The organism is Candidatus Diapherotrites archaeon (assembly GCA_040755695.1).
In the GTDB taxonomy this organism is placed as follows: Archaea; Iainarchaeota; Iainarchaeia; order Iainarchaeales; family 1-14-0-10-31-34; genus JBFMAK01.
Genome location: JBFMAK010000003.1, coordinates 110,545 through 168,215, shown reverse-complemented (window position 1 = coordinate 168,215; position 57,671 = coordinate 110,545). Strand labels below are relative to the sequence as shown.

The window sequence follows — 57,671 nt, the reverse complement described above, 5'->3', positions numbered from 1 at the left end:
TCTACTTCAAATTCTTTTGGGGCTTCAACTTCAATTGAAATGTTTTTAGTGAATTTTATTTCTTTCCTTGAAATTATTGTAATGTCAATGCTTCCTGTTGCAGGCTTTACTGTCTCGAATTCTATTGTTGCTGTAACGTGGGTTGCAGGCTTGAATTCGCCTAAATTAATTTTTTCTATTTTGAAGTCATTCAGGAAACTGCTTACAGGGCTGTTTTCTGCGTTCCTTATCGTATAGTGAGTGAATTTTATTGCTTCATTGCTGTTTTCAAGCGAGATAAAGGCTTCAGGGTAATGGATGAATTCCTTGCTGTTGTTCATTATGTCGAACTTCAATTCGTATTTCCTGAAAATTTTTGCAGTATAAGATTCAATTACGTTCTTTGCCAGTCCTTCCTTCAGGTCTTCAATTGATGCAGTAAAGCAGAACTGGTCGTCGCACAAGGTATTGCTTCCCACAGTGTAAATTCTTTCTTTTACTGCAGCATACAATTCGTTTCCTGCTTGTAGGGTATTGTCAACTGGGTCCCTTTCATGTCTTCCGCCTTCTTTTGCCCAGGCCCTGTAACTGAAGGTCAGCTGCTGCCCTATGAAGGCATTTTCTTTCACAGTGAATTCCACTTCAATTTGATGGTCTCCAGTTTCAGGCTTCACCCACACAATATTGGCCCATTTGGCGTCAGAGGAGGTCATGCTCTTCAAGTCCTCTTTCACATTGTTTCCAGTGTATCTGGTGAACTTCTTTATTACTGCTTCAGAGTCATACACTTCCTTTATGTAAAGGAGGTCGTTCTCCATGAAAATGTCTTCCCCCAGCCTGAAGTGAATTCCTGCCTCAGAATAATTCTTGTTTTTTGGAATCCTTATCATTAATTTGGCCTTGTATGTTTCATTTGCTGAGAGCGCGGGAGTGTCTGTCTCGCTTAATGCTTCTACTTCTGCATCCTTTCTTGTCACTCCAATCCATTCAATTTTTATGTCCCCGCTTATCAGTTCAGGATTCATTTTAACTTGTATTTCCTGTATTGTTTTAGGCTGCAGCTGGAACACAATGCTGTGGTATGATGCCATTCCTTCTTTTCTCACCTTGAAGTAAACGCTCTTGTCTGCCCTTGCACTGAAAGTAATTATTCCATTAACGTCTTCAATAGGTTTTGTTGCAATTGTTTTTCCGTCAAAGGCGTCAATGAATTCCACTGTAGCGAACTGCATTGGCTCTCCTTGGTTGTCCCTTACAATCAATTTAATGCTTCCGTCAGGGATAACCATTGTTACTATTGGCTCAATGGATTCAGCAAGCCTTTTATCGAAATTGAATAAGTCGCTCCAGCCTGAAATTGTGCCTTTGAATGCAAAAGCATAATAGTTGCCGTTCAGGACGCGCGTGAATTCAGCCATTCCGTTCAAGTCTGTTATTGATTCATCGTTTCCTGCAAGAGACTTTTCTTCGTCGTACAATGCCACTCTTGCGTTCCTGACAGGCTTTCCGTCCTGGTCTATTACCTTTACTTTAAGGGTTGCAGCATTATCTCCAGTAAACTTCTCTAATTCAGCAGTATAATTGCCTCCTGCCTTAAGGCCGTTCAATTTTTTGATTAAATAATCCTCTTGGTCCACGAAAGCATAGTATTCCGCTTCATTATTGCTTACATTGAATTTCACTGTATAATTGCTGTCAATTGATGTACTCAATTCCTTTATTTCGTCCTTTCCTTTGAATAAGGTTACCTTTGCGTCTTTCACTCCTTTTCTTGTGTCTTCATCTATGACGCGGATTGTTATGAATATGCCTGTTTCTGAAATTTTCTGCAAATCAATTCTTGCAGTGTCTTCTCCTGTAAAGTAAACGCTCTGCCATTGTTCCTTGTAGATATCTGCTTCATCGTAGACTTTAATGTAATAGCTTTTTCCTGTGTACAAATCAAAGGATTTCTGGCCGCCGTAAGTATAGCCTTCGTCTATTGGGCCTAATTCCCTGTCCTCGTATATTCCAACCCAGATGTCGTCTACTGGGCTTCCCTCAAAATAGGTTTCCACTGTAAGCAAGGCTTTCTGGTCGCCTAATCTTGTAAGGTAAATATTGTTTGTTTCTTGGTCCAGGAAAACAGAGTTTTCTGTTTTATAGCCTACGCCTGTTATTGTAGCGCTCAATCCATCGCAGTCAGAAGGCTCTGTCACTTCAGTTCTGCCATTGCTTGTGTCAAGGCTGTCAGGGGAAATAGCTGAATCATTATTGCAGCTGAAGGAAATGTGAAACAATGTTCCAGTAATTAATTCGCTTGTGTTGTCTTTGTCGTACAATCTTATCTTCCTTGTCGTGCCTTCAAGGAATGCCTGTTTCGGCGAAAGGGTGAGCGTTAATGTCTTGTTTTCTTCGACTTTAATTGAATCGCTTAATTTTTCGTAGGAGCTTTCATCTATCTCGTATGAAACAATTGTGTCTGCTTTCACTGTCAAGGGCATTGTTTTTCCTGTCATGTCTGTTGTAAGGCTTTCGGTTTTTGAATCATGTGTTGCGCTAATGCTTATTGCGTTCAGGCTGCTTCTGCTCTGGTCTGTTACATGGAATGTTAATTGCACGTCTTTTCCTGGCAGTCCTCCTAATGCCAAGTAAATCCCTGAGCCTATGAGAAGCAGGATAATTATAATGAACAGAATGAATGAGGGGAAGACCTTGTCTATTGGCTCAATTATCTTGTGTATTGGGATGACCCGGTCAATCCTGTCCATTAAATCATAGTATTTGTCTTCGAGCGCGTAATAAAAGTCTGTTACTCCCATTTTCTTTCACCGTTCACTTGCACTGTGTTCCTGCTTCCTCCAGCAGTTTTGCTTTATTCCAGCTTAATTCAATTCCTTGGCTCAAAGGCTTGACGCACACATGGCTTTTTTCTATTCTGTTAACCCATTCTTTTATGTTTTCTCCCTGGATTGTAGCGCCTGTTACATCGCTTTTTCCAACCCTCTTGCTTGACTCGCTTAAAACAGATTCAGTGAATTTCCCAGTGCTTTCATTATAGGAGTGGAATACAGTGAAGTTCTTCACGTTCTTGAACAACTGGTACACCATGAAGTAATTCGAGCTTGAAGGCATGAATGATAAAGAAGCATAAGTTATTGCACTGCCCGGGTTTTCAATCAAGCCGTAATGCTCTACAGTGCCTGCTTTTGATTCCAGTGCATTCATTTTTGTTTTTGAGTCATTCTTTGGACTTCCGGAGCATGAAGTCCAGCTGAAAATGTTTGTCAGATTAGTTTCGTCTGCTATGCCTAATTCCTTTGAATTCATTTCCAATTCATACAGCATTCCCCTCTTTTCTGCTGTTGAAGCATTTAATTCTGCTGAAACAATGATTGGAGTAGAGGGAGTGAATTCAAATTTGCCTGCAGTGCCGTCAACTGAAAGCACTGTTCCATTTCTTGTCTGCTCGAATTTCTGCCTTAAATCCGCATTAAACTTCATTAATCCATTGCTGCTTCCTGTTGTTTTTTCTGCTGTTACATTGTAGGTGTTCACATTGCCCTCATCTTTGTTTACATAGAATGAGGCATTCAATGTGCCATAGCCTACTCCGTAGCCGTCTCTTGAGTAAGTGGTGTTTACTAACCCAAGTTTTCCGTCGAATGGCAATGAGAAGAAGTAATTGTCTTTGTAGCTGTTTCCTGTCCTCTTATCCATCTGTTCAAGATTTTCTTGCTGAGTAAGTTTTACACTCACTTTCTTTGTCTCCCAATTATAATTTATCACCTGCTCGTATCTTCCTGCTTCAACGCTTGCCTGCATGTTGTTCCCTAAAATAAAGCTCCAATCGCTGTCGAACTGGTCTAATTTTTCTGTCCCAATTTTTGAGTAAGAAATCAAGAAGTCTTCCTTGAAGTCATTGGTGTAAGAGTCCTTCATCAGCAGGACATTTGAGTCAATGTTTTCTTTGTACATTTTTTCAAACTTGTCAATTGAATTAATTTCGCTTGTTGTGACCTTCAATTTTCCTTCCTTCAGTATTGTCTGTATTTCTTCACTGCTTAATTCAGGCGCATTCCTTATTCCGTTCTTGAATGAAAGGTTGTTGTACAATGACCTCAGGAATTCTGCTGTTACTGGCGCTGTCAGACCTGAAATATAATAATTCTTTTTGTCTGGACTGTAGCAGTTTGTGGTTGTTGTGCTGTTGCACGCTATTTTTCCGTCAATTACTGCCTTTAATGCCTTGTGGAATGCAGAGAATTCATTGAATGTCATCACATACTTCTTTTGCGTGAACCCTTGCAGGTCTTCTATTCCCAATGGCACGAAGTGGCTGGCGTAGTACTGCTTTGTTGCATCGTTATAATTTATTTCCATTACAATGCTGTCCGTTTTTCCGCCAGTTTTATCTTTTAGGACGTTCAGGATATTCTGCGTTGATTCAATGACATTTGCCATAGTGTCAAATTTAAGTACATTGCTTGCCATTGTCTTGATGTACTCGTCGGAGGAATCAATTTTGCTTCCCTCAATTATTCCGTCTTCTCCTGTAAAGAACACCAATTCGTTTGCCGTGATTTTATCAACAACTCTTGCCTGGCTTACTGCGAACCTGTAAAGATTGGCTGCATCCTTATTATTGCATGCCGTGCTTTCAATATGAATAGTTCCCCCAATTGGCAAGAACGTTTTTTCTTTTTCGCATGCTGCAGTTAATTCTGTTTCTTTTCCTGAAATGAATTTCTTGATTTCCTCTAGTTTCTTCACTGAGGCAATGGAGTTCTGCGCTGCATCGCAGAAGCTGCCGTAACAGAACTGCCCGTCTATCTTTTCCGGATTCCACGTAAAGCTTAATTTGTCGAAACCGTATTTTATTGAAGCGCCTTTTCCTGTAGTGCCTTCATCGCATTTCTCTTCTTTGGATAAGAGTGCTTTCAATGCGTCCTCCACTTTCTGCTTTCCTTCTGCCGGAAGGCTGGCGCACAATTCCTCTATCTTCTTTTTCAATTCTTCCAATGAAAGCCCTTCCGGGCTCACTATTTTTGCCTTGCATATCTTTTCTTCAGGCGTCAAGGCAATTGGAGGGGCTTCCTTCAATTTCACGCACACGTTGACTGGAATATATACTTTCTGGTTTCCTGAAGGGGTCATTCTTGTAAGGTTTGCGTAGATTGTAGTGTTAATTGTTGCTTCTTGTGTTGTCATATTGCTTTTGTCCACTCTAAGCTTTATGTTGTGGCCTCCGTCTACTGTCTGGAATGTTAATTTTAGCCCGCTTGCAGAGTCGGTGTAGGTCTGCGGGCTTATCTGGCTTAAACTGTCAACGCTCCCGCAGCCTCCTTGCTTGGCAATTTTCATTACTTTAGTGTCCGATTCGTGCTCGTAAATATCATTAATGAATTGGTTTTCTTCAAGGCAGCCTTCGTTTCCTCTTCCCGCCCAGTAATTTTTTACATTTAAGGCATCGCCGTTAATGCAGCTCTGGAATTTTGTTATGGCTGGGTCACCGAAATTAATTTCTTCTGATATCAATGGAAGGGCAGCCCACTTGTCTTCTATTGTTATGTTAAAATTTAATGAATCGCTTGCGCCTACCCTGTTGATGAATTTCACTGAGAGATTGGCAGGTGCTTCAACCTCATAGTATCCTGCTGTTATTTTTGCCCTGTATATTCCTATTTCTGTAATAGGCGTTTTTGTTGCATCTATTGCCTTGAATTTTTCCAGTATGTCATTCCTGTAGCTTTTTTCTATGTCTTTAATCATTTCGAATTCTAATTGCTGTATTATCTTGTTGTCTGGCCCTGGCTTTTCAAGGAGTTCAAGCACTCTTATGTCTTTTATTATTCCTGGCGTTACAGATATTGATTGCTGCGATGGCTGGTTGCTGCCAGTGTTGCCTGGAGTATTGCTGTAGTTCCAGCCCCAAGTGATTCCAATTGAGTCATAATTCAGCCTTACTCCCACGTCATAGCATTTGTTGAATATTATTCCTGTGTCGGGCTTTGCTATGAAGTCATTGAATTGGAATGTTCTTTTGTTGAGGAAGATGCAATCCCTGTAATCCCTGAAGTATTCTGATTCCACCAGTACTGGAATTCTTGTGATGTCTGCTTTGCCTTCTGTTGAATCCTTTAATTGCGCTCTTACTATTATGCCGTAATTTCCTGCGTATAATGTCGAGTAAACATTTATTTGCTCGTCTTTGCCTGGCTCTAATGTCAAGGTATTCTTTGATACTCCTAGTGCCTGGTCTGGCTCAATGCTTACCTGCACTGTATTAGAGCAGTTGTTCTGCACTCTGAAATTGTTTCTTCCAGAATTCGGCGGCAGGAAAGCATAATTGTACTGGTTGTCGTAATAGAATGAATTGGTTAATGGCTCTGAGAAATAAGAGTAAGGATATCTTTGGTTTAATTGCTCTGGGTACATTACTACATTAGGGTTGTTTCCGTATCCTCCGTATGATGTGCCCGGATAAAATGAATTGTATTGCTGGTAATAGTATGGTGCTTGCTGATAAGGATTGTACCCGAATTGCTGCGGGTAAAGGCCGTAACCTAAATTGTATGGCCCTAATTCTACTCTCAGCTGCCCTGTGGGAATTACCTGCACGCATTCTGTTAATTTGCTTACGTTAAGGCTTGTTTTAATTGAAGTGCTTAATTCTTCAATGCCTTGCTGTGTCCTGTTCTCTGCCTTGAATTCAATTTTTGGTTCTCCAGTTCCAGAGCTTATGTCGTCTGCCTTGAACTGGATTTCTATTCCTGTTCCGTCCCCTCTTGAAGGCTTTAATGTTCCTGAAATTTGTTTCCAGCTTGTGCCTAACTGCAGTGAGCTTCCCTCAAGCTTTGAAGTGAATGTTCCTGTCTCATTGCCGTTCTCCCATGCAATCCTTGCCTGCAGCCTCTTTAATTCAAGGGGTTTTCCTTCAACCTTGCAGTTGTTTGCCAGGGCAAAAGATTTTGTTTTAATTTTTCCTCCTTCAATTGAAATGCTCCATTCATTAGGGCTTATGCTTAAACATGAAGGGTCATCTACTTCATTCCCTAATCCTATTGTAATGTTTAATGGGATTTCCTGCGCCCACTGCCTTCCAATCTGGATGCTTTCCAGCGTGATAATTATTTTTCCGTTCAATTCAGTTAATTCTTCAATATTTCTTCCTGCAGGGGTCATCCTCATTGAGAGCAATGTGTTGTAATCCACGCTGCTTGTCATTTCCTGGCCTATTATTCCGTCGCTTAAATTTAAGTTCACCATTTTCCTGAAGTCGTCGCTGAATTCAATTGCCCTTACAGTCAAAGGCACTTCAGTTGTGTTCCTTAATATAAGGTCTCTTTTTATGGTTACATCTTTTGCTGCATTGAAGCTCTCGCTAATGCTTTCAGGGCTTACAAGCAGGACCTGTTCTGTTGTCGTAAGCTCTTTTTCCGCTTCCTTGAATCCTATCTTGTTTCCAGTTATTGAAACCTTTGTTCCCGTGCTCATTGGCTCAAGAGAGAAAGAGTAAATTCCATCCGAATTTGTTGTCCCTGAAAACAAATTATTATTGTTTTTCATTACTTTTATGGTGGCATCGCTTACAGGGCTTCCGTCTAACAAATCAACTGCCTTCACTATTATATCATTCTGTATTAATGAAACTAGTACTGCAGGCACAACCTGTAATTCGAATTCCCCTGCTGCCTGCACGTCAATTTTGATTGACTTAAAGAATGCTTTTTCTGTTCCAAGAGAGGTTTTGGCGCTCAAGCCGAAGTCTATCTTGTTTACCCCTTCTTTTTTTGTAGTGAATTCTATTGTCCCTGAAATCTTTTCTCCTTTGCTTATTTCACCCAAAGGCTTCAAAATCTTTGATGCCTTTAAATTCTTGTTTTCTCCCGCGATATTAAAATTCTTAAACTCAATTCCTTGGCTGTCATTTGCAATGCTTAATGAGACTTCATAGAATTTCTGTTCGCTCAAGCTTATTAAATTGAATTCAAGTTGATAGGAATTGGACATTTCTGCAGGCATGCTGTCCGATACAGTTGTCTGCACTCCAGTGCTCTGGTCTGTTATCCTGAACCAGTAGCAGAACTTCTCAGTGCAGAGTGAAGAGCTTCCAGTTCTTATTGGCTCGTATTTTGCTTTTGCGTACAAGGACTGTTTTGTTGCAGTGCTTTCAGATTCTTTTAGTTCTGAATCGTAAGGGTCCCTTAAGTATGTTCCGCCTGATACTGCCCAGCCCCTGTAAGCCAGATTCATTTGAGTGCTTGCAGGGCTTCCCCTTAATTGAATTACGCCTTCTGCTTCAATTACGCCTGCTCTCGGATTAGAAAAAATTACATTAGCCCATTTAGAGTTCCCTGAAGTTAAATGCTGCGAGTCTATCGAGTAACCGTTTGAAGGATTGAAGGAAGTTCCTTTAATTATCCTTGCATTTGGTGCAGTAATATCCTTTAAGTATAAGTCGTCCTGCTCCATTATGTTATCCTGGTTTTCTGTGTCTGCTCCAGTCCTTAAATGTATTCCAGCGCTTGAGTAGGATGCATTAGGCAGGATTAATTGCAATTTCACTTTAAAGCTTTGGCCTGAGTCAAGCACTGTTGCTGTTTCTCCCTGTCCTTCGCTTACTGCCTGTTCATCCATACCATAAATTCCGTTCAATAATACCTTGAAGTTTTTTGCATTGCTTTGGTCCACCATGGTTATCGTATTGCTTTGGGCGCCCTGGAATAACTGGATTGGGGTTGTAGTATAATCTGCTTTGGTGCTTTCGCTTGCAATCAAGTAAACTTTCTTGTCTGCCCTTAAAGTCAATGTTTTTTCTCCCTGCGTGTCTGTAAGCTCTGTTGCAATTTCTGTGCCTGTAAAGTAGTCCATTACTTTGATTGTTGCCCCCTGAATGCCCTGCTGTTCTTCGTTCAATACCTTTAATTCTATTGTGCCCTGGCCTATTGTCAAGTTAACTATTGTAGAGGCAGGCTGCCTTGGTTTTACTGTAACTATTTCATCGGAATTTTTTCCTTTGAACCCTGTTTTTTCCGCGTAAACTAAATACCTTCCTTCTTTCACTCTCTCGAATTGGGTTCTTCCATCTACCCCTGTTACAAGCATTTGGCCTATTATCACTGAAGGCCTGTCAGCGTCCTTCAGGAATACTTTTGCGTTCTCTACTGGCTCTTCTTTTTCGTCCAATACTTGAACTTCAATCCGCTGGCTGTTTGTTGAGTCAGCCCTGCTTAATTCTATTTCTCTTGTTTCATCGCTCGGCTTTATTCCTGCCAACGGGCCAGGAATCAAGTAATCAACATGATTCACTGTAAGGAAGTAGGAAACATTTTCGCTTACATTAAATACTACAATCCCGTCTTCACCTGAATTTTTTGTGTACAGCTCTTTTCCGTCCTTGAATAATTTCACTTCAGCTCCATTAACTGCTTCTTTTGTTGAATCATCAATTATTTTTACTTTTATTTGGCCTACAACCTTTTCGCCTAATGTTATGGTGCTTAAGTAAGCGTTAGTGTTTGAAGAATTGACTGTAATGAAATTGTTTTTCAGAGAAGAATCATAGAACTCATATTTTTCGCTGCTGTCTGTCAGAGTGAAATAGTATTCCCCGAAAGGCACATTGCTTGCAGTGCACGCGCCTGTTCCTGTTGTTGTACACCTCGTTTCCTCTGTTGTGCTCCCATTGTTTGGAATAATCCTTGCAATAATTCCTGCTATTGGCTCCAGGTTTTCGTCCTGCACGCTTAATGTTACAGTGCCTTTTCCTTGCTCTTCCTCTTGCAAGTAGATTGAGGAACTGCTGTCACTTGAGTCAAAACTGCAGTCTGTACAGCTTAACTCCCTTGAGTCTGCTGTGATTGTCCCGCAGTCATATGGAACATCAGCTAATTCTATTACTCCGTCGCTTGATGTTTCAGTTTTATAATAATCGGAGTTGCCTGAACAATAGAATGAAACGCTTACGTCCTGGCTTATTATTTCGCTTGTCCCTGCCTTGAGCAGCCTTACAGTAACTGTTTTTGTCTGGCCCTTTAATGTGATTGTTGCTCCTGATTCGTTTGCGCTGAAGGTCTGCGTTTTTTCTTCAAATCCTTCTTTTGATATTGTCAGCTGGAATCCTTTGCCTTTGGTTATTGTGAGGGAGACCTTTCCTTTGTCGTCAGTAACATAGGTTGTAATGTTGTCGTCAACCTGGAGTTTCACTACAGCATTTTCTATTGGGCCTTTGTCGCTTGCCACAACCAAGGAAAAAGAATTCATTGAAGGCCCAAGCATTGGGACTGCAACAAAGAAGTAGAGGCCGCACAGCACTATTATTACAAACAATAAGAAGAACGGAAATGACGGAATGTTTTTTGCTTCGATTGCGTCAATTATTTTGTATACTGGAATTCCCGCCCTGTCCAGTTGGTCCATTAACCCATAGTAAGCGTCTTCAATGCTGTGGTAGAATTCCTTCAACCCCATTGCTTATTCCTCACATTCCCGAAAACTGCATTAATTCCTGAATAAATTAATTTCCAATTGAAATAATGTATTTATTTCTTTATATAATTAACTCCAGTCCAGGCGCAAAAACCTTAAAAACAACCAAAAAAAGTCAATTAGCAAAAGAACAAAGGCAATTGCATAAATTTTAGTTTAATTTATTTTTAAGGGGCTTTTGGTTGGCATCCTTCGTATGAGCCACTCATTGGAATTTCAACAAAACAACTCCACCCAGCAACATAATTGCATCCGCCTGAAATAGGCTGAGGTTCTCCATTAAGTGCACAGTCACTGTTTGTTGCTTTTCTTTCATATTTTGCTGTAAAAGATGAATAAAGATTGTCTTCAAACCAGATTGAATATTTGTGTTCAGGTTTTTTTTTGTTTACTGCATAAAGCGGATTTAATTCATTGAACTTAAATACAACATCAATTGATGAGAGTTCCCCGCAAAAACCGTGACCTAAAGTGCCTGATTGATCTCCTTCGCATTCACCAGAAATTTTTTCTCCTTTTATTTTATTATTTTCAAGCCAAACTCCAGTATTAGTGTAAGAGCAAGGGTCCCTGTAAGACCAATCTTTATTTCCAGATACTGATGCTAAGCTTCCGCTCGAAAAAATAATCTTTGAATTTTTTACTTCGACAGCAGGGGTAATTTCGCTACCAACATATTTAAAATTAGGGTCATTATTTAGGTAAATGTTAAGTTTATTGTCAATTAAATTATACAACCTCTTTTTTGTCAATTCTATTACTGCATCTTCTATGTCTTTCTTTTTCGATGGGTTATATTTTGTAATTCTGCCATCGCAAAACCCTAAAGAAAATAATAGACTATCGCAATTTATGCTTTGATCTAGTGGCGGGGGGGCCAATTCATTAGGGCACCATGCCGTGCTCATTGTTTCACTGTCTGGGGGCTTATAGGGATTTGTTCTATAATTGCAAATGTCTTTGTCGCACATTCCTAATTTCAATTCTTCTAATTCGTTGTGTATTCTCGGGCTGAATAACCCCATGTTACTGCTCCAGCTTCCAGAATCCTCTTTATCGTACTCCATTACTAGTGCCCTTGCTTCTGCCACTGCCTTGAAGAATCTTAAAGGCACATAAATCTGGAAGTTGCTTCTTGGAAGGACTGCAACTTGAAGCACTCTGCCTGTCTGCGTGTTTGTGACTGAAATTCTGGGCAGCTTCTCGTATTCTTCGTTTGAAAGGTCTCCTACCCTCAAGGAAAGATAGAATGTTCCAGTGCAGTTTTTAGGGTCTCCGTTCTCGCATTCAATTACTTTAAAAAAAGATCCTTGCCCTGCACTTTTATTAATCAAGTTTTTCAGGCTTGACTTGAGCTCTGTTTCATCTCCCAGGTCAGTTTTAATGTAATAAGAGCCTATTGTTTTTGTCGAGCTTAATTGCCCGTACAAGGTTGCTGCAACAAAATTCGCTAATTGTTCCCCCCCTGTCCTGTTGCATTCTTCTGCAGGCATTTCTCTGGAGCAGGCGCCGAACTTGCTTTCAGCAAACTGCTGGACTAATTCATCAAAGCTGCAATTATAGCATAAAGGGCCTATCTTGTCTTCCCTGTTGAAGTAGTCCTCCAGCTCAAACCTGATGTCGTACACAAGCAATTGCAGCGCATCGTTTCTTTCATGGTCTGCGATCTCCTGCATTTTAGCCTGCTCTTCTATTGCAGTTATAGTGTCAATTCTCGCCCTCTCTGCATTAATCATTCCCTGCACTAAAAGAATGCTTAGCACAATCAGCACAAAAGAAACCAGAGCAGTGAATAATGTAAAGCCTTTGCTTTTCATTGAATAACACCAAAACAAAATTTATGCAGGAGTTCCAATCTCGCTGCACGCCTTATTATAAATTCCTAAAACTTTTTCAGGATATCTTGCGCCAAATCCTTCCCCTTCACAGCAGTCTTTTGCTGATAGCTTGCCGCAGCCATTCTTGAAATAAGTATAACACGCTTCAGCCATTGCAGTATAATTGTCTTTCCCTTGATTGTATTTCAGGTCAAGTGCCAGATTCTGTGTTCCCTGGCCTCTGTTGAAGCAGAATAAAGCGTATTGCGTTGCTTCTTCCCCTGAAAGGCCCTTGCCTCGGGCATTCTGCAGGCAATCAGAATAAAGTTTAGTGCACTGCCGTATTTGCTGTTCTGTTGTTGTAATCCCTTGCCTGTTTTCTGATGTAAGCTGGCATAGCCCTCCGTCTGCTTCATTTGGATTGCATTTTGATTCCTGCCAGTAAATTGATGTCATCATTAGCGGGTCAACAGTGAATGAACTGGAAAATGTTTCTATTGGCGTCTTTAATGGCTCGCATCTGCTCAGGCTTTGGGGTGTTACACTTTCTTTTGTGATATTACATGCCTGTGATAAAGCAGTCTTAGCTTCAGGGGGCTTTTGCTCCAGGAACTTTCCGTCGCAGTCATCAAGCCTTCTTTCATTGTCAACATCTTTTAAGTCTACCACTTTCTCGAATTGCATTAATGGTTTGCCTGTTTTCTCGTCTTTCTTTAAAGACACTTTGTATGTCTGGTTTTTCTCGAAAACGCCTCCATCCACATTTGAGGTTACCCCTCTTTCAGTCTTCACTATTCCAGATGTAACTTCATAAGGAGAAACTGGGCCTTGCGATTTCCAGTACCAGTTCCACACAATCTTTCCTCCTAACTGCCCACCTAAAAATTTTAGGATCCCTCTTGTAATAGGGCTTTTAATTACAGATAATACTTCTTTGAGTGCTGTGACTTTGGGTTTTCCCCCTGCTTTAATTATATTTTCTATGTCTGATACGACTGCAGGGTCACTTAATACACTTGTCTGAACTCTGGTTATTGAACTTTTGCTTATTATTCTTATTGAGCCACCTTTTGCTTCCTCAATTTCTATGTTAGCCAGCATTTTCTTAAACTTTAATAAATCGTTTTGATGTGCTGCAAGCGTTGTTCTATCCATCTTGCTGAACATGCCGTCAATTTCCTGCCCTTCTTTCAAAATTCCTTCTATGAAATGATTAGATGCTTTTCTTATTTCAACAGCTTCTTCTGGGCGGAGACTACTGGATAAAGTTTTTCCATAATCTTTTCTTGCACTTATTACTGCATTGTTGTGCTTTTGTATAGAGAAACCTAAGTCGTTTATTTTTTTCTCCAGACTAGCAAAATCTTGTACTGCTGGTGCTGGAGCCTGGGGTACTTCTGCTTTTGTTACTAATTTCTTTGCTCCACCGGCTATTCCTCTCCCTAATAGATCTATAGCTGTTGTTCCATATATTAGGCTTAAATCTTGTTCACTTAAGTTTTCTGTTCCTGTGCCGTCATCCAATTTCTGGTTTTCCAAGTTATACCCTGAAGAGGTTGGGGGTGTTTCTGTGCCTCCAACCCCTGCAACTTTTCCTGCAATGTTCATGCCGCCTCCAATAAAGTTTATTATTCCTTTCAGAGGCTTTAATGGGCTGTTGCCTTCAAATGCGCCAAACTCATTTGCCGCTCCCACTCCTGCGGGCAATCCGCAATCAAATATAAGATCCCAAAAAATTTTTCCAAATCCTAACCCAACTACTGTATATGCAGCATTGGTTGCAAAAACGCCAGCAACACAACCCGCCGTATAAGCGCCTATCCCAGTTAATCTCTTTGTTTTGATTTCTTTCTTTAGCACATTCTGCGGGTCTTGGTCTTTGTGCTTGTCGTAGTAGTCTTTCTCTATGTCAGCCAGACTCAAAGTATCTCCATTGTCGTTCCAGCCTACTGTGGCAAAATAAGGTTTTTCTCCGACTTTGAAGGCATTGTTATTGATGTTGTTTCTTACTTCTGCGTACAAGTCTTGCGGTGTTATGCCGCAGATTTTTAGTGTAATTTTGTGGTCTTCAATGTCTATTCCTTCTATGTTCACTGTTACCTCGCTTAAGTCTGCGTATTGCACTTCATTGTCTGCTGTGGCGCACAACTGGAAGGAAGCAGAATAAATTTTATTCTTCTCGTCTTTTCCTTTTAATTTCAATTGCCCTGCCTCAAAGCTTATTTTTTCTTCAATTGAATCCTTTTTTTCTTTTTTGAGGCCAATGCTTGTAATGCCTGCCTTGCTTTTGAAGTCAGAGGAATTGAATGCAATGTCTAATGCAGTCTTAATTTTTGTTGTAATATTCAGGTCAATGCAGCTTTCCTTGTTGATGTATAATTTCAGTTCCTTTGGTCCTTCTAATTTCAATGCAGCCTCTTCCTTGAAGTCTTTCACTGAGCTTATGAGGAAGTAGTCTTCGTTTTTTGAGATGCAGCCCTTGTCTATCTTGTTGTTCTTTAACCTTCTTATAATGTTTCCTGCTTCTGTTGCAATGCTTTTTCTTGTGACTTCATCGCTTGCTTCATTGTAATTTGAATTAATTGTTACTAAAACTTTTTTTGGCTCGTCTGCTGCGCCTTTCCTTTCAATTTCTATTTTGAGTATGTATTGCCCTAAGTCTGCAACTGCGAATTCAATGTAGTTGTCTGATGGACTGCTTACAACCCTTCCTTTTTCTGTTTCAAACAATGCTTTCCCGAAGTCTTCTGCTATGTCTTTCAGGTCTGAATTGCTTCTTATGAGGGCAGCCCAGCTTGCATCTTTTGTTCCTGCATCATAGCCTTTGTCTACTGGAAGGAAGTTCATTACATTCTGTATCCTGTTATTGCATTCTGGTGTTGTCTCCCTTCTCCCGTCCAATTTTACTTGGATTGCAATGTTCTCTGGCTTTAATTCTGTATTGTATTCCTGCACTGCCCCAAGAATTTTTGTTGTATATCTTCCACAGCCTTTCAATTGCATTGGAATTATTATTGTTCTTCCAGTAAAGCCTGACCTTGCAATGTCTGTAATGTCTTCGTCGCTTTCCCTTATGTAAGGATTCAATAATTCATCGTATTTCCCTTGCCTTATCTCGTTCTCGAATATTCCTGTGCCAAGCCTGTCTCCCTGGAAGTAGAATTCAAATGATTCAGGCTTTACTCCTAAGGCTCCGAAAGTGCAGTATCCTTCAATGCATTTCCCTCCTAAATTGAGGGATGAACTGCTTAGAGTGAGGATTCTTGATTTTGCTTCTTTTATTTTCTGCTGCAGTTTTTCTGCAAGGAATACAGATAATTGTTTTGCGTCGCAGTAGCCTTGGGTGCAGTCGTTGTTCTGTGATATTTTAGGCCAGAATATTGTTTTTGAGCCTTCGCCTTCACCGCACACGTCTATGGTCTGTGAGTCAGATGAAAGGCACGGCTGATCAGCTCCTGCATTGCACGTGCTTACATTCTCTCCTTTCTTTATTGAAATCTTTAATGGGCTGGAGTCAATCTCCTGCAGGCTGTTAACCCCGAATCCTTTAAGTATTACTGTTGATTCTCCCTGCCAGTCCCTGTCAGCAGATAAAGTGAGAGTGAATTCGCCCAGGGTGTCAGGCATTAAGGTTGTATTGCTTGCATTAGTGTACAATTGATTGTTCCCTGTGTTCGGGATGCTTCCCCCTGGAGCCATTAAGCCTGTTATCTGCACTGGCTCAAGACAATGATTGAATATTTTTATTGGCTTCTGTATTACTACAGGGCCTGTTTCGCTTGAAATAAAGAGTAAGTCCTCATCGCTCCATGCTTCAAGGCAGCTCATTCCTGCGCTCACGTAAACGAATACATCGATTGTTCTGAGCAAATAGCTTTTTCCTTCAATGAATCCGTTTAAGAGCAGCCTTCCTTTCACGAACTTGTTTTTTGCTGAGTCCCCTTCTGCCACTAAGATGTAAGGGGGGTTTAGGTTTTGGCTTTTTGCCAGTAAGGGCACTGCCTGTTCTGGCAGGATTCTTATGCCTACATTCTGCCAGTCAACCCTGTCAATTCCTAATGTTAAATTTTTTATGTCTGCAAAGCCTGTGTTTCTTACATAGACAAATTGCGGGAAGCTTACTGCTTTCTGGTTTGCTTTTGATTGAGTGAGGAAGAATACTAACTGTGCTGGGGCGCTTAAAGAGAATTTTTCGTCCCATAAAATTATTGTGAGTGGGAGGCTTTTGGTTATCTGGAAGGATTTCAGGAAGAAGGTGTAGTCCTTGTTTTCCTGCGCGTCAAATGTCCTTCTTATCCTGTTCTGTACTCCAATCTTTATTGTTTGTGTTTCATCTTTTTTCAGCCTTACTTCAGGCAGGATGAATTCAATGCTTTCTTCTCTTGTTGTTTTTGGTGTTATTTCGCTTTTTAGTGTTAAGGGCATTCCGCAGTTGTTTTTTATTGTGAGCTCTAAGTCTTTTGAGTTTCCTTCTTGGCCTATCAGGTATTCCTTTAATTCTGTTTTGTCTAATTGCAGGCAGCTTCCATCTAATTTCTTGTTGTATTCTATTATGATTTTGGATTTTGCCTTTGCAGTAAATTTTCCTTTAATTTCTCCTGTTATTATTAAGTCTGCTTCCCCGTGCACGGTTACTGCTGGGTCGCCTGAATAGTCTGCTTTCAATTCAATGCCTGCTTTCTCTCCCTTATTCATGAAAGGGTTTGTTTCTGCTGTAACCTCAAGCGTTGAAGGGAAATTCTTTTCTTTAATGATTTCAATTGAGATATTATCTATGTCTTCGCCTGAATTATTACTCAAAGATTCTGTTGCTGCAGTGCTTGTCTCCTGCGCTGGAATAAACAAGGAAATTTTTTCTGCTAAAGTGAATGCGTCTTCTTTTCCTATTGTGATTTCAGAGCTTATTGGGGTATAATAAGGGGAAGTTGCTTCAATCCTGTAGCTTCCTAATCCCAAATTATTATTTACTTTATATCTTCCGTTTGCTCCCGTTCCATTTTTTCCGTCTCCAACTATGTGTTCAACCAATTTTTCTTCTGAATTAAAGATTTTTATTTCTGCGTCCTTTACGGGCTCGTTTTCATTCTTTCCTTTTAATTGTATTTCAAAGTCTTTCCCGAAGCTGAGCTCTGAGGGGATTGTTGTCAGGCTCATTTCTTTTTCTTGGAACACCTTGAAGTATAAGTCTTCTTCAGTTGAAGAGCTTCCTGCTATTGCTTGGACTTTTATAGAAGAAGTTCCTAACTCTTTTGCCTTAAAGTAGAATCTTATCTTTTTTGCTTCTGCTCTCGTGACATTTTCTGTTGTTTCAATTGAGGTGTCTGAGTTATTGTTGTCTGCTATTTCAGTGAATTCTCCTTCCTCTTTTCCTGTGAATGCAATCTTTGGCGCTGAAGGATTGGTTGAAGCCTTGATTATTGCATTGACTGTTTTTCTTGCATTCAATTCTATTTCCAGTGCATAAGCATTGTCTTTGAGTGCAATGAATTCTTTTGTGCTGTAGGACCTGCCGCTTGCGTCGTAAAATAAGTAGTTTGCGCAGAGGTCTTCAGAGCATGAAGGTTTTGTGGTGAATACTTTTATTTCTTTGCTTGTTGTTTCTGCGTATAAGCCTTGCTTTGATTCATTGAATTCCTCTTCGTTTAATATTGTGTCAGCTGGATTCCTGTTGTATTGCCCATTAATTTTGCTCCATGCCCTGTAACTTAAATTAATTTTGTCTTCTTTTATTGTTTCTCTTGCCTGGACTTTCACTTTGATTATTTTTGTTCCTTCAGGGTTGTTGAAATATAACTCCAAGAATTTGTTCATTGCTCCTGTTTGGCCTCTGTTGCTGTAATCTAGGCCTTCTGCTCCTGGAGCAGGGGTTGGGCTGTAGGTTCTGCCCAAAAAGTATTTTTGTGTTGGGGCCTCAAAGCCTGTTATTCCTGCATACTGCGAGTCAATGTATTTGATGTTGTCTGGCCCTACCCTAATGTGCACTCCGCCTGAATAGTTTCCTTTAATCCATTGGGTTTCAAATTTCAGTATTGCTTCTTCTCCTTTTGTCAGGCCTTCAATTTCATTCTCCTCTAAGTCGAATATGCCCAAGAATTCTATTTTTGGAGCTAATTCGTTCATTGGGGCCTTATTGAATTCTATTGACAGTTCATCCTTGTTTCTTGTGTCAACCAATTCCTCAAATGTTTTTCCGTCCGGGGTTTGCGCTTGAACTAAAACAAAATCATTTCCTGCTGTGTCAAATATTACTTCTGCATTCAAATTTCCGTCATACAGAACTTCGCCAGCCTGGCTTTTTATTGTAAGCAATCCTTCAATTATTGGAATTCCTTTTTCGTCAAAGAATTTTATTGTCTTTGCTGTCTTTGCTTTCTGCATTTCTATGAGGACATCGTTTGATTTCTTTTCTATTGTTATTTGGGCTTGGCCTTCCTCTCCTTCTTTTGTTGCTCTCACTGTAATGTTTTGGTTCATTTTTACTGTCGTGCTGTAGGCTCCATCAGAGCTTGTTTTTTGTGCTGGAATTCCCAATAAAAGCATTTCTCCTTCTTTTTCTTCATAGAAGTTCAGGATTGCGTTTCCCGCAGGCTTTCCAAGGGAATTGTTTACGTACACATTCAGTTTGCCTGAATTGTCTGCTGTAATCTTCTCTAATTCAATGTTTATTGACTGCAGTGCTTTTGGTATGAGCTTGGTTCTGTCTGTCAGATAGTTTTCTGCGCTTGTTCCAATGTAGTAAGTGGAATTCGGGTCCAGGTTCTTGAATTCTACAAAGCCCCCGAATTCTGTTGCATTGAAGTCAATGATTTCTCCTTTGTCATTGAATAATGCTACCTGAGCGTCAATTACAAGCATTTTTGAGTCTTTGTCGTATACATTCACTTGAATCCTGCTGCCCCCTTTCTCTAATTCTATGGTTCCAAAGTCTTCTGTGTCATTTCTCAGGGTAAGGAATTTTTTTTCCTCGCTTGAATCATATTTAACATACCCGTCTTTTTCTGCTGTCACCCTCACAACTGTTCCTTTGTCTATTTTCTCCGAGAATACGCCTTGTTCTGTTATTATTTCATATAACTTGGAGCCACTGTCTTCGTCGAACACCTGCACTATTGCTTTGTCCAAAGGCTGTTTTGTTTCTGCGTCAATCACTTTTACTATTAGTGTGCTTTGGCCTGTGAGCGAGCCTTCAACTGGAATTAATTCAATTACTTTTGTTGTATCTGAAGTGAATTGTATTGTATCAGAGTAATCCTCGTATCCGTCTGCTATTGCTTCAAGGAGGATGTCTTCATTCAATGGAATTCCTGTTAATTCTATTAGACCATTTTCGTCCGAGCTTCCCTCCTGTGAGTTGTCATTGAAGCTCCAGTGAGCCTGAACATAAGGCACAGCAGTTTTTGTTTGGGCATCAATGAACCTTATTTTTGGGGTTATAGTTGAAGCCGCTTCCTGCATTGCAATTGAAACGTCAATTAGGTTGCCTTTCACTTCAAGCTCCTGCTGCACTGTCTCATAGCCTTGCTTTGAGGCAGAAAGGCTTATCTTTGCTCCAGGCTTTACTTTTGGAAGTTTTATTGAAGTGCTGTCTTCTGCGTTAGGCTGGCTTAAGAGCGTGTTCCCTTGGTCGTCATACACTGTAAGGTTCACTTCATTCAATGGCTTGTTTTGTATGTCGTGAATGCTTAACTGGAGGGTTGTCTCAATGCCTGTTCCAATTAATGTGAATGCAGCAAATCCTCCAATCAGAATTACAATTAATGCAATAAAGAGCGGGAAGAACGGAATGCCCCTCTCTTCCAGCGGGTCTACGAGTGCGTAAACTGGAATGCCTTTTGAGTCAAGGAAGTCTAATACCCCGTAAAAGGCATTCTCTACTTTACCGTAGATTGCCCCAAGCTTTTCTGCAATCAATTGCATTCAACCCCGAAAAATTCAAATTTCAATTAAATAATTGTTTTACGTTTATTTAAAGGTTTTCACTGTTTTTGTTTTTCCCGTAGTACACTAAGCCGGTTTATGCTTTTTAAGGCACCCGAAAATCTTTTATATGTATTTTTGCATATGATTATATGTATTTTTGCAGGCGGTGTTGTTTTTATGGGTTTTGTTGACGTGGACTCAAAGATTCCTAAATCTTTAAGGGCAGTGAAAAGGGTTTTGAGTGAATGTTTTAAAAGAAAGAGAATTCAGAGATTCACCAAGGAAGACGCTAAAACCTTTTTGGCTAAAGCGCATTATCATTTGCAGACTGCAGAATCTTTTGAATCAGACAATTTTCTTGATTGGGCAATTATCGCTTATTATGCTGGCATGTACATGGCAGCCAAGGCTTTTACTTCTCATTTTTTGGGTCAAGCCGCCAAGGACCACGTCTGTACTATTGCCTTGATGCTTGAGATACTGCATGGCGAAAGGTTTGTTAAAGGGTTTGGCAGCGCAAGAAAAAGTTTTGATGAAGAAATAGATCTGCTTGGAAAAGTCAGGCAGTTCAGGAACAGTGTTTTGTATACTGTGACTAAGGTCAAGGAAGATGATGTCAGAACAATTGGGAGAAATGCTTTTAATTTCGTTAAAGAAATTGATGAATTGTTGAAGTGATTAAATATGTTGATTTTAAAGTCAAGGCAAAGAATTCTTGCGGAGGTTGCCAGGAACCCCGAAATTCACGTTAACGCTTTAATGAAATTGGTTGGTTCACTTAGAGATATTAAAGGCATCTTGAATGAATTGGAGGAAGCAAACCTTATTTATTCAAAGCAGGTTGGGAACATTAGGCAGCTTTTTCCAGTGCTAGACAATCCTTTGAGTATATCTGCTTTTGAGTTGGTTGAAGAGCAGGAAAAATTATCTGCTACCTCAAAGTTTGCAGTAGTTAAAGAATTGATTGATAGAATTGACTCCTTCAAAAAAATTTTTGGAAGCAATCTTGTTTCAATTGTTTTGTTTGGGTCAATTGCGAGAGGGCATTTAACCAGAGCATCGGACATTGATATTTTATTTATTGTCAAAAAAGCAGATTCAACCCAAAAAAACAGAATAATCAGGTTGTTTCAGACAATCAGCTTGAATATTGGAAGGGAGGCAACCCCTTTAATTATCGAAGAAAACGAATTCAAAAGGCAATTAATTAAAGCCGCCTCTTTTGCTGTGCAAGTTCAAAAGGAAAGGATTATTTTATACAATGCCAAGGCCTTCCTGTTGCTGCAGAAATAATCTTTTCAATGTGAGACAATTTTGAGCCAAACGAAATAGTAGCCTGCCACTATAATGAAGAGCGAAATCCTGAAAAGCACGTCATGGGTCAGTTCTGCTGTCTTTATGCTGTAAGAGCTTATTGCAGTTATCGTGAAGACAATTCTGGCTAAATTGAATATATAGGAGACAATTATGGCTCCCATCACACCAAAAATTTTTTTCCTTGAACTTATGTAAGGCGTTGCAATTATTGCAGCCAAGAGCACTGTGAGCTCGAGGAGGCCAGTGCACAGGTAATTTATTTCTACATTGAATTTCTGGAATTCAATTCCAGCAGGGCTTTCATTCACTGCTTTTATTACTTCGCCTTTGATTCCTGCAAGGCCCAAAAAATAATTAGTGTGAGAAGCAATTGTTTCTTCCAGTAAACCTAATGGAACAAGAAAATATGAGAGCGCGAGCAGTATCAAATAAAAGAGCAGGATTCGTAAAACAAATTTTCCGCCCTTGAGTGCGTCCTCTCTTTCAATGCTGAAAAAACCTTTCTTTTTTCCCCTTTTTTTTTCCTTTTTAATTTTGATTTTTTTGGGCATATAAAAGAGAATTAATGCAAAGGCTTTTATATTACTTTACACTCTCTTTATTTTGTGAGGGGCAATGGGCTTCTATATTGATTATGCATTGAACAATTTCAGGCGCTCTTTTAGTCCAAGGTTCCTTGGCTATAATTTCCTGGCAGGAATTATTGTTTCTGTCCTTTCAATTTTTTTGATTGCGGTTTTTGTTGTGCTTCCTGCGGTGGCAACCTTTCTTTCCTTTAAGTTTTCGGTTGCAGCCCTCTGGATTTATCTCCTGCTTTTCTTTGTTTTCATTGTGATAATGGCTTTCGCTGAAGCCCTTTTCTTGGGCTTCAAGCTGAATTTTTCTAGGGCCCTTGCCTCAGGAAAAAAAATTGAATTGGGAAGCGCATGGAAGGCATTGAAGCCAAGGCTTGTAACTGCCTTCGGCGTAAAATTGGTTGTGAACCTTGTTGTTGCAATTGCAGTTATCTTATGGCTGATTCCTGTTGCAATATACTTCCTTAATGCAATAAAGGAATTCTCTTTTTTGTTTTCTGCTCTCCCATTCACTTCTGCCCAGACTGCTTTTGCTCTCTCGGTTCTTTTCCCTGCATTTTTGCTTCTCTTCCTTAAGGTTTTTGCCTGGCTCTTGCTTGGGGCAATAATTTTCGGGGTAATTTATCTTGTTCTGCTTCCTTTCCTCATCGTACTGAATGCTGTTCCGTACTTTGAGGACATTGGAATAATTGATTCCTTCAAGAGGGCTTACTGGCTTGGAAGAAAGAATTACTTCAAGAATTACTTTTTTGCAGTAGCTTATTTCATCTTCAGCCTTGCTGCAGTAATTGTTCTCTTAATAGTGGGGGGCATCCTGAATTTGGTTTCTTTTGTTTTCTCGTTCTTTTTACTGGCAGTTGCCATCGCTGCCATCATCAGGTTCATAATAAATGTATTATTCGGCGTCTGGGCCCAAGGCTATGGAAGCCTGTTCTTTTTGAATGTCTATGCCTTTGATTCAAGCGCAAAAAAGCCTGCCTTAAAGCCTGCAAAAAAGCCAGTGAAAAGAAAGGCAAGGCCTAAAGCCAGAAAATAGTTTTTATGCCTTTTGCGAAAAGAAAAATGAGCACTCCAAGGGCAAGAAGGGCAAAACAAAAAAGTAAGCTCTTGCCTGAACTGTCCTTTAATAAAACAAACAGGATTTTTGAGTCAAGCGCTGAATTGGTTGATGCTTTACTTCCTGAATTGAAAAAAGAATTAAAGCATAAATTGATTGCAGGCCTCACAGAAAAAGAGGTTTTGAAGGAGCGCAGGGGAAAACTTAAAGAGCCGGAGTATTTTTACTCAAAAATTTCTTCTATGCCTACCCCGCCGCTTTTTTCTGCAATAAAGAAAATTAATTTAGGCATCCGCAATGCAGAAAAAGAAAAGAGGACTGCAGAAAAAATTTTGTGGGGCAAGCAGACTAAAGGCGCTATCTCAAACAAGGAAGCCAAAAGGCTTATGGCTAAATTTAATGCAGAAAAGAATACAATAATAGAGCACTTGCTGCTTGAGCGCTTTTTCTTTGAGGGGGAGCTCGCCAAGAGAAGGGAAGCCCTGAAACAAAAAAGGATATATATTCTTCCAAAAGCTTTCAGCAGAACTTCCTCTAACAAGTAAAATTAATAATAACTTACCCTAATTGTTTGATTATGCCACTAAAATCAGTAAGGGTAAGAGCAAGAAGGGTAAACCAACGTAAGAGTAGAAAATTTTTTGCTTTGATGAAAATGCATGGAATAGATGACTTTGTGTTAAGCAATATAAGAAATAAATTATTAGATAGATTTGCGTATGACCCTGCCTATTTGAATTTGCCCAGAGAAAAACAAAAAAAGATGATGGATGAAGCCATATCCAAGGAAATTAAAAAAATAGTGAGGGAGAAAGTTGAGCCCGAAGAAATGCCTAAATCAAGGATACTTAGTTTGCCTGAAGAGCGTTTAGCTGAAAAGGTTAAGAAAATGAAAGGCACTGAACTAAAAGAATTATTGTTATTTGCAGACGATTATTTGAGACATGCTTTCCGTAATATTAGCAAGTTTCGAGAGGACCCTTCTCATGTCAGCGGACTGTCAGAATACAGATTGGAGGCAAGACTTGAGAAAGCATCGGATAAATATAGAATAATTAAGTCGGAATTGAAAAGAAGACATTACATTATGTGATGTTATTCTTTGAAAACTTATTCTAAAAAAGATAAACATTATTAAGAAGTTTTATTCTTTTTCTATAGAATTCCAGAAAGGTGGCGTTTAATTGAAGATAGGGAATTTTGAGGTTGGGGATTACGTAGTAAAAGAGGAGGGAGGCAAAAGGCACCTCATCTTTGACTGCAGGAATTGTGTGTATGGAGCATCCATGTCTGATGACCTGCACTGCAGGTTCCACGCCATTTCTCTGCTTCAAGAGCTTGAAGCGCAAATTATTGTCTGCGGGGAAATATATGAAAGGGTCTACAATGAAGCGCAGACTAAAATGCTTGCAGAGATTGCTGCCTTAATTCCAAAATTTGAGCTGGAGAACATTTGGGGTTACAGCCATTTGGGAAAGCCTGGGGCATTAGATGAAAAGGATTTCGGGGTAAGGCATGACCTTGTCCTCAGGGTTACAAGAGAAGGCATTTCCTTTGACCCTATTGCAGCGTACTTAGAATTAATACAGGAAATCAACAGAATAAAAAATTTGGTTCCAGGCCTTGAAGCAAAGACAGCAGAATCAACAAAAGTTTATTTGGGAACCCTCCTGAAAATAAAAGAAATATTTGATTCAACTCAATTGATTTCAAAGGTCAGGGACATTGTAGTAAAATTGGACAAAGTGCCTGACACCCTGGAATTATATCATGCCTTCTTTGAGGCTGAAGTAAAGCCTTCATTCATTGCCTCAAGGCTAATGTTCGAGAGGCCCGAGGCACTGGAGTTATTGGATGAATACAATGTCCTTAAGTCCAATGTGCAGATATTCAAGCACCCTAGCAAGGCAGAAAAATTGTACTTCATTAATCCACCGGAATATTCCCTGCCTCCAGAAAAATATTTTGTTTTGTCTAAGACAAAAGAGATTGTTGCCTCCTACAAGCCGGGTAGAACATCCCTCACAACAATTGCAAAGTCAAGGAAATACTTTGAGAGAGTCTATGAGAGCACTATAATGGAGATAGCACAGCACAACAACATTAAATTGGATAAAGATGAGGTAAAGGAATTAGCTGAAATTGTTGCAAGATACACAGTCGGATATGGCATCCTAGAAATTTTATTGAATGACAGGAAGCTCACAGACATTTTTCTTGACTCGCCAATCGGAATGAAGGCATTATATGTTGTTCATTCGGATTATGGTCAATGCCAGACAAACATTATTTACACTGAAGAGGAGGCTTCAGCCCTAGTTTCAAAGATGAGGGCAATGTCAGGCCGTCCATTCGATGAAATGCATCCTGTGCTGGACTTTGACTTGGAGGAATTGGAGACAAGGGTTGCTGTAATCGGAAAGCCTTTGGCTGCAGACGGTACAGCCTTTGCTTTCAGGCTGCATAAGGTTACTCCTTGGACTCTGGCTCAATTCATTGACGTGAAATTCTTGAATCCTCTCGCAGCAGGCATGCTTTCTTTTTTTATTGACACTCAATCAACAATGCTTGTTACAGGCTCAAGGGGTTCAGGCAAGACTTCCCTTATTGGAGCTTTAATGCTGGAAATCCTCCAGAACATTAGGATTATAGTGCAGGAAGATACATTGGAAATCCCTGTGCCTTACATGAAGGAGATAGGCTTCAATATTCAAAGGCTGAAAACAAGGTCTCCAATCAGCGTGAGCAAGACTGAAACAGAGGTTGCCCCAGAAGAGTCCTTGAGGACTGCATTGAGGTTGGGTGACAGCGCTTTAGTGATAGGGGAGGTTAGATCATTGGAAGCCAAAACATTGTATGAGGCAATGAGGGTTGGTGCAGCAGGAAACATTGTTATTGGAACAATTCATGGGGACTCAGCTTACAGTGTCTGGGACAGGGTGGTGAATGACCTGCAGGTTCCTACTACCTCGTTCAAGGCAACAGACATTATTGTGGTTGCTAGGCCCATAAGGTTTGGCGGCTCGCTCCAAAAGCACAGGAGGGTTACCCAGATAACTGAAGTGAAAAAGCATTGGGTTGAAGACCCTGAAAGGGAAGGAGGCCTCCTGGATTTAATGGTGTTTGACGCAAAAAAGGATAAAATGGAATTGCTTGAAGACAACTTGAAGGACTCAGAGCTCTTTGACAGGATTCAAAGGAATACTGGAATGTCAATGAATTCTATTTGGGATAACATTAAAATGAATGCTAACGCCAAAGCCTTCCTTGTTGAAGCAAAAAATAAATTGGGCTTGAAGGAATTGCTTGAGGCAGAGAATTCTGTTGCAGCAAACAATAAACTCTTACTGCTCAAGGAAGAGCAATTGGAAGAACATGGAAGCGTTGACTATAATGAGGTTTTAGGGAAATGGAAGTACTGGATGCAGAACGACTTCCTGAAGAGACTGCTTGCAAGAAAAAAGAAATAATTTGAATTTTGGGGTAATTGTAAAAAGTTTGGGAACGGTAATTGCATGCCAAGAAAATTTGTTTATGAGGCGCAAGGAAAGGATGTCTCTCCAGGGGAATTGTATAAGGGCATAACTTATTCAAAGGAGTTCGGCGAAAGAGGGGAGACAAGGCTTGTAAGGAAGGTTGACCCTGGATATGTGAGGTTCTGCAAGTCCTGCCATAAGAGTTTTCCTTCTCTTGGAAAGGGAGCTAAATTCTCTCAGAAGTACAAGGAGGCAATCGATTTTTTGGGATGGAATTTGAGTGCAGAGGAACTGGCTGCTGCATTCAAGCTCACATTACTTGCAGCAATAATTTTTGGCTTCATTTTAATTGTGGTTGCATTGATGTCTCCTTTGCCTTCTTATGTTGCTTCTTTCACTGGAATGCAGGAGCTGGCTATTGCTTATATTTTCATTCCAATAATTCTCATGGTTTACGCTATAGTGAATTTCATGCAGAAGTATGCTTTGAATGTAGCAAAGACAGAACAGGTGAAGGCTTTGACTTATGTGCCTGAAATAATGGGCTACATGATAATGTCAATGAAGCTTGTCCCCAACCTGGAGAAGAGCGTTGAGTTTGCTGCAGAGCACGGAAGGGGGAAAATAGCAGAAGACTTTAAGAAGATCATCTGGGATGTCCAGTTAGGCATCTTTAATACCTTGAGCGAGGCATTGGATGACATGGCTTACAAGTGGGGTAAGTTCAGCGAGGAATTCAAGACATCTTTGATGATGATTAGGGCTTCAGTGTTAGAGGACACAGAGGCAAAAAGGTATCAGTTGCTTGACAAGACAATGGATAATACTCTTGAATCAATCAGGAACAAGATGGAGCAGTATGCCCGCGAATTAAGCCAGCCTACTGTAATGTTGTTCTATTTGGGCGTCCTTCTCCCTTTAACTTTAATTATTATTCTTCCTGTTGGAAGTGCTTTTTCTGGGCAGGCCCTTGCAAGGCCTGAGATAATTATTTTGATTTACAATATCATAATTCCTGCTGCTGCATTCATTTTCGCCAGGAATGTGTTGAAGAGCAGGCCCCCTACTTATGAGCCTCCAATTATTCCTGAAGGAAGCCCTCTTGTGCCACCTAAATGGAAGATGAAATTAGGTAATTCTTTTTTGGACGTAAGGGCAGTACTGTTTTTGGTTCTTTTATTAGGCGCTGGAACAAGTTTCTTTCTTCACTTGAACGGGATTGTAATTCAGAAGAATGCCGGCACAGGCTTCTGGGGCCCTGTCATTTCCTATGACTGCAAGACTGTAAATATTAAATCTGAGGGGATAATGGTTTTCCTTGCCCTGGACAAGACCGAAGAGTGCGTTTACTTAGAGGCAGGAAAGGAAAACAATTACTATGGCGAAAATGGGGTTTTATACCAGCAATTAATTAATTCAGGTGAGTCCAGTGAAAAGGCTTCTGCAAGGGTTGCATTGGAGAGAACACAGTTTTTCAGCGAGCCCAAGAATGATGTTACACCCTACAATTTAATTTTCGGTTCATTGATTACTTTCAGTTTGCTCTGTTTTGTTTTCTTGTATTACAGCAATATCTATAAGAGGAAGGTGCAGTTGGATGCAATTCAAATGGAGTCAGAGTTCAAGGACTCATTGTATGTTCTTGCTTCAAGGCTTGGAGAAAACAAGCCTGTAGAGGAAGCCTTGAGGCATGCAAAGGAATTCCTTCCTTCATACAAGATTTCCAACACCTTGTTTGGGAGGACGATAGATAATATTAACATGCTTGGAATGCCTTTGGAATTAGCTGTATTTGACCCGAATTACGGTTCACTCAAGAATAATCCTTCTGCCATAATTCGTTCTTCCATGAGGCTGTTGGTTGATTCTGTTCAATTAGGCGCAGAGGTTTCTGCTCGGACTTTGATCTCCCTTTCCCTTCAATTGAATAATTCAGAGAAGGTCAGCAAGATGCTTTCAATTTTAGTGCAGGAGATAACCTCAACAATGAAGACAATGGCTGTATTTGTTGCGCCAATTGTTTTGGGGATTACCACTGCACTCCAGAAGATTGTGATAATGACTTTAGGGTCAATTATTTCGCAAGGCACTTTCGAGAGGTTTTCTGAAATGCCTTCTGTTACCTCTCCGGGTGTTACTGCTTCAGGCGTAGGCAATTTCACTGCAGGGCTTTCTTCCTTGAAGTTCACTGCAGAGTCTTTCGCCCAGCTTGTAACTCCAGCGCAGTTCACCTTGATTGTTGCAGTATACATCATTGAAATTGTAATTATTTTGACTTATTATACCACAAAAATCGAGGAGGACAACTGGCTTCTGGCAAAAATTAATATTGGAAAAGCCCTGCCTATTGCCACAGTAATCTTTGTTGTCTCAATCATTGTTGCGAACAGCGTTGTAGGAACTTTCACAGGGTGATTTAGAATTAAGATTAATTCAAGTGGCCAGGAATTCGAGGTCTTCAAAGTCCTTATTTGGGGTATTATAGCTTTGGCTGTGCTCTTCATTATTGTCGGAATCATTAATTACCTCGAACAAGTGAACTATGATATAAGCCTTCAGAGGATCACTGAAGGAATAGGGCACGCATCAAAGAGCCCTGACGGCACAACAAAAGCAATCGCAGGAATTTCAATTCCTAAAGGTTCTTTCAATTCAAAGCAGTTAGGCTCAAAAGCAAACATTGACGAGAAATGCATTAAATTCAATTCCTCTAAAAGCAGTGCATTCACTGTAAGCAATTCCAGTGAAGTTTCGTCAATTCAAATAAACCAGGCAATCAAAACAAATGTCTTCGTGAAATGCGATGACCCAGACATAATTAGTGCAATCAGTTTCTCTTACAGCGCCTACTCCCAGGGCTCTGTCTCCTGCGAGAGCAGTGCCTGCCCTGAATTCTGCTGCATTGCATTGTACGGCATGGACTTCCCCAAGGACTAAACTTATATATTTAAATATTATAACAGCATTCTAATTAATGGTGAAATCAAAAATGAATTCTAAAGGGCAGGAATTCTCTGTATTTAAGTTATTGATTTCTGCAGTAATTGCAGTCGTAATTCTCACCCTGCTTTTAAACATCCTTGGATTGATTGGCCCTATAGGTCAGGGCGACCCGAAAAAGGAGTCAGTTGAAATACTAAAGCAGGCTTACAATAACAGGTATAATGATTACAGGACAAAGGCTGTAACGTTTTCAAATAATGATCAAATAAATGTAAAAGCAACTGCAGAGGCATCAGGTTTAATTACTGCCGACCAATTATGTATGGTTGGGGAAAGTTCATTTGGGCCCCCTAATTGGACTATAACAGCAAAATCAATAATGTATACAGGCGGCGGCCAGAAGCAGGCATACCTTGCAGCATACTGTGACAAAGGCAACGCATTATCAACTTCCCTTGAAGACACCTCATTCCTAAAAGACGTTGATGTATCAGGTTGCAATTGCGCTACTCCAGATAATACTGATACCTGCTGCATTGTGGGATTAGTTAAATAATTTCTTTCCCTCTCTTTTTCTCTTTTTTTGCCTAATGTTTTATATATTTCTTCTGTTCTTATTTTAGTGATGTTTTGAATGGAATCAAAATTTTTTTCTGAGGAGAGAGCGCAGAGCGAGTGGAATTCTGTTTACATGCTTGTAATCCTTATTATTGCTGCCCTTTTGCTGATCGCAGTAATTAAGCCAATGTTCCAGAACGCAATGAATACTTCAAGGAAGACTCTTGGGGGAACGTGAAATGAATTGCAGTGGGCAGGAGGAAGCCCCTTTTGAACTTCTTGTTGCAGTAATCCTCATGACTTTTGTTATATTGATTGGATTGTATGCAATGACTGAAGCATCAAACAGGAAGTGCCTGCAAGAGAAAAACAAGGACTTGGACAACCTTGCAGCGAAAATCCAGGAGGTAGCAAACAATGAAACCATTGCTGCTGCTCCACTCTCTTTTATTGCGTCCCAGTGCGGAAAAAATGAAGAAATCAAAATCATCAGTTCAATTGAGGCCATACAATGCAGGGTCTGCCCTGGCTCATTAAAGTCATGCTTGCTATTGAATTACAGGAGCGATGCAGGATACATTGAAAACAAGTGCTTGAACATAAGCCAGGCAACATATTTTGATTCAGGGGATAAAGGCTGCCCTGCAAAAATTGGCGATTATGATTTGGTTGACTTGAATCCGGAGAATGAGATTGAGAGAGGCCTGTATAAATTGGAATTCAACCAGAAGTCGACAGAAAACTTTCCGGTAATTTGCGCTTACTACAAGAAAGGGTGAGTTTTTTTAATGTTGGGCTTTACTTTAAGCAAAATGAATTTATTGATTCTTGTTTCGGCTGTATTCGTAATTATATCTTTCTTCATGATAAGCTTGAGCAATGTAATGCTTGAAAGCGTTGCCTCAAGCTACATCAAGCAGAAGGAAAAGGACGTATACAATATTGCCGTAGTAAGCCAGTCTTTATGCGAAACAAACACTTTTTACTTGCAGAATTCAATTGAAACCAATCCCTCCAATGCATTCAGCAGGGGCCTGTATTATGCAATGGTAATCAAAAGCCTTCCCCTGGATTCTGGATTGAACAGGATTATATTCCAGATCTTTCCTCGAACTGATTTAACTCACTTGATTGCAGCGGACTCTTTTGATGTTAATGCAGAAATAAGATTTTTTGACTGCACTACAGGCACTTGCTCAGAGGCAAGCCAAATTAAACTGGACCCCCAAGACATTGATTCAGAAAATCATCGCATTAATGCTTTTGTTTTAGTGAAAGAGGTTGTGGGAGGAAAGAAAATCCTTTACTTTATTCCTTGCAGTACACAAGGAAAAGTCTGCCTTGCAAATTTCGGAAAGGCAGGGCCTTTTAACTGCGAATTATATTCCGTGAGCTGATGTTGAAATGAAAAAAAACAGAATGCAGAAAGGCTTTCTTGGGCCAATAGGGGACGACCTTCCTTCATTGATCCCACTGCTTTTCGCCCTCACAATCTTCTTTTCTGTATTCTATTTTGCCTTGACTGAATTCACAAATAAGGCAGACTCTTTCGACAATGATGTTGCTGTAGTGCAGATAAGCAATGCATTGAGGGGCACAGGCCTTGTGTCAGGTCATTCCTCTCTCAGGGAATTATGCGCTTCACTTAACGTAAAGACGCCTAAATATATTGCATTGATAATAAAGGACGCCAACCTTGATTTGGGTGAACTGGAACCAAGCATTGAATCAGAAGAAAATTCTTCCGGTCCTTCAAACAAGTTCGAGTGCTCTAATACTTCAAAGAGCTTGAGCGAGAGCATTTCTGAATTAAAAAAAGAGTCAGAGAGCCCTTCTGCAAGGATTGTTTCAAGGGTTTTTCCCATTGCATTGGACAAGGACTCTGTCATTGAGCAAAAGTTTCTTGTGGTGATTGCATGGAGTTAAGAAACAGGAAAGGCCAGGCCGCAATTACTGATGCATTGTATTTCCTGCTTATTGTGACTGGGCTGGTTACTTTTCTATTCTATTTTTCAGGCCAGTACGGCAGGACTGTGAGCGCTTATGCTGCTTCTGCTTATACTTCAGATTATGCTTCTGCTGCAATGAAGTCAATCCTCTTCAGCAGCATTCCAAGAAATCCTGCAGAGGACCTTTCTACCTCAAAGGAGGTTGATTTCCTTATGGCTGAAGTGAAAGAGGATTATGCCGATGACATGGAGTTTGATTTCACTAGAGAGCAGTTAGAGAAGAATATATTGTTTGCAATGAAGCCTGTCGAAAAATCTTATGATTACTTGTTTTTTATTTCCCCTGAAGAGGAAGGTCTTACCTCAGTTCCTTTTGTTTTTGTTTATGCAACTGATTTCGACCAAAAGAAAAAAATTCAGTATTCCTGCAGCCCTGAGTCAAGGGGTAGAATAAATGATTTTGCCCTGGCTGTTTCCGCCAACGCAAATTCTTTTTCTAAAATAAAATTAATTAAAATCAAGGAAGATGACTCGTTAGAAACAGTGGAGGCAGTCGTCGGCTTGATAATGTGGACGCCGAGCCCAGACTACAAAAGCTTTCTGGCCAGCCAGGAATATTTGAATTGTGCTTAATTATATGGTATTTTCTTTTCCGCATTTAGGGCAGACTGTTTTCTTTTTGCCCTCAAATGTTTTGACTGACCTAGCGCATTTCTGGCAGTAAGCATTGCCGCATTCAGGGCAGAAGATTATTTGTGTTGCCTCTTTTTTGCAGTTAGGGCATTTTTCTTCTTCAATTTCTTCTTCACCTAATTCTTCTTCCAATTCAGGTTCAGCTTCTTTCCCTTCTTCTTTGCCTTCGGTTTCTTCTTCAAGGCTGAATTCCTTGCTTAAGTCTAATTCTTCTTCTGTCTTCTTTTCTTTTTCTTCTTCAAGGAAAGCCTTCTTTAGTTCTTCTTTTACGTCAAGGCCTTTTTTTTCTTCTTTGAATTCTTCTTTTGGGATTCCAGCTTTTTCCCTTCTTAATTCCAGTCTGCTTTTTTCTGGTTCCTCTTTCTTCTCTTCTGTTTTTTCTTCCCTCATTCTCCTGTAAAGCGTCATGTGAGGCTCTTTCCCCTCTTCTCTTTTTTCAGGTATCTGCCTTGGCCTTTCCCCTTTTTCTTCTGTTTCTTCTTTTGGCGCTGCTTCGACTAATGCTTCTGTTTCGTCTTCCTTGATTTCTTCAGTCAGTTTTTTTGCGCTTTCCATTAACTTTCTTTTCTCTTTTTCTATTTCTGCGCTTCCAGTGCCTGAAATCTTCTTCTCCCCTTTTTTTTCCCTGTGGAACCTTCTCATTCTCCTCGGGATTTCTTCTCCCATTTTTTTTCGCCGTTTTATTGTATTACCATATATTTGTTCCATAAAGTTATTTATATTAGTTGCCCTCTTATTTTTTGCATGGTTTTAGATTTGGCTTCCAATGCCTTTCTTTCAGTTATTGACTTAATTAAGATAGCTTTCTTTGCAAGCATTCCAGCTTTTATTGCAGTAATTCTCGGAAAGAAATTAAAGGAAATGCTGGAAGAAAAATTCAAGGGCTCCTGGCTCAGGAATTCTTTTATTGTGACTTATGTTTTTTGCCTTATAATTGTTGCCTTCTTGTATGTGTTTCCTTTGATGAGCGCTTTGGGGGAGGTTGATACTGCAGGAGTTCCTGAAGAGCTGAATCCTACTCTGGCAGACTCAATTATTGCTTTCTTCTGGTCTGTTGTTAAGGTAGTTTTTTCGGCTTTTGTGATTGCAGTGCTTTTAATTCCGCTGGAATTTGTTGGATTGTATGTTTTTGAATGGATTCAAAAAAAATACAAGTTTAATTATTTCGCTGAATTGTTTTTAGGGGTTTTTTCAGCTTCACTGGTTGCAGTGATTGTGTTATTGTTCCTCTTTCCTTGGACCTTGACTGGATTGATTTACTTGATTTATTTTGCATGAGATGATTGAATGAAAAAAGAATTTGTTTTGATGGTTGTAATTCTCCTGCTTTCAACCCAGTTCTCTTATTATTCTTACGCGCAGGAGGCAGCTGCGCCTGAAGAGGGAATGACAGGCTTTTCCTGTAATACCTCTTCTTTGACTCCAGAGGAGGTCGCCTTATTCAAGGACAAGATTTTAAAGGAGGGCTTCCAAGGACAAGAATTAAGCTCTGGCATGCCTCCAATCGCTGACAGGGATAAACTGGATAATAATACTGCTGTGCTCACAGACCTTGACTCTAACCAGGCAGCAAAAATTGAATTGCCGAACCAGAAAATGGATGTACCCGAATTAAAGTATTTGATGGATTACAGGTACACCGGAGGATTTTCTATTGGAATTTTATTGGATGACACCCTGCGAGCTGCAAGATGCAAGGACACCAATTCCTGCGCCCTTAATGGAAACAAGCTTTCCTTAAGGAATTCAGGCGAAGGCATTAAGGGCGCTACAAAAAGCGCCTGGAATGACCTGAAGGAATTGTTTTCAAACAAGGGCGACCAGCAATTGAACATGGACGCAGAGAAAAAGCAGATGCTAAAGGACTACATTGAATCGCCTGAAGCAGACCAGAACGGAATTGAGTTCGTCACTGCCTCAAGGATTCCAGGAAACTTCATCAGCAATTATATTTCCACTGATTCCTTAAAGGCTTCAATGGGCACAACCTGCAATAATTCTTCCTGCGTCATTTCAGTTTACTCCATGTTTGACAAGCACTTCAACACCTGGTTTTCCTTGGACATTGTAATTTCCAATGTAGGCCCTGTCCTGCTTGGAAGGGCATTCAAACTCTTTGGGATGGCCGGAAGAAGGGGCATGATTCCATTCCTCTCTGAAGGAGGCAACTGGGACAACTGGGCTGTAACAAAAAAGATTAGGGGAAAGCTTTATGACCCAGAGCAATGGTTTGGCAAGGCAAACGCATACACCTTTGCCAAAGAGATAAGGAGATGGGATTTAGGAGAAATAGAATGGAAGTGGGCTACAGGAGACATGTCAATGTATTCCACTAGCAGGTCCTTTGACTTCAGGAACAAGGCCTGGGCTCCAGGAGGATTATTTGAAAGAATGAAAACCTTAGAAGAAAGAAAGCACGCAATGAATACCTTCAAGTACTTGAAAAGATTCAATAATGCCGAAGAGTTCGCTGCAAAACAAATAGATGATGACTTCAAGCATGCATTAAAGCAAATTGACGACCAATTTCCTGGAGCTCTCACTGCAGAGCAGAGGGCATTGAAGGAAAAGCTGGTTGCCCAGGCTTATGCTGAAAGGGGAACAGGCCTTACAAAGCTTGCAGTGAATTACGATGACATTATAGGCTCTGACTTTCCTGTTTATTTAGCCAACCAGGAGAGAACAGGAATGACTTACAAGGCTGTCTTCAATGAAGAAACAAAAACATTTATTCCGATTTCTTCAGACCCAAGCGTTTACAACAACATAATGTACACTTTTAAAGGAGACCCAAAATATGGTGGTCTTGGAAAAGATTTTGCAGGAAGTTTCCAGGGATGGAAGAGATACAGGATGAAAGGAGACGGCATTCAATTATACCAGATAAAAGATGTTGGTCCGCTTGAAGTTACAATGGATGGTGCAGGGTTAAAAGAGTCTGTGATGAAAGGAAAGTTTTCAAGGCAGGTTGTAGCAGAAATTGAACCCAACAAGTACATTCCTGTAGACAAAAGCACTGTGGATTACATTGTTTCAAGGAATCCAGCAAACATTAAGATTTACAAGTCCGGCACATGGGGCCCTGCAACCTATCTTGATGAAACAGGGAGAGAGGTTGAAGACGTCCTTACGCCAAAGAGAATGGGGGAAATTTCAGGCGACTACATCCAGGACAGGATAAAGAAGACAAGCAAGATGACTAACTGGCTTTACGAGGACTTTATAGAGCATAACTGGGCTAACAAAAAATATTATTCTGTTTTGGACAAATTCCAGAAAGAAGAGGAAAAGCTCTTCAAGGCATATTTTTCTACAAAGGGCGGGGCATTAAAATGGACTGCCTATCCTTATCTTTACTGGTGGGCTAAAAAAGGAGCAGGCTTCAAGGAATTGAGTGCTTACCAGCTTCCTTCAAGCTGGCGTTATGTTCTGTTCAGCACAAAAGAAGGAAAAATCTTTGATGACGCTTTCATTGACTTTTTTGCCAATGAAGGATCAGACACAGGAGACATGTTTGTCAGAATAATTAACAGTCTTCCCTGGAAATGGGTTTTGAATACTGTTTCAGATAAATTCAATCCTGCAAAAGAAACTTACGATAAATTAACAAAACCAGAAGCAGGTTTAAGGACAAAAGTTGGAAGCATTGCGTTCTATTCTTACGGAAAAGATGATTGCGGGGCCTCCTGCAGTATAACTGTAACCTCAAAGACTGGCTTCTTTAATGCAAACTTCAGGTCTATTGGAGACCAAAAATCAATCATTTTAGAGGACACCCCGGAAAAAGAAAAAAAGAAAGGCTCAATGCTTATAAGCTATGCCCATCACATGAATTTGGATGGAAAGACTGAGGACAGCACAACAACCGAGCCAGTAGATTTGGAGAAAGCAATAAAAGAGAAGACGACCTGCACTGACAAATTAGAAGAAGCATTCTTTGGTATTGGCTTGGCAAAAAAATTGGGTCCTTCAGGCGCTGCCGCTGCATTAGGCATTACTGAGAACTTGAGTTATGCTATATTTGGAATGACAGGGATTTTCACCAGTGCAGTGCAGCAGATTGTGGTTGCTTCAAGGCTTCAGGACTGCATTGATACAGAGGAAGGCTATTACGTCCAATTTTCTATTCCCCCCAAAGAAGAGCAGAAGGCTTCAGACAAGGATGTGCAGAAGCTTTCAACTGAAAAGGTTTCAGACTTTGTTGCAGGCGCTAAAGACAAGGCTGAAGCTCTCTTTAATGGGGCTGGGGGCATAACACAGGATGCAATGAATAATGTGAAAGACCAAATCGGACAATTAACTAAGAGTGCAGCAGATAATGATTTAGTGCAGGCGACATTGGATGTTTCAGGAAATAATGATGGGGCTGTTGCGGGCTCAAAGCTTTTCTATTTATGGATTGCCCCTGGAGACAGTTCTGTTGCAAGCTATATTACCTCAGGCAAGACTGTAGTTAAGGACAAGAATCTTTCAGTTGAATTAAATAAAGAAACAGGAGTGCTTTCAGCTAACGGCCAGCCAGTTATTACCTCAGAGGATAACGTGAGGCTTTCTTCCATTAACACTAATATTCCTGCAATTGAAATTCCTAACACGCTCACAAGGCTTGGGCTGCCTTATGATTCAAACATTCTGATTTTTGGCATTGGATTGGACAGCGAATTGATTGCAAAGAACAATGAGGTATTAGACTGTATTAAGGAAGGAGTAAAAGAGCAGACAGGAATTGAATTGACAGGAGAGAATTTGAGCGATGCTTTTGGACCAGTTCTTTCTGTTATAACTAACTCTCACCCGGACATTTTTATTTCAGGAAACAAAATTATTGCAGACGGCCTTCCGAGAAAAGTTTCAGAAAATGCCCCAAAAATTGAAATTTACGCGAACAGGCAGGTTCTTCTTTTGGGCTCTGCTGACAACGACCCTGATGTAGGAAAGCTTGAATCCATTCAATTAAAGAACGGGGTAATAGTATTCAAGCTTGAGACAAATGAATTGATTTTCTGGCTCAAGCACAACGAGAAAGGCATTTTAAGCCAGAATGACGTTCAAGGAATAAAGGTTACGCCCACAACATACAAGAATCCTGTGACTGACTGCGATGAGCCAGCATTTGACCTAAATATTTTAGGAGACCCTAATTCTCCTGCCCTGCAGTTTGATGCAGCCCAATTCAATAAATCTCTGGCCAAATTCGGGCCTTACCAGGTTTTCGACACAGACAAAAGGCGTTATATTTTCTATGCCTTGCCTCCTGACTGCATACCACACATGAGAATAATTGACAAGGAGACAGGAAAGGTTTACGACCAACCAATTGATGCAATAAAGTCTACGCCTAACGGATTCCAGGTCGCAACAAGTGACGGGAAAACACACGACTTTGCTTTCGGTGCAGAGAATGGCAGGCCTTACCTAGAATATAATGGCTCTAAAGAACAGCTCAACAGCATGCAGGGAGCGAATGGGGCTTTCTGGTATGACCCCACAAAAGGACTGTATTATGCAGAGAACGCTCAACTGCTTCCTTTAAGCGACGAATTCAGGCAGAAAGGCATACAGACAATGGTTGGCCCTGACGGGGAAGTCAAATCCACTGCAGGAGGAAATTACATGAATGTAAACATTGGCACAGGCCAGAACCAGCCTTTCTCTCTGCCCTCGCTTCCAGAAAACCCAATCATGTTAATTTTGTTCATTTCCCTTTTACTGTTCTCTTTCTCTTTAATTCAATCGAAGTTCTCTAATGGCCATTACAGGAAAAACAGAAAAAGGAAATAGAATTATTTTTTCTTTTTATCTTCTAATTTATTTATTTTGTCCTGTATTATTTTAATTACTTGCTCATAGTTATAAGGCTTGAATTTTGGCATTCCTCTCCTCTTAAACATTGTGACAATACCTGAAATGTTTTTGTAGAAGCCTAAAACTTCTTTGTTAAAGTCTTCTTCTGCTTTTGCTTTTCTGCCGTGTATTTCCCGGCTTGCATTCACCTGCCCAAGCAAATATTTGAATTCTCTTGAGTTAACATCCATTCTCTGTATTTCCAAAAGCTTTTTTTGGCTGTACTTCTGCTTGTGCACCCACAAGATTACGTAGGTCTTTTCAGCCTCCTCCAAAGCCCTCTTAAGCTCTTCTGTTCTTTTCTTTATTTCTTCTTCTCTTGCTTTCTCAAAAGACTCGGCAGGGGTTTTCTCATTTTCTCTCCTTTTTTCTTTTTCAGTTTTTGTTTTGCCTCTTTCAACACTTATATCAAGGTCTCTTTCTTTGAATATTATTTTCCTTTTTGAGGGGATAGGGGTTACAGTAACTGTTCTTCCGTCTTTACTCTTTTTTATTCTACAGCTTTTTTTTCCAATGCGGTGGTGCCCTGGCCTCATCAAAAAACCTGCTTTCATTTAATTAAATCTATTACTTGTGAATCAAACAATAAATTTTGCTTAAAAAATTATACTGCTCTGACTTTGCCTTCTCTGTAGGAAATCTCTTCATCTGCCCCGTGAAATATTGTTCTTCTTTTACCGCCTTTTGGATATACGTCTCTAGCGCCACTTTTTCTTCTTACTATCCTACAACTTGCTGGCTTCTTTTTTTTGATTTTTGGAGCCGGTCTTTTTGCTGGCATGATTTTTTACCTCCGTTTTTTTCTTTAATAGAATTAGGTGTAAGGCAGTATATAAATTTTGCGCGAAGATGCAATCACGTGTACATTGGAGGTTGGTCTTCTTCGAGTTTCTGTACTGCGCCGTGGGTTCTCTTTATGTTCTCCAAATGCTTCAATAATTCTTTCTCTGTTTCTTTTGCTTCTTTCATTAAAGGCTCAATGCTTATGTTCAAGCCTAATATCAGGTTTAGTTTTTCCAGGAGAGCTGCTGCTGCCTTGTAGTCTGCCTGGATATTGACATTCCCCAGAATGCTGAATGCCTCCATGTTGGTTTTCTTTAGTTCTAACAGCATGAGGGAGGTTATGCCTGTTGTTATTCCTTCGCTTACAATTTTTATGCCGTACTGGTCCAAGAGTTTCTTTGATTTCTCGTTTGCTGCAATGCCGTAAATGGTTTCCTTGCTTTGCGTTGGGTCGGCGTTAATTCCTTCAAGCGATATGAGCCTTTTGAACTTCTTTTCTTTGATCCATTCAACTACGGCTTTTGCCAGTTTGTCCGTATAATATCTTGGGATTATTTGCTCGGAGATTATTATTGCCAGCTTCAATTTATCGTTTGCATAAATCCTTGAGGGGTTTACTGGAATGCCTTGATGAATTCTTATTATTGGGATGAATACATTAGCATCAATGTAGCCTATTTCCCTGAAGTTCATTCTTTCAGCCAGGTATTTTGCTCCTATTGTGCCTACAAGGCCCATTCCCGGGAATCCTTCGATCAGTGTGTAGTCAGAGAAATCCATTTTTTCATATTCAATAAAATTCACTTTTATTTCTTCAGGCATTTTTTATTGCGCCCCTTTTATTTTTTCTATTAACATTATGTCCTTAATATTTAAAACTCTTGCGCTATTTTTCCTTATTTATTTCCTTTTCTCTTTTTTGAGCTGGGAATTCAGGTAAATGAAAGCGAAGTTGTTCAGCTTCATCAACAACAAGGCAATTATGTATAAATGGCCCAGTATTAGGAAGCTCATCCAGTACTTGAACTCAAATTTCATCAGGAACAATGCGCCGAAAAAAACCCATACAAGGAAATAATTTGCTACAATCAGGTAATACGTGAACCTGTTGTCCTCCAATTCGTCTTTATTGTACCAGCTGTATTTGGTTGAATCCCCAAGCAATGCCTTCCGCCAGTTCATTTTTTTACCACCTCTCAAATTATTTTTATTTTTTCGTATTCGTTTTCATCTAAATATTTTTCTCCGCATTTAGTGCATTTTAGTATCTGCACATTTTCAATTAAGCATCTGTTGAAGTATTTCCTTTTTGCTGAAACTTTTTTTGTCGGCGTATTGCAGTGAATGCATTTCATGCTCATTTTTTATCACATTTATATTTATAATAGAACAAAATAAATTTTTTTGCTTTTATTCTCACAATGCCCTTGCAATCGTGTAAGTGATTATGCTTGCAGGGATTAGTATAAGGGAGTAAATTATTGCTTTCTTTTTGTTGCCTTCATGGTGTGAAATGAAGATGGAGGCAATCAAGGAATATTCAATTATGTATGAGAAGTTTGCTGTGAGTGCTGCTTCAAGCAGTGCCTTTCTCTCTTTTGAACTCAATCCAAGGCTCAGCTCTGCAATGCCCTGGAAATTCAGTCCTTCTATCAGCCCTACAATCAACCCTAAAATTAATGGTACTATTATTGCGGCTGCCATTAGTACAGTGTATTTTTCTATTGTTGTTGTTGCATTCCTTTCCCTTATAATTGATTGCGTTTCAAGGACGTCTTCTGCTGTCTCCTTGAACACAGAGTGCATTTCTGCCCCGCTTGAGTGGCCTTGAATTAAAAGGTCTGCTGCCCTCTCTACGATCTTGCTCTTGCATCTCTGCTGCATCCTTGAAAGCGCTTTTTCTATTGATGCTCCTTTCCTTATCTCTGAATTGACTTTTTTGAATTCCTTGCTGAGCAGGCCGAATTCTGTTTTGGCCATGTAGCTTATTATTTTTGTTGTTGCTGTACCTCTCGGAAAAAGGCTTGCCTGCAGTAGCAGGTCAGGAACCATTCTTTCTTTTTCTCTTTTTCTTTTCTCAAACAATAGCAGTTGAAAAGAGTATTGGAGGATTAAAGGCGCGAAGAATGCAGTTAATGAGAAAATTATTGAGTAAAAAAAAGGGAATTCAAGGAATATAAGAATTGAGAAAAGAATTGTCGCTGCAACTGCGCCGTGCAAGAGGCTTTCTTTTATTATTCCTTCCAAATTTTTCTTGCACTCATTCTCTTTCAGCATTTCCTCGAATTCTATCCTGCTTTTTTTCCCAAAAAAATATTCTATTATTGAATTGAATGAAGGAATGATTTTCATTTTTTATTCCCTCAGAAAGACTGGAGTCTTGAGTTTTACTAGGTAGAGTATTGCCAAGTCTATTGCAGGGAAGACTACTACTGAAATTATTATTACCTGGATTGGAGTGAATTCTATTGCAAGGAACATTGAGCCTATTGAGACAAATGCCAGGAACATTGCAGGGATTATTGCTGAGACTGCAATGAAGAGCAGTGAGAGGATTATCAATTTTCCAGAAAATTCTTTTGCTTCTGCCCTCTGCTTTGAGAGAAGCTCTTTTGCAATCCTTTTTATTGGCTCTCCTCTCTCGTTCTTGCTTCCCTGTTCGTTCACGCTCACCAAGTGTGCAATGCTCCTCTTCAAGTTTCTTGAGTCAATTCTCTCGCTCAAGTGCAGTAAGGCTTCCTGTATGCTTGCTCCTTTCAATGAAATCTCTCTTGTTGCCCTCTCCAATTCTTTTGAAAGAATTCCATAATTCCTTTTTGATGCATTCTTCAATGCCTTCTCGAAGGGCAGGTTCATGTTCAATTCTACAGCCATTGACATTAAGGCGAAAGGCAGTTCCTTCTCTATTTCTCCTGCAATCGAATTCTTTTTGTGCAAGGGATAATAGTATCCCAAGGCGATTCCGAGAACAAGAAGCGTGAATGCAAGGATTGCGCTCAATATTATTTCCTGTGTTAAAAGCGCTGCAGTAATCCAGGCAATTATTGTTGCAATTGAAGAATAAGCAATAATTTCCTTCCAGTATTTTTCTGCGTTTTTGTTTATCCTTGCTTTCTCAAGGTTTTTTTGTGTTTCAAGCAAAATTTTTTCTTTTTCTTCTTCAATTTTCATTTTTTCTCACTGCATTTCTTGGTTTATTCTTTCAAAGAATTCCTTCAAGCTGTATTTTTCTGCAAGCATTTTTTTGAGCATTTTTTCCCTTCTTTTTATTTCTTTTTCTGCTTTCCTTTTGCTTAAGCCCAAGCAGTTCATTATCTTCTGCATTGCTTTAATGCCGTGGCTTTTTTTCTCTAATTCGTTTTTCTTGTAATTGAATTCGTATAATTTGTTGAGCTTCAGCTTGCCCTCCTGCAATAGAATTTCGCTTGCTTCAATTATTTTCCTTGTCTCCTTTCTCTGTTTTTTCTTCAGGTTTACTTGAGTCCATCTCTTCTGTATTAGCATGAGGTCAATTGATTGGAGGTCTAGGTCTATTATCCCGTAATTTTTCATTCTTGTTACTGCTTCCTGCGAGCTTTGCGCGTGAAATGTTGCATAGCTTCCCTTTCCTTGTCCTGCGAGCATTGTGTCAATGAATGCGTTTATTTCTTCCCTGCTTCTTATTTCCCCTACAATTATCCTGTCAGGCCTCATTCTCAGTGTGTCTGTTATAAGTTCCTGCATTCCTATTCCAAGGCTTTCAATTGTATTTAATTTGATTAAGTGCCTGTGAGGCAGTTTTATTTCTGGGGTTTCTTCTACTGCAATTATTCTCTCGTTTTTTGGAACAAAACTGAAGAGGGAATTCAATGTGGTAGTTTTTCCTGAGCCTGTGTTTCCTGCAACCACAATGCTTGCATCTGATTCCAGTGCCAGCCAGGTAAAGGCCATTAATTCTGCTGTAAAGGTATTGTTTCTTATGAGGTCTAATGGGGTGAAAGGCTCTTCCCTGAATTTTCTTATAGTAAAGCTTGGACCGGTAAAAGATACAGGCTTTATTGTTGCATTCAATCTTGAGCCGTCTGGCAGGACAGCATTTATTTTTGGTGTCTGCATTGAAAGCCTTCTCCCTATCTTTCTAGCCATCTTGTTCACTAAGTCCTTGACTGTCTGCTCTGATGAGTAATATAAGTTGGTTTCAATCCATCCTTGGCTTTTCTCGAACACGCGCACTGGATTTCTTGCGCTTAAGCCTGCCAGGCTTACTTCTTCTATGCTGTCGTCTGCAAGAATTGCGTTTAATGGCCCGAAACCGAATGCAATTGATTCTATCAGCTTGTACAGGTAGTTCTTTTGTTCCCTGTCTAATTCAATTAGGTTTCTCCTGCAGTAGGAATTGAATTCTTTTGCCAAGTTCTTTTCTTCTCCTCTGCCTTCTTTTGCCTGGAATTCTTCCACTGTCTCTTTCACTAGTTCTGCTTCTTCGAGCGAGAGCTCCGGGAATTCTTTGAGGAAGTATATTTTCTGCCTGTTTTTTAATTCAATCAATTCAATAGAATCAGTTTTAAGCAGAAATTTGCGGATTAATTCTTTCTTTATTTTTCTTGTCCTGAAGCCTAAAAGCCTTTCAGTTTCTCTTTTCTCTCTTTCTTCAATTCTTTCCTTTGCGTGCAATCCAGCTCCCTCTAACCAAAAAAATAGAGGGCACTAATTAAAAATTTTTTCATACGACAGAAAACGAAAGAATTTTTTTTTTTTACTTGCCTGTTGTTGGGGTCTTGGGCTTTGTTGGAATTGCGTTTGTTGTGTCTCCTGCTGCCCCAATTGCGTCCAAGTAGTCAGTTTCCCCTAATGCAGGGTTAGGCAAGTCGCTTAAGTTCTCTAATTCTGCACCGCTTTTCAGGGTTTCTCCTGTTGTTTTTCCTGTGCCGCCCTGAGCGCTTGGTTGAGTGCAACCTATCATTAGCAGAATTAGTGCAATTAATCCCAAAACCAAAATTTTTTGTTTTAATTTATTCATTTCAATTCACTTCTTTTAAGCTTCTTTTAAAGCGTCATAGATTTCTCTTGCTTCCTTGTCTGCATTAAATATTTTTATGAAATATAATTTCAGGTCTTCAAGGTCTTTTTGTGTGAATGCTGTCTTGAGTTTTTCTTGCACTGCCACCACATAATCTTCAATTTCGTTTGCCAATTCATTCAATAGCTTTGCTTCATTATTCTTTCCAATTGATTTAGCGTATTTTGCTGCCAGCCTGTACTTCTCAATGTTTTCTTTTGCTCTTGGAACAAAAGTGCCAGCTAACTCCTTTATTATTGCTTTAGGTATTTCTCTCTCCCATTTAGCCATTCCATCCTGCATTTCTTTAACGAAAGCAAACTTTGCTTCATCTGTCGCTCCAACAGCAAACACAGTCTTTATTTTCTCTCGCTGTTGCATTAACCAAGCCTTTAATTCAGCTAATTCTTCTACTTCAATGCCATACTTTCTTAATTCTATTTCCTGTTCTTCAACCATCTTTAAACCAAAATCCAACATTTTATAGTTAAGAGCCAATTCGGCTTCAACTGCCCTCTTCTCCATCTCCTGGCATTCAGGTTTTAACTTGTTTGCCTGCATTGATGCCTCCATTTTCTGCTCCATGTTGCCGAAAATCTGCTCCATCTTGTTTCCTAAAGCCTGCATTTCCTGTCCAGTGCTCTGCATTTGCTGTGCTTTCTGCTGCAGTTCATTCATTTGTGCTTGCAGTGCCTGCTGTTGAACTGGATCTTGTGTTTGCCTCATTTGGTCGCCTAAAGCCTGCATTTGCCTTCCAATCTCTTCTGGATTGCCCATTTGGCTTTCAATGATTTGGGCTTTCTGCATCATGAAATCTTCAACCTGCCCTCCAATCCCTTCCATTGCAGAGTCCATTATACCGCTGTTAACAAACTCCATGAATGTTTTCATGTTTGTTCCAAAATTGTCTTGAGTTGAATTGCACATGGCGTCAATTCTTGTTCTAACCAATGCCTTTAATGCTTCTAAATTGCTGAAATCAAAGGTCATTCCTATTTCTGTTCCTGCCTGAGAGAAGTTTTCTTTTGCTGCATCCACTGCGCCCAAAAAATCGCATTCCATGTGCCATTTCATGTTAGAGCAAATTACTTCAAGGAATTCTTGTGTTGCTCCTGCGTCAACTACTTCTTGAGGCACTCTGTCTGGAATCATTCCTTCAGGTGGCCCGCCTTTTTTCTTTTCAGGTGGCCCTTTTCTTCCGCATTCCTCTCTGTGCGCTGGATCTTTACAATAAGCAATGCATTCGCTCATGCTCTTGCAGCCTCCTGGGCCTTCCCTCATTTCTCCTCCTTGTTCTCCTTGCTGTGGCTCCATTCCTTGTCCAAATGGTTCTCCTTGTTGTCCTCCTGGGCCCATTCCCTGGCATTCTTGCGCGTGAGCTGGATCAGAACAGTAAGCCTGGCATTCTTCAGGGCTATTACATGGAGGCGCTTGCCCTCCCTCTCCTGACGGAGGCCCCATTCCTTGCATTCCTTCGCTTACTCCTTGCGGAGCCATTTTTTCTGCAATTAAATTTCCTATTTGGACATGCATTGTCGCAGGGTCTGTTATTCCCATGCTGTATAAAGATTGAATGTCTGATAAGCTGACTCCAGCATTAATTACCTCTGCAGGCAATTGCTGGTACATCTGCTCTGCAGTCATTTGAGGAGGCTGTTCTCTTTGTGGAGGCATTCCCTCTGGCGGAGGCCCTTGGTCTCCTTGTGGTGGCGCTCCTTCGGGAGGCATTCCTTCAGGTGGAGGCCCTTGTTGTTCTGGAGGAGGAGAAATTGTTTCTGGTGGAGGCGAGGGTGGTGCTCCTTCCTCTCCTTCTAATAATATTGTGTAAGGCGTTTTTACTTTCCAGCCTTCTGAAGGTGAAAGAAGGGTAGACAATAATGTGAGTCCTGAAATCAGGAATAAAGAGAATGCTAGCATCTTCAGAGTGGTGTGTGGAAGACCTTGGGCGTATTGGGTTTTTTTCATGTTGAATTAACATAGAATTAAGTTATTTAAAAGCTTTTCGCTTTAACTTTTCCAAACCTGCTTTAAATTATAATTTCGGGCTTAGGTATTTTTGCTTGCAGAATTCGCAGCAGAAGCTTTGGTAGTATAAATGGGATTCGTTTCTCTCTAATTCTTTGCCGCATTGAAGGCATCTCTTGGCTGGAGCCCCAAAGTCTCCTGCTTTAACCCTGTTTTTCTTGATGTAATGGCTTAAGTCCATTTTTTCTGCCTCTTTCAGCTAAATTAATCTCCATTAGAAAAAATTTAAATATTTAATTAAAAGAAGGCAATAAATTCAAGTAAATAATCCAAAATTTTTCTTGCCCAAAGGTTAGCTTTTCAGATGCCAAAAGGTTAATAAATTCAACGCCTATAATAATACACCGGGTATATCACCCCGAATTCTGCAAAAGAAGACAAAAGGCAAAGGAGGAAAGCGCAATGCTTTCCTTCTTCTAATTTTTAACAACTGCCAGTGCCAGTTGACATCACAGTACTACCTTCGCATTCGCTTGGTAGTACTTATCAGAACCCACGGTTCCGATACCCCCCTTCGATAGGATCCGATACCTCCCTCCAACAGGTTCTGATACCTCCCTTAATTCTGTTTAATTAGTTTTTAGTTCTTTTTCTTGTCTTTTCAATTGCAACTGCTTTCACTCTGCTTTCTTCTTCTGCCTTGCCCAACTCTCTTTTGAGCAGGCTGTCGTACAATTCAATCAGCTTCTTCACGTTCTCGTTTTTTTGGTTGAGCTTGTACAGCCTTGCCCTCCCTACTGCCCTTGTAGGGACAAGTATTTCCATTTTCTTCAGTGATGGTAGAATCCTGTGCAAGGTCGTCCAGCCTATTTCAGATTTTTCGGCTATGTCAGTCAGAGAGTAATCAAATTCTCTTCCAGTAATAAGGAAGTCCAAAACCCGCGCTGTAGGCGAGTTTCCCAAGAAATCCAAGAAGACGCTTTCCCTCATTTCTTTCACCAAAACAATGCTTGAATAGAACAAAATTTAAATCTTCTGTTTTGGTATGATAACGTACCATAACGAAGGGAATGATTTTTATTTGTTTTCGTTTCCTCCTCCTTTATGTTGCATGAATTGTTTTTTTGGCGGTTGGTTTAAGAGAGGAATTAAGTAACGGGGAAGGCTTTGACGAATTATTGTGCGAAAACTTTTCTATTGAAATAGATTTAGATAGAAACAAATTGCATGATTTTTTGCATAAAGCAGGAATAAATGAAGAGTTAAATATTGAAGATGCTTTATGGAAGCTTGGTGTTGCAAGATTGACCGATAATGTTTTGGCAGTTAATAATGCTGGCGTCTTATTTTTTGCTTTAGAACCTGAAAAATTTGTTGAGCAATCCTGCATTACTTGCGTTCGCTATCAAGGAACAGACAAATTCAATATTTTGGATAGAGCTGACTTGTCCGGCGATTTATTGTATTTGGTTAACGAAGCCGAAACATTTGTTAAAAAGAATACAAGGATTGCTTCAAAGTTTATTGGATTTCAAAGAATTGACAAAGAAGAATATCCTTATACTGCCATAAGAGAAGCAATCATTAACGCAGTATGCCACAGAAACTACTACTTTAATTCAACTCTTGTTTTCGTTAACATTTTTGACGACAGAATTGAGGTTGTTTCACCCGGAAGCATTCCATTCGGTTTAACCCTAAAAGAAGTAATGAACAAGAGTTTTCCTCGAAACAAGTTATTGCTTAAATTATTCAATAAAATAAATGAAGTCGAAAGACTTGGCTCAGGATTAAACAAAATGAAAAAATTAATGAAAGAGCATGGACTGAAAGAACCTGTCTTTGAAGCAAGAAGAGCTTCCTTTCAAGTAACCTTTCCTGGCCCGAAAGAAAAAATTTTGGACTTAATTAAGGACTCCAGAATAATTGATTTAAGAGAACTAGGATTGAATGAAAGGCAGATTAAGGCGCTGAATTTCTTGAGTCAGAAAATGAATAGAATTAATTCCAGTCAATTCTGTAAAATGTTTAATGTTACGAAGGCAACCGCTACTTTTGATTTAAATGAATTAATTAAACTCAATTTTATTGCGAGAAACGGAAAAGGCAAAGCCACCAACTATTTCTTAAAACAATAAAAAAACTTTTTTTATTTAATTAAACGATTGAATGAAAAATTAAACGATTGGTTAACGATTCAAATATGCATGCTTTCCTAGTAAATGCCCCGCAATAACCAAAAATGTCCCTCAAGTGGCTCGCAAAAGGCAGGAAAGAAATTAGTTACTATAAACCCTTTTTTGTTTGGATAGTGATTAAGCTTATTAATTATAACCTTTACTTTTTTGTTATGAAAAGAAAGATTACCGGCTTTTATAATCTTATTCCTGTGAGAAAGGGTTTCAAGCTTCAATTAGGAGATGCATTTCAAGCCATTGAATTAATGAAGAAATCAAAAAATCGCTTCCTTGCTATCCCGAGAACCCCAAAAGAATTAATCAAAGACAGTAGAAGATGGTATTTTGTTATAAATAAAGCAGGGGAAAAGATTGGAACAATTTCAATTCGCCCAAGCACAGGAGAAATAGGGGGATTTTCAATTCTTCCTGAGCATAGAACTGCTTTTGACGCCAACAATGCTCTAAAGACTGCTGAAATAATTCTTAGTAACTTAGGCCACAAAAAAGCCAAAACATATGTGAACATAACAGACCCCAGAAAACTTAAGGCACTAAAATACCTTAAATGGCAGGAAACAGGAAAAAAAATCAAAGGCAGAAAATATGGCGTATTATATAATTTAATTGAATTAGAGAAAGAGCTCATTTAATTTCTTTTCAATTCCATTTCAATTCGTCTTTCAGGCCAATCTTCTTCTTTTTGATTGTGCCTTCAGGCAGTTCTATAAGGTAATGAGCCTTTCTTTTTGGGGTGTAGTTCAGGCTCCAGGGCTTTATTCCGTGTTTTAATTCAATTACCTTCTTTTCCTTGTTCAAGTAAACCAAGTCTATTGGGAAGAAGACAAAGAGCATGTGGATGCTTGCCTCAATCCTCTTCTCTGCCCTGAAATCAAAGACAAGGCCGTAATTGAACTTCTCTTTTCTTTCGAGCATCAGGCCTTTGAATTTCCCCCAGAAAGAACCAGCTTTTTTTATTCTTCCAATTATCTCTTTTCTTCTGGTTTTATTGTAAAGCATTCTTTTCAAGCCTTTTTTTTATTCTCTCAAGGACTCAATTGATGGCACGAGAAGTTCCTCTATTTTTGCTCTTGCCTTTTCTGTCGGGTTTGACGCCTGGCCTTCCCTGATTCTTGTTTCCTTTAATTCAATTATTTCTTTTTCTGTTCTTTCAAGCATTCCCTGAATCAGTTCCTGGGCCTTAATGAACCTGATTTCTTCCTTCATTTCCTGCACCATTAAAAATTGGTTTTTAAAGCATTTAAAGGCATAGGTTTAAATTAATGTAAATAGTATGATTATAATTGATTTTAAATATTTTTAGCTGCAAAAATAAATAAAAAAGGACAATAATTGGTGTGCTAATGCAATTGAAGTCTATTGCTTTTATTCCTGACGGAAACAGGCGTTACGCAATCAAGGCCGGAGTTTCATTACTTGAATCCTACAGGATGGGAACAGAAAAAGCATGGCATGTATTAGACTGGCTTAATTCTTACCCTAAAATCAAGGCAGGCACTTTTTACACGCTTTCACTGGAGAATTTGCAGAGAAATAAAGCTGAACTAAAAATTTTGTTCAAGATCTTCGAGAAAGAATTAGACAAGGTGTGGAGCACAAACAAGTTCACTGCAAACCAGTTAAGATTGAAGTTCATTGGAAGGACTCATCTCTTGCCGCAGAAACTCCAGAATAAAATGAGGAGGGCAGAAGAGTTCACTGAAAACTACAGGAAGAAGGTAATCAACATGGCTTTAGGCTACAACGGCCAGGCAGAAATAATTGACGCAGCAAAAAGGCTTGCCTGGGACTTCAAGCACAACGCAATCAGCCTGGCTTCGCTCACAGAAAAAAAATTCAAGAACTATCTTTATTCGGCTTTCCCTGACCCTGACCTCATAATAAGAACATCAGGCACGAAAAGATTGAGCGGTTTCCTGACATACCAGTCCTCTTACTCTGAACTCTACTTCATTGAAAAATACTGGCCTGAATTCTCGGAAGAAGACTTGGCGACAGCAATAAACGAATTCAACGACAGGCAGAGAAGGTTCGGCAAATAAAAAACCTAAATTTTCGGAGAATTAATTAATTATTAAATTTTTTTAATCGCTTTTTTAACTTTGCTCTGTAATATAAGTGGAAGCGGATTTTTTCTTCCAATCCTTTTTTTTATATCAAAACCATAATACTCTTGTTTTTTTAAATTGTAACCTCTTCTCCTTAACAATCTCTCAAGCTGTGGGCCAGGCCATCCTTGAATTATTTTAACCCGTTCTTTTTTTAGTTCTCTTTCTGTTGTATAGAGCATGAGATCAATAGCTTTTGCAGCTGATATATGCCCAGGCTTGTGCCACACTCCTTTTTCTACATTTCCTATGTGGAGTTTTCCAAAATACGCCTTATTATTTTCAATATGAATATCAATAAAAGCATGGGTTTTTCCTTTTTGAATTCTAATAATAATTCCGGGCGTATATCCTTCTGGTATTTTGTCTACTTTAATCTCATACCCTGCCTTGCGTATAAGTTCATCAATTTTTGATTTATCCATAAACAGCCTTTTTACACTTGTTAAATTATATTGATAGCAAATTATTAATAAATCTCTTTAGTTGTTGCATGACAGCGGATATGCCCCCACTTTAAGACGCGGGTTTTAAAGTTGTGGGAACTCCATTTTTTGAGTAACGGAATGGAGGTTCCCACTATAAAATATAGCAATGATATTGTTGAAAAAGCAGTCGCCAGACTTGTTTCTGGCCAGGTTAGCCAGAGAGAGTTAGATAGAGTCTTGCGGATTCCGCGAAAGACTCTTTCGCGTTGGTTGAACCGCACATTGTCTGGTCAACCAATCAGGTTTAAGAGAAAGGCCAAAAGAATCTGGAACAAAACAGTGCAACCTGTCTTGAACAGGTTAAGAGCCTTGCTGGTGCAAGGAAAGTCCAGCACGCTTGCATGGATAGCTTTGGGAAAGGTTTGCTTGAGGACAGTATAACGCTATAAGAAGCGTTGGTTTCCTCCAAAACCCAAACCAAAGACAAAATGCAAGCGTTACGAGCGCAGGCACGCTTTATCATTAATGCATACGGATTGGGGCAGAAAACGCATTTTGGATGGAGTACACTGTTGCTTCTCATTCTATGAAGATGATGCATCCAGAAAACTGTTTGCACTGCAAGCATATTCTCATGCAACGCTTGCAAACACAATAGACAACCTACAACAAGCAATCCGAGAAACGGGGGGATTCAAAGCCTTGTTATCTGACAATGGTAGACAATACCACAAAAACTTTGATGCCAGTCTATTAGGCATCAAACACATTCACACACGCATTCACAATCCCAAATGCAACGGAAAAGCAGAAGCAGTCATCAAAAAAATAAAACGATTCTTGAATGAGTTCGAGGTTCAAAACCTCAAACACGCTAACCGCTTACTCTCGCGCTTCCAGCGCGAGTACAACAACACTCCGCACTCAAGCCTTAAATATTTTACGCCTAATCAAGTATTCAGTGACAAACAAAAAAATGGAGCCATATGCGTTGTCACTTAACATTTAGTCACTAATTTATTCAGTGTTTCTTAAACAACAATTTTTAATTTTATTTCCACTAATTTGTTTTAATCCAGCCCCGTAGTCTAGCGGTCAAGGATGTCTCCCTCTGGAGGAGATGACAGGAGTTCGAATCTCCTCGGGGCTATCAGACACGAGGTTTTTGAATCCGCAGATTCAAATTTCCTCGGGGCTATCAGACACGAGGTTTTTGAATCCGCAGATTCAAATTTCCTCGGGGCTAACTTTTTCTTTTTACAAAAAAGAAAATATTTCAAAGCAGGGCTTTGAAAATTTTCAAGCAAAGCTTGAAAAATTTAACTAAAAGAAAAAAAGGAATTTGCTCTGCAAATTCAATTGTAAGTAACTAAAAAATTTCCTTTTTCACCTGAGCTTTAATGCTAATGGTGCCAGGCTCCACAGCCTTGGGGTTGTAAGGATTTTGCCCATGAATTTTGAGGGCCTGTCCATGTCGCCGTGCTCTGCAAGGAATTCTTCAATTCTTGCTTTCTTTAGTTTGATGAACAGTTCGTTCAATTGCTTGTCGTTCAGTGAATTCAAGTATTTTCTTATCCTCCAGTGCAATTCTAATTCCTTGTTTAAATGGCTTAAGTGTTTGCTGTATTCAGTTAAAGGCTTTTTTTTCTTGTAGTAATTGCTTATTGTCTTTACTGCTGCTTCTGCTGCCATCATTCCTGTAATAATGCCCCCGCCTGTATTATGAAGGAGTATTGCTCCAAGCCCTCCAACAAACATGTTTGTTTCTGGGATGTGAACATCAAAAACTTCGTTATTGGTTGGTTTAACTTTTCTTATTTCTTTTATTTTAAATACTGCAATATTTGATTGAATTAAATTTTGTATTAATTGAATTCTTTCGTTTTTTGTTATCATTTTTTGCATTGCAAAGGAAACTCTTTTAGAATCAAGTTTATTGTAAGCTGTATATATTGATGGCCCAAATTCTTCTATTAGTTCTGTAGCATATTTTTGGTTTGAAGTGAAGGCAAAATATTCTTTTGGTATGCCCGAAGTTGATTTTGATTTAATTTCATTAAGAAAACCAATTAACTCACTTGTTTTTTTTGGGAAAACTTCTGAAAGTCTCAGTAAGTCCTCTTTTTTTGAGAAAGCCACTTTGTAACCATTGCTTTCAACAATTTTTTTGCCATAGATTTTTCTTTCTTTAGCAGAAAACTCTTCTATACTTGGAAGCATTCCCATCTGAAGAGAAAGGGTTATTAAGTCACTTGCAAGTTTTCTGCTTACCGTCTTGCAAGAAATTTCTGCATTCCAGTTCTTTCTTTTACTTGATTCTCTTATTCTTATTGTTCCATCGCCGTTGAGATAACCCTTTAAGAATTCAATTTTAAGGTGTTCTAGCACATTAAAAATAATGAAAGGTACTTCTTTTGTTTTGGCGCTTCTTCCGCCTTTCAAAATATTAGAGAAAAGTTCTGAAAGTAATGAACCACCAAAGGTTATTGTTACAGCTGAAATCTTTTTGGTTAAAGGGTTTTTTTTGTACTGATATTTTGTTGGTTTAAATTCAAAAACATATTGAATACATTTAATTGTGTCTTCTACTATTCCGTTCTCAATATCTTGTTTGCCGAAAGTCAAACTAATATTTTTTCCTTTTTTACAACTGCCTTCTGCAACATAATACCCTAACAGCCTACATAATTCCGGCGTGATTTGAAGCCCGTTTTTTATTTTTAAACCTGATTTTAAGTAACTTATTCTTGCATCTTTTGGTATTATACCTTTTTCAACAAAAACTTTTAATGGAATTGAATCTTCATACCAGTAAGCTGTCAACAAATTTTTGGGTACTTCACTTTGTTTTGAAAAAATGTATTTTCTTCCCCCTTTAACTCTAATTAAGGGGATTAATTCTGGTTTTTCTCTTAAAATAAATTCAATGATGTTTATTTCTTTTAGTATTTCATTGTTTGGCAGGCGTGTGCACATTAATAAATGGTCTTTGTTTGCTTTTAGTTCTGAAACCTTCTTTTCTTCAAGTTGTTTTTGCCCCAAAGTAATTATGCTGTGTGATTCAGTTGCTTTTATTCTATAGCCTTTTTCGAGAATAATTTCATACAAGTCTTCTTTTATTGAATGTTTTAGAATGTTTGCTATTTTTCTAAATTTGGGTTCTGAGCCATTTTTCATTGGAGAAAAAGAATTAATTTCTTTTTTTAGTTCCAATAGCTTTATTTCAGGGCTTCCAGTGATAGTTTTTATATTGTTCTCGTTTTTTTTCATTTCATTATTTATTAATTCTCCTATCCTAACAGTCTTAATCAGACCGTTTTCTAATATTATTATTGGCTCTTCATAGTCAATGCTTGTTGCTTTTGTTTGAAAGGCAGCGTCTCCCAGTAAAAGAATTTTTTCTGTTGAAATTTCTCTCAGGGGCTTTCCTATTGGAATCAGTGAAGAGCTTTCGCTTAATACTTCTACTTTCATTCCATTCATGTATTTCTGAAGGGCAGTTTTTGGGTTCATGCCTGGCTTTACTCCAACCCCAATCCTTGCTGTTGTACTGCTCTCTGGAATTGTCCACGCAAAGAATCCTTTGTACTGTTCTCCAAAACTTAATTCCACGAAGTCTTTGTTGAATGAGCCTTTTGCTCTCACTTGCGTTGTGAGGACAAAGTGCTCTGGGTTCGCGCCTAAATTCATTAATTTTCTTATTTTTGAGTTCACGCCGTCTGCTCCTATGAGAAGCTCTGTTTTCATCATTTCGCCTCTCTGCCTGAACTGCAGGAATAAGGTGTCTTTCCTTAGGTCTATGAGCCTTGTCTCTGTCCTTACCTCAATTCCTTTTTTGAGGGCTTCGGCATAAAACTTTTTGTCTAACTTCTTTCTTTCTATAACATATGCCACTGGTCTGCTTCTCTCTATTTTTAATTCAATTCCATTAGGCGCTTTGATTATTGCGCCTTTGACTTTGTTGACTGTAATGTCTTCTACGTCTAATTTTGTTTCTTTTACTCCTGAAACGCTTATGAGGCCTGAACAGTTTTCTGGAACCCCAATTTCAGTGTGTTCTTCTATTACTTTTGGGTCCCAGCCTTCCTTCTTTAACTCTATTGCTGTCTTTAACCCAACAGGTCCTGCGCCTATAATTGTTATTGCATTCAAAGCCATTCCTGCACCTTAATTTTTTCCTGTTAATAATTTAAGCGTTTCTTTTAATATTCTTTTTGCTTCAAAAAAATATTGTATGCTTTATGATTTAATTATTCCACTGATTTCTCTGGCTTTGGTTCTTACAATTCCTGGCTATTTCCTTTCCTTGGCTTTTTTTCCAAAGAAAAATGAAATAGACGAAATTGAAAGGTTCACTTTCTCTATGGTTTTCTCGATTGCCTTTCTTCCCTTGCTTATATTAATTGAAAACCTTCTGCTTTCAATTCCAATTGACTTCACTTCAGTTTTTGGCACACTGCTTTTCCTGATTATAATTGGCTTGATTGTTTATTGGGTCAGAATAAGGAAAATGAAAAAGGATGAAGTGGTAGACATAATTTTTTTCAGGCCTTTCATTAAAAAATAATTTCTATAAAATTAGGGGCTTTAATTAAAATTATTTTCTTGCGAATTTTCCTGTGTGCTCTGCCTCTATTTCTCTCTTGATTATTTCTAATGTCTTGCTTCCTGGCGGGCTTGGCTTTGAGCTTATTCCATGAAATCCTGTTTCTATTCTTGCATTGACTCCGACCAAGTCGTCCCTTCCAAGGCGCCCTACCCTGTTCTTTGCTTTTACTGCAACGAATGCTATTACTACAAGCACTACAATTATTCCAATTACTGGGATTATGTTTTTCATTAATCCTGAAGCAAGGCCTGTGAAGGGATTTGTTGTTTCTTCTCCTTTCCCTGCAGTGCCTTCAAGCTGGTTTTCTGTTCCCACTGCTGTGCCTACTGTTTCTTTGCTTTTATTTTTGTCTTCTGTTCCTGTTGTCTTGTTTTTGTCTTCAACCTTATTTTGGTCTGCTGGCTTTGCTGGATTTACTGCTGCTGGCAAAGTAATTTTTATTGTAATTGTTTTTGTTGCAATGTTTCCTGCCTCGTCTCTTGCTACGGCCTTTAATTCGTGTGTTCCTGAATTCATGTCTGAGGAAAGCTCCCATTTATAGGAGTTTGTTCCGTTTGTTGGCTCAGTAATATTTGTGATTCTAGTGTAAGTGTTCTGGTCTGTCTTCCTGTATGATAAAATTATTATTGCTAGCCCGCTGTCATAGTCTGATGCATTGACTTTTAATGTAATATTATAATCTTTCAATTCATAGTTTGCGTCTGCTGGGAAGGTCCAGCTTAAATTAGGGGCAGTTGTATCGCTTGAGCCCCCGCCTGAACTGCCTGAAGTTGAGGATGAAGTTGGCGTTGCAGAGACAGGGTCGCTTTCTGTTTCATTTCCTGCGTTGTCTACAACCTTTAATTTGAAGTTGTACAATGTGCCGTTTGTTAAGCCAGCAAAATTGTATGTTGTGCTTCTGGCATTGCTTATCCATGCCTCATCATTCTTTTTCACGAAATATTCTTTTAACCCTGAAAGGGAGTCCGTTATAGCGCTCCAGGTTAATTCTATTCTTGAGCTGTAGCCTGTTGCTGTAAGTGAAGGCTTTGGAACTGTCTTGTCTATTTTCACGTGCTTTGATTGCATTGATTCATTGTTGTCTGAATTGTCTGTTGAATAGAATTCAAGCAGGTTGTCTGCTTCATTGCTTATGGTGAAGGCCGAGCTTGGGCCGCTTACATAATTCCATGAACCTGAATTAATTCTGTAGCTGATTAATTTGCATCCTGCTCCTCCTGTGTCGCTGCATGTTAATGTGATGCTTGCATTTGAATTATGCCATGCGTCATCAGGCCCTGAATAGGCTGTTGTTGGGGCCGTTCCATCAGGAGCATTTGTTGTTGCGTTTGCATTGCTTGCTGTTGATTCATTGCCTGTCTTGTCTTTTGCTTTTATTTTGTAGTAGTATGTTGTGCTTGCCTGAAGGTATATGTGGGGATAAGAGTTTGAGGTTGTAAAAATCAAAAGTGTTTGAGCATTAGTGTCAAAGTTTTGTGTTGTACTGAAATAAATATTGTATCCGTTTAGGTCGTATTCAGTGTTTGCAGTCCAATTAAGGCTTATTTGAAGGTGTCCCCCTGTTGCAGTAAAATTTGTGGGAGCACTTGGAGGAGTTGAGTCAGTGTAAGTGAAAGTGGATGTTGCAGTGCCCAAATTTCCTGCGTTGTCTTGGGCATTAACGTCAATTGTGTAATTTCCGTTTTTGTCTATTTTTGTTTCGGTGTAAGAGCAGTGGTAGTTAAGCCCTCCGTCTAAGGTGCAGTTTGAGGAATTGAAGGATGATTCTGCTCCGTTGAGCAGCACTGTTACTGTGCTTAAGTTTATTTCGCTTCCTGTTTCGTTCAAGTCAAAGGACACAGTGTTTGAGGTTGTAGCTCCATTTGGCTGCAAAATATTCACTGTTGGAGCGCTTGTGTCCAGTGTTATTGAATTGTTTGCTTCTGCTGTGTTTAAGTTCACATC

43 protein-coding genes, 1 tRNA gene and 1 pseudogene (2 of these 45 only partly in view) are annotated in these 57,671 nt (G+C 39.5%); 22 read left to right on the top strand and 23 right to left on the bottom strand.

Translation table 11 applies throughout. The features are described 5' to 3' along the window. The 4 genes from AB1467_05975 to AB1467_05960 all read right to left on the bottom strand — a co-directional run. A protein-coding gene (locus tag AB1467_05975) for a hypothetical protein (GenBank protein MEW6295806.1) crosses the window boundary here: on the bottom strand, nt 1–2,780 show its beginning. The gene continues 3,841 nt to the left of window position 1, outside the view; only the first 2,780 of its 6,621 coding nucleotides appear in the window; the start codon lies at nt 2,778–2,780; the stop codon falls past the left edge of the window. A gap of 13 nt (nt 2,781–2,793) precedes the next feature. Beyond that, entirely contained in the window at nt 2,794–10,431 is a 7,638-nt protein-coding gene (locus AB1467_05970; GenBank protein MEW6295805.1) for a hypothetical protein, read from the bottom strand. A 185-nt stretch (nt 10,432–10,616) separates the two neighbouring features. Then, nucleotides 10,617–12,266: a hypothetical protein gene (locus tag AB1467_05965; GenBank protein ID MEW6295804.1), complete on the bottom strand. Its 1,650-nt coding sequence runs from the start codon at nt 12,264–12,266 to the stop codon at nt 10,617–10,619. Between the two features lie 21 nt (nt 12,267–12,287). Then, nucleotides 12,288–20,183 carry a hypothetical protein gene (locus AB1467_05960; protein MEW6295803.1) on the bottom strand — a complete coding sequence of 2,632 codons (7,896 nt, stop codon included), beginning with the start codon at nt 20,181–20,183 and terminating at the stop codon, nt 12,288–12,290. Between the two features lie 144 nt (nt 20,184–20,327). Between AB1467_05960 and AB1467_05955 the strand changes: the two genes are divergently transcribed. Both AB1467_05955 and AB1467_05950 read left to right on the top strand, forming a co-directional pair. After that, nucleotides 20,328–20,864 (top strand): HEPN domain-containing protein, encoded by a 537-nt coding sequence (locus tag AB1467_05955; GenBank protein MEW6295802.1) that lies wholly within the window; start codon nt 20,328–20,330, stop codon nt 20,862–20,864. A 6-nt stretch (nt 20,865–20,870) separates the two neighbouring features. Next, on the top strand, nt 20,871–21,479 hold the full coding sequence (locus AB1467_05950; GenBank protein MEW6295801.1) for a nucleotidyltransferase domain-containing protein: 609 nt from the start codon (nt 20,871–20,873) through the stop codon (nt 21,477–21,479). A gap of 5 nt (nt 21,480–21,484) precedes the next feature. Here the strand turns inward: AB1467_05950 and AB1467_05945 are convergent, their stop codons facing one another. After that, on the bottom strand, nt 21,485–22,054 hold the full coding sequence (locus AB1467_05945; protein MEW6295800.1) for an exosortase/archaeosortase family protein: 570 nt from the start codon (nt 22,052–22,054) through the stop codon (nt 21,485–21,487). Between the two features lie 64 nt (nt 22,055–22,118). Between AB1467_05945 and AB1467_05940 the strand changes: the two genes are divergently transcribed. The 12 genes from AB1467_05940 to AB1467_05885 all read left to right on the top strand — a co-directional run bounded on the left by AB1467_05940 (nt 22,119) and on the right by AB1467_05885 (nt 32,694). After that, nucleotides 22,119–23,114, top strand: coding sequence for a hypothetical protein (locus AB1467_05940; GenBank protein MEW6295799.1), 996 nt, complete (start codon nt 22,119–22,121; stop codon nt 23,112–23,114). 26 nt (nt 23,115–23,140) lie between these two features. Next, nucleotides 23,141–23,680, top strand: a complete 540-nt coding sequence (locus AB1467_05935) for a hypothetical protein (protein ID MEW6295798.1) — start codon at nt 23,141–23,143, stop codon at nt 23,678–23,680. Nucleotides 23,681–23,712: 32 nt separating this feature from the next. Beyond that, nucleotides 23,713–24,228, top strand: coding sequence for a hypothetical protein (locus AB1467_05930; GenBank protein MEW6295797.1), 516 nt, complete (start codon nt 23,713–23,715; stop codon nt 24,226–24,228). A gap of 91 nt (nt 24,229–24,319) precedes the next feature. Beyond that, nucleotides 24,320–26,605: a type II/IV secretion system ATPase subunit gene (locus AB1467_05925; GenBank protein MEW6295796.1), complete on the top strand. Its 2,286-nt coding sequence runs from the start codon at nt 24,320–24,322 to the stop codon at nt 26,603–26,605. 45 nt (nt 26,606–26,650) lie between these two features. Continuing rightward, on the top strand, nt 26,651–29,026 hold the full coding sequence (locus AB1467_05920; protein MEW6295795.1) for a type II secretion system F family protein: 2,376 nt from the start codon (nt 26,651–26,653) through the stop codon (nt 29,024–29,026). A gap of 72 nt (nt 29,027–29,098) precedes the next feature. Continuing rightward, nucleotides 29,099–29,548, top strand: a complete 450-nt coding sequence (locus AB1467_05915) for a hypothetical protein (GenBank protein MEW6295794.1) — start codon at nt 29,099–29,101, stop codon at nt 29,546–29,548. Nucleotides 29,549–29,600: 52 nt separating this feature from the next. Beyond that, nucleotides 29,601–30,110: a hypothetical protein gene (locus AB1467_05910; protein MEW6295793.1), complete on the top strand. Its 510-nt coding sequence runs from the start codon at nt 29,601–29,603 to the stop codon at nt 30,108–30,110. 78 nt (nt 30,111–30,188) lie between these two features. Further along, nucleotides 30,189–30,350 (top strand): hypothetical protein, encoded by a 162-nt coding sequence (locus tag AB1467_05905; protein ID MEW6295792.1) that lies wholly within the window; start codon nt 30,189–30,191, stop codon nt 30,348–30,350. A gap of 1 nt (nt 30,351) precedes the next feature. Next, nucleotides 30,352–30,891 (top strand): hypothetical protein, encoded by a 540-nt coding sequence (locus AB1467_05900; protein MEW6295791.1) that lies wholly within the window; start codon nt 30,352–30,354, stop codon nt 30,889–30,891. A gap of 33 nt (nt 30,892–30,924) precedes the next feature. Then, a complete protein-coding gene (locus tag AB1467_05895) occupies nt 30,925–31,509 on the top strand; it encodes a hypothetical protein (GenBank protein ID MEW6295790.1) in 585 nt (194 codons plus the stop codon). A gap of 7 nt (nt 31,510–31,516) precedes the next feature. Further along, the gene (locus AB1467_05890; protein MEW6295789.1) at nt 31,517–32,038 is read left to right on the top strand and encodes a hypothetical protein; all 522 of its coding nucleotides are present in this window, start codon (nt 31,517–31,519) and stop codon (nt 32,036–32,038) included. Beyond that, nucleotides 32,029–32,694: a hypothetical protein gene (locus AB1467_05885; protein MEW6295788.1), complete on the top strand. Its 666-nt coding sequence runs from the start codon at nt 32,029–32,031 to the stop codon at nt 32,692–32,694. Before AB1467_05890 ends, AB1467_05885 begins: the two co-directional genes overlap by 10 nt. Here AB1467_05885 and AB1467_05880 read toward each other — a convergent pair whose 3' ends face one another. Further along, nucleotides 32,695–33,420 (bottom strand): hypothetical protein, encoded by a 726-nt coding sequence (locus AB1467_05880; protein ID MEW6295787.1) that lies wholly within the window; start codon nt 33,418–33,420, stop codon nt 32,695–32,697. A gap of 78 nt (nt 33,421–33,498) precedes the next feature. Between AB1467_05880 and AB1467_05875 the strand changes: the two genes are divergently transcribed. Both AB1467_05875 and AB1467_05870 read left to right on the top strand, forming a co-directional pair. Further along, nucleotides 33,499–34,032 (top strand): hypothetical protein, encoded by a 534-nt coding sequence (locus tag AB1467_05875; protein MEW6295786.1) that lies wholly within the window; start codon nt 33,499–33,501, stop codon nt 34,030–34,032. A gap of 9 nt (nt 34,033–34,041) precedes the next feature. Continuing rightward, entirely contained in the window at nt 34,042–38,535 is a 4,494-nt protein-coding gene (locus tag AB1467_05870; protein ID MEW6295785.1) for a hypothetical protein, read from the top strand. A 2-nt stretch (nt 38,536–38,537) separates the two neighbouring features. On the opposite strand, the gene AB1467_05865 is transcribed toward AB1467_05870, so the two are convergent. The 12 genes from AB1467_05865 to AB1467_05810 form a co-directional block, all read right to left on the bottom strand. Then, a complete protein-coding gene (locus AB1467_05865; protein MEW6295784.1) occupies nt 38,538–39,152 on the bottom strand; it encodes a hypothetical protein in 615 nt (204 codons plus the stop codon). A gap of 50 nt (nt 39,153–39,202) precedes the next feature. Next, nucleotides 39,203–39,379, bottom strand: a complete 177-nt coding sequence (locus AB1467_05860) for a hypothetical protein (protein MEW6295783.1) — start codon at nt 39,377–39,379, stop codon at nt 39,203–39,205. A gap of 74 nt (nt 39,380–39,453) precedes the next feature. Further along, a complete protein-coding gene (locus AB1467_05855) occupies nt 39,454–40,203 on the bottom strand; it encodes a PAC2 family protein (protein ID MEW6295782.1) in 750 nt (249 codons plus the stop codon). A 78-nt stretch (nt 40,204–40,281) separates the two neighbouring features. Beyond that, complete coding sequence (locus AB1467_05850; GenBank protein MEW6295781.1) at nt 40,282–40,563, bottom strand: hypothetical protein; 282 nt, start codon at nt 40,561–40,563, stop codon at nt 40,282–40,284. Between the two features lie 14 nt (nt 40,564–40,577). Continuing rightward, nucleotides 40,578–40,742: a YgiT-type zinc finger protein gene (locus AB1467_05845; GenBank protein MEW6295780.1), complete on the bottom strand. Its 165-nt coding sequence runs from the start codon at nt 40,740–40,742 to the stop codon at nt 40,578–40,580. 55 nt (nt 40,743–40,797) lie between these two features. Continuing rightward, on the bottom strand, nt 40,798–41,733 hold the full coding sequence (locus AB1467_05840) for a type II secretion system F family protein (protein MEW6295779.1): 936 nt from the start codon (nt 41,731–41,733) through the stop codon (nt 40,798–40,800). Nucleotides 41,734–41,736: 3 nt separating this feature from the next. Then, nucleotides 41,737–42,552 (bottom strand): type II secretion system F family protein, encoded by an 816-nt coding sequence (locus AB1467_05835; GenBank protein MEW6295778.1) that lies wholly within the window; start codon nt 42,550–42,552, stop codon nt 41,737–41,739. 6 nt (nt 42,553–42,558) lie between these two features. Then, nucleotides 42,559–44,034, bottom strand: coding sequence for an ATPase, T2SS/T4P/T4SS family (locus AB1467_05830; protein ID MEW6295777.1), 1,476 nt, complete (start codon nt 44,032–44,034; stop codon nt 42,559–42,561). 82 nt (nt 44,035–44,116) lie between these two features. Further along, the gene (locus AB1467_05825) at nt 44,117–44,380 is read right to left on the bottom strand and encodes a hypothetical protein (GenBank protein MEW6295776.1); all 264 of its coding nucleotides are present in this window, start codon (nt 44,378–44,380) and stop codon (nt 44,117–44,119) included. Nucleotides 44,381–44,395: 15 nt separating this feature from the next. Beyond that, nucleotides 44,396–46,384, bottom strand: a complete 1,989-nt coding sequence (locus AB1467_05820) for a hypothetical protein (GenBank protein ID MEW6295775.1) — start codon at nt 46,382–46,384, stop codon at nt 44,396–44,398. Between the two features lie 67 nt (nt 46,385–46,451). Further along, nucleotides 46,452–46,625 carry a hypothetical protein gene (locus tag AB1467_05815; GenBank protein MEW6295774.1) on the bottom strand — a complete coding sequence of 58 codons (174 nt, stop codon included), beginning with the start codon at nt 46,623–46,625 and terminating at the stop codon, nt 46,452–46,454. 392 nt (nt 46,626–47,017) lie between these two features. Continuing rightward, a complete protein-coding gene (locus AB1467_05810; GenBank protein ID MEW6295773.1) occupies nt 47,018–47,383 on the bottom strand; it encodes a hypothetical protein in 366 nt (121 codons plus the stop codon). A gap of 125 nt (nt 47,384–47,508) precedes the next feature. On the opposite strand from AB1467_05810, the gene AB1467_05805 reads away from it, so the two are divergent. Next, nucleotides 47,509–48,522: an ATP-binding protein gene (locus tag AB1467_05805; protein MEW6295772.1), complete on the top strand. Its 1,014-nt coding sequence runs from the start codon at nt 47,509–47,511 to the stop codon at nt 48,520–48,522. Nucleotides 48,523–48,734: 212 nt separating this feature from the next. Next, complete coding sequence (locus tag AB1467_05800) at nt 48,735–49,214, top strand: hypothetical protein (GenBank protein MEW6295771.1); 480 nt, start codon at nt 48,735–48,737, stop codon at nt 49,212–49,214. 7 nt (nt 49,215–49,221) lie between these two features. Here AB1467_05800 and AB1467_05795 read toward each other — a convergent pair whose 3' ends face one another. Both AB1467_05795 and AB1467_05790 read right to left on the bottom strand, forming a co-directional pair. Further along, nucleotides 49,222–49,581, bottom strand: a complete 360-nt coding sequence (locus tag AB1467_05795; GenBank protein ID MEW6295770.1) for a DUF192 domain-containing protein — start codon at nt 49,579–49,581, stop codon at nt 49,222–49,224. Between the two features lie 18 nt (nt 49,582–49,599). Next, a complete protein-coding gene (locus AB1467_05790) occupies nt 49,600–49,788 on the bottom strand; it encodes a hypothetical protein (protein MEW6295769.1) in 189 nt (62 codons plus the stop codon). Between the two features lie 137 nt (nt 49,789–49,925). Between AB1467_05790 and uppS the strand changes: the two genes are divergently transcribed. After that, on the top strand, nt 49,926–50,624 hold the full coding sequence (gene uppS / locus AB1467_05785; GenBank protein ID MEW6295768.1) for a polyprenyl diphosphate synthase: 699 nt from the start codon (nt 49,926–49,928) through the stop codon (nt 50,622–50,624). Nucleotides 50,625–50,656: 32 nt separating this feature from the next. On the opposite strand, the gene AB1467_05780 is transcribed toward uppS, so the two are convergent. Then, complete coding sequence (locus tag AB1467_05780) at nt 50,657–51,115, bottom strand: hypothetical protein (protein ID MEW6295767.1); 459 nt, start codon at nt 51,113–51,115, stop codon at nt 50,657–50,659. Nucleotides 51,116–51,640: 525 nt separating this feature from the next. Here AB1467_05780 and AB1467_05775 point away from each other — a divergent pair. Together AB1467_05775 and AB1467_05770 are read left to right on the top strand one after the other, a co-directional pair. Continuing rightward, nucleotides 51,641–52,120, top strand: a pseudogene (locus AB1467_05775) (integrase core domain-containing protein). A 75-nt stretch (nt 52,121–52,195) separates the two neighbouring features. Next, a tRNA-Gln gene (locus AB1467_05770) sits at nt 52,196–52,268 on the top strand. Between the two features lie 236 nt (nt 52,269–52,504). On the opposite strand, the gene AB1467_05765 is transcribed toward AB1467_05770, so the two are convergent. After that, the gene (locus AB1467_05765) at nt 52,505–55,276 is read right to left on the bottom strand and encodes a geranylgeranyl reductase family protein (protein ID MEW6295766.1); all 2,772 of its coding nucleotides are present in this window, start codon (nt 55,274–55,276) and stop codon (nt 52,505–52,507) included. A gap of 76 nt (nt 55,277–55,352) precedes the next feature. Here AB1467_05765 and AB1467_05760 point away from each other — a divergent pair, with 76 nt between their 5' ends. Next, a complete protein-coding gene (locus AB1467_05760; GenBank protein ID MEW6295765.1) occupies nt 55,353–55,685 on the top strand; it encodes a DUF1616 domain-containing protein in 333 nt (110 codons plus the stop codon). A gap of 30 nt (nt 55,686–55,715) precedes the next feature. Here AB1467_05760 and AB1467_05755 read toward each other — a convergent pair whose 3' ends face one another. Continuing rightward, nucleotides 55,716–57,671: the 3' portion of a hypothetical protein gene (locus AB1467_05755; protein MEW6295764.1), read on the bottom strand. It continues 279 nt past the right edge of the window; the window shows 1,956 of its 2,235 coding nt (coding positions 280–2,235); its start codon lies beyond the right edge, outside the window — the gene reads right to left on this strand; it ends in the stop codon at nt 55,716–55,718.

Bases quoted from the DNA above. Each gene is read 5' to 3' on its own strand.
- AB1467_05970 (MEW6295805.1), bottom strand. From the start codon at position 10,431: ATGGGGTTGAAGGAATTCTACCACAGCATTGAAGACGCTTACTATGGG.
- AB1467_05965 (MEW6295804.1), bottom strand. From the start codon at position 12,266: ATGAAAAGCAAAGGCTTTACATTATTCACTGCTCTGGTTTCTTTTGTG.
- AB1467_05960 (MEW6295803.1), bottom strand. From the start codon at position 20,183: ATGCAATTGATTGCAGAAAAGCTTGGGGCAATCTACGGTAAAGTAGAG.
- AB1467_05955 (MEW6295802.1), top strand. From the start codon at position 20,328: ATGATTATATGTATTTTTGCAGGCGGTGTTGTTTTTATGGGTTTTGTT.
- AB1467_05950 (MEW6295801.1), top strand. From the start codon at position 20,871: ATGTTGATTTTAAAGTCAAGGCAAAGAATTCTTGCGGAGGTTGCCAGG.
- AB1467_05945 (MEW6295800.1), bottom strand. From the start codon at position 22,054: ATGCCCAAAAAAATCAAAATTAAAAAGGAAAAAAAAAGGGGAAAAAAG.
- AB1467_05940 (MEW6295799.1), top strand. From the start codon at position 22,119: ATGGGCTTCTATATTGATTATGCATTGAACAATTTCAGGCGCTCTTTT.
- AB1467_05935 (MEW6295798.1), top strand. From the start codon at position 23,141: ATGAGCACTCCAAGGGCAAGAAGGGCAAAACAAAAAAGTAAGCTCTTG.
- AB1467_05930 (MEW6295797.1), top strand. From the start codon at position 23,713: ATGCCACTAAAATCAGTAAGGGTAAGAGCAAGAAGGGTAAACCAACGT.
- AB1467_05920 (MEW6295795.1), top strand. From the start codon at position 26,651: ATGCCAAGAAAATTTGTTTATGAGGCGCAAGGAAAGGATGTCTCTCCA.
- AB1467_05910 (MEW6295793.1), top strand. From the start codon at position 29,601: ATGAATTCTAAAGGGCAGGAATTCTCTGTATTTAAGTTATTGATTTCT.
- AB1467_05905 (MEW6295792.1), top strand. From the start codon at position 30,189: ATGGAATCAAAATTTTTTTCTGAGGAGAGAGCGCAGAGCGAGTGGAAT.
- AB1467_05900 (MEW6295791.1), top strand. From the start codon at position 30,352: ATGAATTGCAGTGGGCAGGAGGAAGCCCCTTTTGAACTTCTTGTTGCA.
- AB1467_05895 (MEW6295790.1), top strand. From the start codon at position 30,925: ATGAATTTATTGATTCTTGTTTCGGCTGTATTCGTAATTATATCTTTC.
- AB1467_05890 (MEW6295789.1), top strand. From the start codon at position 31,517: ATGAAAAAAAACAGAATGCAGAAAGGCTTTCTTGGGCCAATAGGGGAC.
- AB1467_05885 (MEW6295788.1), top strand. From the start codon at position 32,029: ATGGAGTTAAGAAACAGGAAAGGCCAGGCCGCAATTACTGATGCATTG.
- AB1467_05880 (MEW6295787.1), bottom strand. From the start codon at position 33,420: ATGGGAGAAGAAATCCCGAGGAGAATGAGAAGGTTCCACAGGGAAAAA.
- AB1467_05875 (MEW6295786.1), top strand. From the start codon at position 33,499: ATGGTTTTAGATTTGGCTTCCAATGCCTTTCTTTCAGTTATTGACTTA.
- AB1467_05870 (MEW6295785.1), top strand. From the start codon at position 34,042: ATGAAAAAAGAATTTGTTTTGATGGTTGTAATTCTCCTGCTTTCAACC.
- AB1467_05865 (MEW6295784.1), bottom strand. From the start codon at position 39,152: ATGAAAGCAGGTTTTTTGATGAGGCCAGGGCACCACCGCATTGGAAAA.
- AB1467_05860 (MEW6295783.1), bottom strand. From the start codon at position 39,379: ATGCCAGCAAAAAGACCGGCTCCAAAAATCAAAAAAAAGAAGCCAGCA.
- AB1467_05855 (MEW6295782.1), bottom strand. From the start codon at position 40,203: ATGCCTGAAGAAATAAAAGTGAATTTTATTGAATATGAAAAAATGGAT.
- AB1467_05850 (MEW6295781.1), bottom strand. From the start codon at position 40,563: ATGAACTGGCGGAAGGCATTGCTTGGGGATTCAACCAAATACAGCTGG.
- AB1467_05845 (MEW6295780.1), bottom strand. From the start codon at position 40,742: ATGAGCATGAAATGCATTCACTGCAATACGCCGACAAAAAAAGTTTCA.
- AB1467_05840 (MEW6295779.1), bottom strand. From the start codon at position 41,733: ATGAAAATCATTCCTTCATTCAATTCAATAATAGAATATTTTTTTGGG.
- AB1467_05835 (MEW6295778.1), bottom strand. From the start codon at position 42,552: ATGAAAATTGAAGAAGAAAAAGAAAAAATTTTGCTTGAAACACAAAAA.
- AB1467_05825 (MEW6295776.1), bottom strand. From the start codon at position 44,380: ATGAATAAATTAAAACAAAAAATTTTGGTTTTGGGATTAATTGCACTA.
- AB1467_05820 (MEW6295775.1), bottom strand. From the start codon at position 46,384: ATGAAAAAAACCCAATACGCCCAAGGTCTTCCACACACCACTCTGAAG.
- AB1467_05815 (MEW6295774.1), bottom strand. From the start codon at position 46,625: ATGGACTTAAGCCATTACATCAAGAAAAACAGGGTTAAAGCAGGAGAC.
- AB1467_05800 (MEW6295771.1), top strand. From the start codon at position 48,735: ATGAAAAGAAAGATTACCGGCTTTTATAATCTTATTCCTGTGAGAAAG.
- AB1467_05795 (MEW6295770.1), bottom strand. From the start codon at position 49,581: ATGCTTTACAATAAAACCAGAAGAAAAGAGATAATTGGAAGAATAAAA.
- AB1467_05790 (MEW6295769.1), bottom strand. From the start codon at position 49,788: ATGAAGGAAGAAATCAGGTTCATTAAGGCCCAGGAACTGATTCAGGGA.
- uppS (MEW6295768.1), top strand. From the start codon at position 49,926: ATGCAATTGAAGTCTATTGCTTTTATTCCTGACGGAAACAGGCGTTAC.
- AB1467_05780 (MEW6295767.1), bottom strand. From the start codon at position 51,115: ATGGATAAATCAAAAATTGATGAACTTATACGCAAGGCAGGGTATGAG.
- AB1467_05765 (MEW6295766.1), bottom strand. From the start codon at position 55,276: ATGGCTTTGAATGCAATAACAATTATAGGCGCAGGACCTGTTGGGTTA.
- AB1467_05760 (MEW6295765.1), top strand. From the start codon at position 55,353: ATGCTTTATGATTTAATTATTCCACTGATTTCTCTGGCTTTGGTTCTT.